Source organism: Nocardia bovistercoris (assembly GCF_015674855.1).
In the GTDB taxonomy this organism is placed as follows: Bacteria; Actinomycetota; Actinomycetes; order Mycobacteriales; family Mycobacteriaceae; genus Nocardia; species Nocardia bovistercoris.
This window is the reverse complement of sequence record NZ_JADMLG010000013.1, coordinates 127327-184997: the sequence shown is the minus strand read 5'-3', so window position 1 is coordinate 184997 and position 57671 is coordinate 127327. Positions and strand designations below refer to the sequence as shown.

Here is a 57671-nt window from a genome sequence, read left to right as displayed (position 1 = left end):
GACGCGCTGTCGGTCTATGTCGCGGCGATGGACTATCCGCGCGGCACCGAGAACCACCGCGCGCCCATGTGGAACGAGCACACCACCCGCGCCGGGTGGCAGGCCGTGGCCGCCCTGCTCCCCGACGACGCCGGGCACGTCGATCTGCGCACCTCGCCGGTCGTCGCCATCGCCTACGGCTATCGGGGCGCGCCGCACCAGTGGTGGCATCAGCAGGTGCACACCGGCATGCGCCGCGGCGGCTGGCCGGAGTCCTCGGCGCGCGAGCTGCTCGCGAACTATTTCGAACTGACCGAACTGCACGTGCACCCGTCCGCGCAGGGTCGCGGCATCGGCGCGGTGCTGCTGCGCAGGCTGCTGCGCGACCGGCCCGAGGGCGCGGTGCTGCTGTCGACGCCCGAAGTCCCGGGCGAGGACAATCGGGCTTGGCGGCTGTACCGACGCGAGGGCTTCGGCGACGTGGTGCGCGATTTCGTCTTCGCTGGCGACACCCGCCCCTTCGCGATCCTCGGTCGACGCCTACCGCTATGAGAATCACGTGACGGTTGTGGTGCTCGGATCGGGGCACAACGCTCTGGTCGCGGCCTGCTACCTCGCCCGCGCGGGCGAACGGGTCGAAGTGCTCGAACGCGACGAGGTCGTGGGCGGGGCGGTGTCGACGGTGGAACGATTTCCCGGACACCGCGTGGACCGTGGCTCCTCCGCGCACATCATGATCCGGCACACCGGAATCATCGAAGACCTCGAACTCGACCGCTTCGGACTGCGCTACATCGACTGCGATCCGTGGGCCTTCGCCCCCGCCGATCCGCGCACCGGCGCACCGCCGATCGTGTTCCACCGCGACCTCGACCGCACCTGCGACTCGATCGCGGGCGCGTGCGGCGACCGGGACGCGCACGCCTACCGGGACTTCGCGCGGATCTGGGCCGACCGCAGCGCGAGGGTCATGCGCGCCTTCGACGGCGCGCCGGGACCCGGCCATCTGCTCCGCTCGTTCTGGGGGCTCGACGCCGCCGACGGCGGCAGCGCGCTGTCCCGCGAATTCCTGCAATCCGGTGACGCGCTGCTGGACGGCCACTTCGACGACGAACGCCTGAAGGCGGCGCTGGCCTGGTTCGGCGCGCAGTCCGGGCCGCCCATGTCGGAGCCCGGCACCGCGCCCATGGTGGGGTTCGCCGCGCTCATGCATGTACTGCCGCCGGGTCGCGCGGTCGGCGGCAGCGGCGCGCTCACCGAAGCGCTGGCCGCCCGGTTGCGCGCCGACGGCGGCGTGGTCGCGACCGGCGACGCGGTCACCGAACTCGCGCGGGTCGGGGACGGCTGGCGAGTGCGCACCGCGTCGGGACGCGACCTGCGCGCCCGCACGGTGATCGCGGGCACCCACGTGCTGACCACCCTCGACCTGCTCGACGCGGGCGGATTCGACCCCGCGGTGCTCGACGGCTGGCGGCGACGCATCAGGGTCGGACCCGGCATCGGCATGGTGGTGCGGCTGGCGACCTCGGCGCTGCCCCGATATCAGGGCGCCGCCGATCGCGAGTCCGCGCGCGGACTGCAACTGCTGGTCACCGACCGCGCCCAACTGCGCCGCGCGCACGGCGCGGCGCTCGCGGGCGACCTGCCACCCAGACCGGTGGTGCTCGCCATGAGTTTCAGCGCCCTCGACCCGACCATCGCGCCGCCCGACGAACACCAACTGTCGCTGTGGGCCCAATGGCACCCCTACGCGCTCGCCGACGGCTCGGACTGGTCCTCGCACGCCGACCGCGAGGCCGACCGCATCATCGCCGAAGTCGAAACGTACGCACCGGGATTCGCCGACACGGTGACGGCGCGCCACGTGCAGACCCCGGTGGACCTGGAACGCGAGATGGGATTGCGCGGCGGCAACGTCATGCACGTGGAGATGTCGCTGGACCAGATGATGCTGTGGCGTCCGATCCCCGAGTTGTCGGGCCACCGAGTGCCGGGCGCGGCAGGGCTGTACCTCACGGGCGCCTCCACCCACCCCGGCGGCGGCGTGTCGGGGGCGAGCGGTCGCACGGCGGCGCGACTGGTACTGCGCGACCGGCGACGCCTGCGCCTCGGATTCCGTCGCGGGCAACCGTGACTCCACTCGCGGACCGCCACGTGACTCCGGCCTGCTGCCTCCGCCCGCCCCGGCAACGGTGTATCGGAGTCGGCGGTGCGCCCAGCCCGGATTTCAGAGGACCACCGGAGATTTCACTCGCACACCACGAGACGCCTACCGGAAGCCTTCCCCCGTCCCAGCAACGATGCGCTCCGGCGCCTGCATCGACCACACGTTCGGACGCCGAGTCGCGGCGAACGCCGGATCGCTCACGCCCGGCCTGCGGCAGCGGATCGCGAATCGTGGGCGAGCGGCCGGACCGCCGCGCGGTGGGCGCGGGAACAATGACAGAACTGGTTCGGATTTCGAGGCGGACATCGGTCACTCCGCTCGCCGGCCACCGACGGACACCGACCGCGAGCGACCGCGCTACCGCGGGTACGTCAGGACGGCATCGGTGACACTGACGCGGTCATGGGTTCCAGCGCTGTGCGCGATTCTGCTCGTCGCCGCGCAGATCTGCTACCCCTTGGCCGACGGCAGCGCCCGCGACGCGGTGACGGTCGCGGTGGTGTTGTTGTCGGCGGCGACGGCCCTCACACACGCGGCGGCGACGCGGGGGGCGGGTTTCGCGCTCAGGCTCCTGGTGATCGTGTCCGGGCTCGGATTGCTCGCCGAAGCCGTCGGCACGGCCACCGGATATCCGTTCGGCTGTTACGCCTACGCGCAGGACCGGATCGGTCCCGCCGTCGCGGGTGTTCCGGTGATCGTGGCGTTGGCCTGGACCGGTGGGCTGTACCCGGTGTGGGTGGTGGCGACCGAGTTGGTGGGGCGCGGGCGCGCGCGGGTCGTGCTGACCGCCGTCGGCGCGGTCGGCTGGGATCTGTTCCTCGACCCGCAGATGGCCGCCGACGGGCAGTGGCGTTGGTGCGACACCGTTTCCGGACTGCCCGGTCTCGCGGACATCCCGATCACGAACTACGCGGGCTGGTTCGCGGTCGCCCTGGTGATGGCCTCGATGCTCGAGACCGCGGACCGCCGCGATCACCCCGCCCCCTCCCTCGTATTCCGCGCCGAGACCGCGGTACCCGTCCTCGTCTTCCTCTGGACCTGGCTCGGTTCTGCCCTCGCCCACGCCGTCTTCCTCGACCTGCCCGCCTCGGCGATATACGGCGCGCTCGGCATGGGCCTGCTCGGCATCCCCCTGCTGGCGGCCATGGCGGTGGCAGCCAGTAGAAATTGATTGCTATTGATGTGCCGGTGTTTCAATTTGAAAACTTTCACCAGCGGGAGGCAGGGCCGTAGGACCGCCTGCGGTGCTACACCTTTCAAACATGACGTCTCATGAATAGTGGCGCCTGGGGTGGTTTTTCTGCGTCAGGACCAGGGGTTGAGGTTGGCGGTCGCATTCCAAATGCCGCCCTCAGGGCGGTATTTGGAATCCAAACGGCTGCTCAGACGGGCTTTCCGGGATCAGCAAGCGGTAAGCGGGCCGCCGCCGCACTCGGATTTGTTGGAATATGGGAACTGGGTGTCAGAATGGTAACGACGGCCGATGCGACCCACGGCCACCGCGAATAGTAGCTATTCGATTGCTATTCGGGGTTGGCTGACGGAAATGGGTGGTGTCGGCCGTGAAAAAGGGGTTCGACAGAGACGTGTCCACTCAGGGGTGTCGTGGTTGTCGCGCGGTGACCTGGTGGGTATGGAGCGGAGATCGATCCGGAGCCGGGTCCGGATCGATCGGGCGATCCGCGACTGGAGGCCTCGTGCGTGTGTTCGACGTTTCTGTGGATCGAAGGAGTTTGACGGTGACCTGGCCCGCGTTGTGCGCACCGAGGGGTGTGTGTCGGTCGGTATTGCGGTGGACCATCGAGGATGAGCGGTCGCGGTGCTACCGCAGTGACGGTGTTCGATGACCGGGACCCCGGTGCCGGACGAGATCGGCGCCGCGCTGCGGCTGGAGTTGGCGCTGGATACCTCGAGCTACGCGGATCTGCGTGTCGAGTTCTTGGCGATGACCTCTCGGGCGCAACGGGATTCGGGATTGACCAAAGCGCGGATCGCCGCACAGGCGGGCAGGACGCTGAGCAAATCGACGGTCTACAACTACGCCGGTGATCCCAAGTACCGCAGTTTCCCGCAGCCCAAACAGCTGACCAGATATCTGGAGATCTGCGGGTTCGGTCCCGAGCAGGTGGTGTTCGCGGTCGCGCGCTGCGAATTGATCCGGATCCTGTACCCGGAGGGCAGCAAGACCCCAACGGTGAGCCCGCCCGCACCCGCGGCGCCGGAATCGGTGAGCGCGACCGATCCGCTGTGGGCGCGCTACGAGCAGGTGATGGCCGAGGCGAGCGCACAGATCGAGGCCCTGTGCGCCGATATCGAGCCGGGGCAGGTCGCGTTGGGAAAGGTCGACGCGGTGGTGTTACCCCTGCGCGAAGGGCAACACGAAGGCCAGGAGATATTCCTGCGCCGACTGTTCGAGATGGCCGGGCTGCCGCTGCCCGCCGATGTCGACTTCGAGCCGCCGTTGGAGATGGCCGCGCTGGCGCGGGTGCCGGTACGCCCGGGCGACATCGTGCGCACCGAACAGGGATTCCTCGGAATCCTGGCCGAGGGCAACCGATTGATCCACCTCGGCCGCCGCGGCCTGCCCGCCGACATCGGATTGAGCGACAGCCTCCCGGTGGCGGCGTGGCGGCCCACCCCCGGCCGCCGCGGCCACGCCCTCCAAACGCGGCTGCACCGGGTGGCGGCCACCACGACCGAGATCAAGATGGTCGGCACACCGCGGTCGCAACCCGACGATGGTCGCCCCGGACTGGACGCGGTCGTCGCATTGGTGTGCGAGACCGTCGAATCCGCGGCGCGCCACGGCGTGGCCGTACCCGTCGACGGCCGCGCGTTCTTCGGCGCCGCGGTCGCCCACGGAGTGGAATTCGACTACCCGACCGTCAACGCCTGGATCCCGACACCGAAACTCGCCGCCGAACCGGCGCCACCACCGTCGAAAGGCGCCGAACACGTGGTGACCGAACCGCCGACCGACACCTTCTGATACCCGAGCAGGAAAACGACCGGTCGCTTCTGCGAAAGTGGGCGCGCGCCACTGCCGTCGATTCGGGAAAATTCCATAGCGCTCGAATCGGAGATAAGCCAGGCCTTTGGCTGAACAAGAACAGCGTCACTCACTGACATTAATCAGAGTTTCGCGTACCACGGGCCGAATTACCATCCGTGGATATTCGAATTCTGGCTTTACCGATGGGCCTGCGCTTGCGGACGTAAGCCCACCGGTAAGGCACAATTTCTCGGTCACATTCCCCTGTGAACCGGAAGGTCGACTTCGAAGGCGATCGCCGCCTCCGAATGCGACGGGTGACAGTGAATCACGGAGCCGGCGATCGGAACAACCTCAGCCCGTGCGCCACCGCACCGGGACCAGCCGGTCCAAAGCCGTATGAGCGTTTCCAAATATGCAGGTGAAAGCGCATTTTCGTATTCCAAACCAACTGGTGAGACGGTGCGACAAAAAGTCATCCAGGCAGCTGGCCGTGGGGCATGCCCGGAATCCGGTCGCCCCGGTCCGTGACCGCTTCGTGTGCGGATCCGGCGGTCCTGCCTCGGGCAGGGTGTAGCACCCCGAGACGGATCGGAGCGTCTTTCTCAGCCCCACATTTCCTGTTCATCTGAATATGTACGAATTGCATCCGTGTGTTTAGGATGGTTCCGTCTCCCTCGGTTCCCGAGAGAGAGTCGAGTCCTGCCGAGTTCTTGCGGATCGGCGGACTCTTCCACATCGAACGAGCCACGAAAAGAACACGCTCCGACAGCGTGGTCACATTCCCCACCCATTGCGCGAGTCCCTATGCGTGCGCGAGTTCGGCGCCGCATACGACCCACCGAATCACGAGGACCGGAAACCTTTCGATGCTGAATACCCAGCCTCCCGTCGCCCCCGGCGAACCGCAGCTGCCCGGCGCCGTCGAGGACCAGGTGATCACCACGGTCGCCGCCATCGTGCACAGACCGCACTCGCCCGCGACGTCGTCCTCGGCCCGCGCCGAGATGATCACGAGCACGATCACCGCCGATCCGCCCACCCCGGCACAACAGCAGCTCCCGTACCCCCGGATCGACCGCGTCGCCGCCGCGCTGGTGCTCGGACTGACCGTGGCGTGCTTCGCTTTCCTCGCCTACCTGATCACCATCGACAAGACCGACCTGACCACCGGCGTCCCCGCGACCATGGCCATCGTGCTCACCCTCAACTCCGCGGTATTCGGCACCCGCAACTGGGTGCAACGAACCCGCCGAACCGCCGCCACCGCCGGTCGCGTCGTCGTCGAGGCCCTCGACCCCGGGAGCAATCCGTGACCGACGCTCCCATCGACGACACCGGTCCGACCTGGCCCGGCGCCCGCGGCGACCGCGGCCGCAGGAACTGGCGCACCGTGCCGGACCGATACATCCACGCCAGCAACAGGTTGCGCGAAGACACCCGACTCAGCCACAACGCCAAAGGAATCTGGTTCGCCATCGCCACCGGAACCGACGACACCCCCGTCACCATCAACAACCTCGCCGACCACAGCGCCGACGGCCGCCACGCCGTCAGCAGCGGAGTCAACGAACTCCTCCGATACGGCTACCTCACCCGCAGCACCACCCGCACCCGCAACACCCGCGGCCACCTGGGCACCTACGAGTATTCCATCATCGAGACGCCATGAAGCGGCCGCGGGCGGCCCGGGATGGCGCTGGTCCGTCGGCACGGATTCAGGCCGCTCGGCGGCGACCGTGCGACACGCCACGCCCGAGTGATCGAAAGACCATCGCCGTGCCGCCACGCACGGATTTCGGGCTGCTCGGCGGTCTCCTCGGGGATTCCGCGCGGTGCGGCGTGCGAGTTGCGCCCGTCGCGTGGCACGGCCGATGGCGGGCCTGGCACGATGTGATCCGTGCGATCGAGTCCCGAGCCCACTTCGTCCGATATCCCGGTCCCCGCGCGCCGCACCGGGAGGCGGATAGCCGCGGCCGCTCTACTCGCGGCGCTTTTGGCGCCGCTGCTCGTCGGGTGCCTGCGGGTGCAGGTGTCGATGGGCGTGTCGTCCAACGATCGGGTGTCGGGGCGCATCGTGGCCGCGGTGGTCCCGGAGAACGCTCAGGACAAAGGGCCGGAGTTGAAGGCGCCGGAGGCGTTGGCGGCGAAGGTGCGGGTCGAACCGTACAACCAGGACGGGTATGTCGGCAGCAAGGTGTTCTTCGACGATCTGTCCTTCGGTGAGGTCGGCCAGCTCGACCAGTTGTCCGAGCAGACCCAGGGCATGTTCCAGATCCAGTTCACCCGCACCGGCGACCTGGTGAGCCTGGTCGGGCGCGTCGACCTGAAATCGGTGCCGCCGCACGGTTCCGACGTGCAGTTCACGGTCGCCTTCCCGGCGCGGGTCGCCAAGACCAACGGCAACCGCGACGACGATTCGACGGTCTCCTGGAAACTGCCCCCCGGCGATGTCACCACCTTGCGCGCCGAGGTCAGCTACGCCGACCCGAACACCCGGTCCTTCGCGGGCTGGGCGGGTATCGTCGGCGGCATCACACTGGCGGTCGCCGCTATCGTGGCGGCCATGGCCTACATGGATCGCAATCCGGCGAGCCCGCACAGCCCCCTCGGCGGATTCTCGCTGAGCCGCTGGTGGCGATTGGTCAAGGAAGGTCACTGAGCGAGGCCGTGGCATCCACGCGCGACCTGCCGGGTGTGACCCGTGCCGTGCGATTCGGAGCGGGCGTCGCGACGCTCGGCTGCGCGATCGCCCTGTTCAACCGGATGACAGTACGCGGGCTGCCGGATTCGGCCGCCGCGATCGAGCCGATCACCGTGTGCGTACCCGCCCGCGACGAGGTGGACCGGCTGCCCGATCTCATCGCCGACCTGCGCGCGCAGACCGGCGCCCCGCGCATGCGGGTGCTGATCCTGGACGACGCGTCCACCGACGGCACCGGCGACGCCGCGCTGGAGGCGGTCGACGACGATCCGCGTTTCATCGTGATCCGTTCCGACGCCGAGCCGGAACCGGGCTGGACCGGCAAGGCGGCGGCCTGCGCGCGCCTGGCGGAACTGGTCGACACCGCCGTGCTGATCTTCCTCGACGCCGATGTCCGGCTCGCGCCGGGCGCCATCGCGGCCGCCGTGGCCGAATTGCGCGGCGGGACGGCGGCACTGGTGTCGGTGTGGCCGCGCCAGGACGCGGGCTCGACCGTGGAGGCGCTGGTGCAACCGCTGCTGTGCTGGTCGTGGGCCACCACGCTGCCCGTGACGGTGGCGAATCGGAGTCCGCGGCCGTCGCTCGCGGTGGCATGCGGGCAGTTCCTGGTGTTCGACACCGCCGCCTATCGCGCGGCGGGCGGGCACGCGGAGGTCGCGGCGAGTCCCACCGAGGACCTCGACATCGCCCGGGTCGTGCGGCGGGGCGGCCGGCGCACGGCGCTGGTCACCGCGGGCCCGCTGGCGAGCACCCGCATGTATCGCGGCGCGGCCGACGTCGACGCCGGATACTCCCGCTGGCTGTGGTCGGCCTACGGAGGTTCGCCGGTGGCCGCCGCTGCGGTGGCGGCGGTCGCGGCCCTGGCCTTTCAGCTTCCGCCGCTGGCCGCGCTCGCGGGCCGGGGCGCGACCCGCCGCGCCGGACTGTTCGGCACGGCGGCCGCGATCACGGCCCGTCTCCTCGCCCGCTCCGTCGAGACACGCACCGGCCTCACCCGCGCCGACATCCTTGCCGCACTCGCCCATCCGTTGTCGATCGCGGCATACACGCGACTCTCCGCCCGCTCCCATCTCGCCCACCGCCGCGGTGTGCTGACCTGGAAATCCAGACCGCTGCCCACCACGGCGGGCGGCTCACCGACCTGACACCGCCGTCACGGAACGGTCGTCATCCCCACGGTGGGCAGGAAGTAGCAGGTCTTGTTCCCGTTGCGTACCGAGCCGAAGACGGCGGCGAGGACGGTGCCCTTACCGGTGTCGACGGGGACCGCGCGGATGCCGCCGACGGGGAGGGCGGCGAGGAAGAAGTCCTGGATGGCCTTCGCGGCGGCCGGTCTGGCTTCGGCGGGCACCTGCGGCGGGATCATGGCGGCGAGCACGTCGCCGATGGGGCCCATGTTCGCGGCGCCGGTGCGGCCGTTGCTCACGTTGATCCAGGCGACCTGCATGCCCGAGTTCGCCGAGTTGTCGGGGGCGACGCCGTAGGGCACGAAGGTGAACATCGTCTGTCCCGAGCGGACGGCGGTCAGGTCGACGCCGGGGATGTTCACCGTGGTCTTGGGCCACGGGCCCGGCACCGCGCCCGCGACAGCGGGCACGATGCCCATGGTCGAGGCGTCGTCGCAGAAGGCCGCCGCGGTCGGATACGCGAAGGGGTCCATGCCGAACTGTTTGAGCGCCTCCAGATTCGACTGGTAGACCCCGAGCAGATCACCGGGGCCCGCCACGGCGGCGGGGGTGTCCGCACTCGCGGGCGCCGCGTGGGCGGGGGCGCACAGCGCGAACGCGGCGGCGACCGAACCGGTCGCGACGGCTGCACATGTGGTGAGACGGCGCACTACGGTCACATCAGACCTCCTCATCGTCGACACGAACGAGGAGGACGGTACTACCGCTAACGCTTTCAACAGCCGATTTACGATTTGGCAACTTCTCGGCGCGTCGCGTGGCCCGCTCTCTCGCGCGCGGCCAGAACGCGCGAGAGGGCAACTTCCGACCGGAATTGTCGTCCGCGCCGGCCGCGACGGAAAGACCTGCGCTCATGCTGATTTCTACCCTTGTCGCGCGGACCTCGCGCTTCGCATGATGTTTCGGGTTCGACCCCGTGTGCCCGCACCGCGACGCACGGGCCGCCCCGCCCATCCAGAGCGACCGAGAGACCTGGCTCGTCGACGTCGCAGCAACCCTTCGGCGACGCCGGACACGGGTGCTTCCGCCGGGATCGATGGAGGAACCGACGTGATCATCTCCCGAAGCGGCATTCGCTGGGCCCGCCGCCATGTCGACAACTGCCGCATCACCTCCACCGGCTGTCGCGGTCGCCGCGAAGCCAGATCGTGCCACCCGACGCTGGCCGGGTGAGGTGGTCGCCGCCTCGGCGACGGCCGCGTTTCGTAGTTGTCGAAGGATGAATCATGAGTGCGCCACCCGCACCCGACGCCCCGCCCGCTCGATCGGGCCGCGCCGCCCCGGACGATTCCGGCTCGGACGACCCCGCTGATCAGCCTGAGAGCTCGACCGAGAATCTGCGCATCGCCAAACGCAGGCATCCGGTGCGCTGGGTGGTCGCCGCGCTCGCCCTGGTGGTGGTCGCCCAGTTCGCACACGGCCTGGCCACGAATCCCGGGTGGGACTGGGGCACTTTCGCGCAGTACTTCACCGCGCGATCGGTGTTGACCTCGCTGAAGATCACCCTGGAACTGACCATGTGGGGCACCGCGCTCGGCTTCCTGCTCGGCACCGCGCTCGCGGTGGCGCGGCTCTCGGACAACCCGGTGCTCAAGGTCATCTCGTGGACCTACATCTGGGCCTTCCGGTCCATCCCGCTGATCGTGCAGTTGCTGTTCTGGTTCAACATCGCCTACCTGTACCGGACGCTGTCGGTCGGCATCCCGTTCGGGCCCGCGTTCTTCCGGTTCGAAGTGAACGGCGTCATCAGCGGATTCACCGCCGCCGTGATCGGACTCGCCCTGCACCAGGCCGCGTATTCGGCCGAGATCATCAGGGCCGGGCTCATCTCGGTCGATCAAGGGCAGCTGGAAGCCGCGGCGGCGCTCGGTATTCCACGCCTGCGCCAGTTCCGCACGGTGGTGGCGCCGCAGGCCATGCGCTCGATCCTGCCGAACGCGACCAACGAGGTGATCAGCCTGTTCAAGGGCACCTCGATCGTCTCGGTGATGGCGATCGCCGAGCTCTTCTACCAGGTGCAGGTGATCTACGGCCGCAACGGGCGGGTGGTGCCACTGCTGATGGTGGCCACCTTCTGGTACGTGGTGCTGACCACGATCCTGTCGGTCGCGCAGTACTACATCGAACGGCACTACGCCAAAGGCACGCGCCGGGACGTGCCGCCGACCCCGTGGCGGCGGGTGCGCGACCGGCTCGGCGAGATCGCCACACCGCGAGGAGCGACCCGATGACCGCGACCGAATCGACGGCGAACCGGACAGCGGCGCTCCAGCATGCGGAGCCCCCGCAGGTGGCGCCACAGCACGCGGCAACCCGACGGGCAGCACATGGACAGGCGGCGCTCGAACCGAAGGCGGCCCCGGAGGTGGCGAACTCGCAGGCGGCGACCCAGCTGACGGCGAACCGGTTTCCAGTGCACCCACAGCCGGCAGCCGAACAGGCGGCAGTACGAGTACCGGCGGCCCCGCGATCGGCGGATCCGCAGGCGGCGACAGAGCACCCGAGACGCGAGCAGCCCGCGATCGAAGTACGCGGGGTGCACAAGACTTTCGGAACGCACGAAGTGTTGCGCGGTGTTGACCTGACCGTGCGCCCCGGTGAGGTGGTCACGGTGATCGGCCCGTCCGGGTCAGGCAAATCCACCCTGCTGCGGGTGATCAACCACCTCGAGGACCTGGACGCGGGCACCGTGCGCATCGACGGTGAGCTCATCGGCTACCGGATTCGAGGCGATGTGCTGTATCCGTTGCGCGACAGCGAGGTTCGCAAGCAGCGCGCCCGCATCGGTTTCGTCTTCCAACAGTTCAACCTGTTCCCGCACCTGACCGCCTTGCAGAACGTGACGCTGGCGCCGCTGACCGCGCAGCGCCGCGACCGCGCCGAGGTGGAACGCGAGGCGCGCGAACTGCTCACCAGGGTCGGCATCGGCGAACTGGCCGACGCCTATCCGCGCAGGCTGTCCGGCGGGCAGCAGCAGCGCGTCGCGATCGCGCGGGCGCTGGCGCTGCGGCCGCGCGTGATCCTGTTCGACGAGCCGACCTCGGCGCTCGACCCGGAACTGGTCGGCGAGGTCCTCGACGTGATCCGCGATCTCGCCGACGGCGGCACCGCGCTGGTGATCGTCACCCACGAGATCGGCTTCGCCCGCGAGATCGCCGACACGGTGGTCTTCATCGACGCGGGCGCGATCGTCGAACAGGGTCCGCCCACCGAGGTTCTCGACCACCCCTCCCACTCCCGGACCAGGGCGTTCCTGGCCCGGGTCCGCTGAAAGCCAGGACATGCGCACGATGAACAGGTTCTCCATGAAGTTCGCCCCGCTGGTCGGCGCCCTCGCGGTCGCGCTGCTCGCCACCGCCTGCTCCGATCCCGAGGCCGAGTCCTCGGTGCGACCCGCGGACGGTGCGGTGGCATTCGATCTGACGCCCGAGCAGAGCGGGCGCGTGCACACCGACAAGGTCGACGCCATCGCCGCCGGGGTGCCCAAGGTGATCCGCGACCGCGGCACGCTGGTGGTCACCGGATCGTCGGGCACCGCGCCGCCGCTGCGCTTCTACGCCACCGACGACAAGACCACCGTCGGCTCCGAGGTCGATTTCGCCTCGCTGGTCGCGGATGTCCTCGGTTTGAAACTCGTCGTGCAGGTGTCGGATTGGTCGCAGAACTTCGTGCGGATCGATTCCGGCGAGGTGGACGCGTTCATCTCCAACGTCACGGTCACCGAGGAGCGCAAGGAGAAGTACGACTTCGCCACCTACCGCACCGACACCGTCGCGCTCGAGGTGCCGAGTGACAGCTCTATCGATTACAAGGATCGAAAGAGCCTGGCCGGTAAGCGGATCGGCGTCGGCAGCGGCACCAACCAGGAACAGCTGCTGGTGAAGTGGAGCGAGCAGAACCGCGCCGACGGCCTGCCCGCGATCGACATCGCCTACTTCCAGCAGACCAGCGACTACTACCTCGCGCTCGCCTCGCATCGCCTCGACGGCTACATCGGCCCCAATCCGACCGCGATCTACCACGTCGCCACCGCGAAGCAGACCAAGATCGTCGGCACCTTCTCCGGCGCGGGCGAGCAGTTGCAGGGCGAGATCGGCGTGCTCACCAAGAAGGACAACGGCTTGATCGGCCCGATCCACCAGGCCATCGAGCACGCCATCGCCAACGGCTCCTACCGCAAGGTCATCGACCGCTGGGGCCTGGACACCGAGGCGCTGCCCGCGTCGCGGATCAACCCGCCCGGACTGCCCAAGAAGAGCTGAAAGCCCACCGAACCGACCTGTTCGACCGACCGAAACACCTGGAGTGACACAGTGATCCGATCCCGCCATCGCATCGCGGCGGTTGCCGCCGCCGTCGCCGCGGCCGCGAGTCTGGCGGCCTGCGGCAGCGATACGGCAGGCAGCGGCGGCGACGCGGGACCGCCGCGCCCCGGCGGCACCTTGCGCTACGGACTCTCGCAGGGGCCGACCTGCTCGGATCCGGCGCAGGCGGGAACCAACCAGACCATCTACGTGACCCGACAGATCGTCGACTCGCTGACCGACCAGGATCCGAAGACCGGCGAGTTGAAGCCGTGGCTGGCCCGCAGCTGGGAGGTCAGCCCGGACGCGACGACCTTCACCTTCCAGCTCGCGGACGGCGTCACCTTCAGCGACGGCACACCGCTCACCGCGGAATCCGTGCGGCGCAACTTCGATTCGATCGTGAAACTCGGTTCCGGCAAGTCGCCGCTCGGCTCGAGCTACCTCACCAACTACGTCGCGACCACCGCGGTGGACAAGCTGACCGCACGCGTGCAGTTCAGCAAGCCGAATGCGCAATTCCTGCAAGCGTCCTCGACCTCGCAGCTCGGCATCCAGGCCGACGCCACCGTCGCGAAACCCGCCGAACAGCGTTGCGCGGGCGACAATATCGGAAGCGGGCCTTTCACCTACGCCGGCTGGCGCCAGGACGCCTCGGCGACCCTGGCCAAACGGCCCGACTACGCGTGGGGTTCGAAGGTCTTCGCCCACGAGGGCGCCGCCTACCTCGACCGCATCGAATACACCGTGGTCCCCGAATCCGGGGTGCGCACCGGCAGTCTGGCCTCCGGCCAGCTCGACGCCATCAGCGACGCGCTGCCCCAGGACGTGCCCCAGATCGAGGCCACCGGTGGTCGGCTGCTCAGCACCTCGAATCCGGGCGTGCCGTTCGGATTCCAGCCGAATGTGACGCGCGGTCCGCTGCGCGATCCGGCCGTGCGCCTGGCGCTGCTGCCCGCGATCGACCGCGAACAGCTGGTCGACACCGTCCTCGGCCCGCAGTTCAAGACCGCGACCGGCGTACTCGCGAGTGCCACACCGGGATACGAGGACCTGTCGAGCAAGCTGAACTACGATCCGGCGGCCGCGCGCGCGGCACTCGACCGGGCGGGCTGGGTTCCCGGCGGCGACGGCATCCGCGTCAAGAACGGCGAAAAACTGTCCTTCAGCGTCACTTTCAGCCAGGTGTTCGCAGGCAACCAGGCCATCCTCGAACTGGTGCAGCAGCAGTTGCGGCAAGTCGGCGTCGACCTGAAGTTGGAGCTGGTGTCGACGGCGGAGACCACCGCGCGGCAGAACTCCAAGGACTTCGACACCTTCTACTACAACTCCACTCGCGCCGACGGCGACATCCTGCGCACCTCGTTCAGCGTGGAAGGACGCAACCTCAATGCGCGCGAACGCATCCCGGCCCTCGACGATCTGCTGAACAATCAGCTCAGCGCCGGTGACGCGGCCGCGCGCACCCAACTGATCCGCACCGCGCAGCGCACCATCCTCGACGAGGGGCTGTGGATTCCGACCGTCGAACTGTCCCAGGCCATCGGAGCGGCGGGCAAGGTACACGACCTGAAATTCGAGGCGTCCGCGCGGTTGCAGTTCTTCGACACCTGGCTGAGCGGGAGCTGATATGGCCCGGTATCTGGCTCTGCGCGTCCTGCAAGCGATCTGGGTGCTGTGGGCGGCGTTCACCATCTCCTTCGTCGTGCTCTACCTGTTGCCCGCCGACCCGGTGTCGATCGCGGCCGACGCGGGCGGCGCGGGCACACCGGTGGACAAGGCCGCGGTCGCGGAATTGCAGGCGCGCTACGGGCTGGACCGGCCACTGTGGGAGCAGTACTGCACCGCGCTCGGCCACGCCGTGCGCGGTGACCTCGGCCATTCCATCTCCTCCGGCCAGACGGTCACCGGCGCGATCGGCGACGCCGCGCCCGACACCCTCGCCCTCGCCGGGCTCGCGTTGCTGTTCGCGGTGCTCGGCGGGGTGGCGCTGGCCTTCGCCGCCACCTACACCCGGCGGCCCTGGCTGCGCGACACCCTGGCCGGACTGCCGTCGCTCGGTGTCGCGGTGCCGACCTTCTGGACCGGACTGCTACTGCTGCAACTGTTCTCGTTCCACTGGCGGCTCGTGCCCGCGTTCGGCGGGCGCGGGTTCGCGGGCACCGTGCTGCCCGCGCTCACCTTGGCGATCCCGATCGGCGCCGTCCTCGCGCAGGTGCTCTCCGCGGGCCTGGAATCGACTTGGCGACAACCGTTCGTCGACGTGGCGCGGGCCAAGGGCGGATCGCGCCTGTGGGTGCAGCGGACCCACGTGCTGCGGCCCGCCAGCGTGCCGACCTTCACCATCGCCGGTGTGCTCGTCGGCAATATGCTCGCGGGCTCGGTCGTCGTCGAAACCGTGTTCGCCCGGCCAGGATTGGGCAGGATCACCCAGGCTTCGGTGCTCTCCCAGGATATTCCGGTGGTTCAGGGCATCGTGCTGGTGACCGCGCTGGTGTTCGTCACCGTGAATCTCGCGGTCGACCTGCTCTATCCGCTGCTCGACCCGCGCATCGCCGGCCGGGCGCGCGGCGGCGGGTTCACCGGAGTCGAGAAGGACGCCGAGGCCGAGAAGGGCGCGGGCGGCGAGTTCGAGAGCGACGCGAGGGCCGAGGCGAGCGCGGGGGTAGTGGAGGTGGGTTCGCGTGGTTGACGTCATCGGTGTGCGCGCCGAGGAGAAGGACACCCGCGACCGCACCGCGCCGCGCCGCCCCGCACGGTGGCGGGCGCTGCTCGACAACGCCGGACTCGTCGCCTCCGGCGCGGTGGCGCTGCTCGCCGTCGGCTGGGCGCTGCTGCCGTCGGTCTTCGCGAGCGGCGACCCGCTGGCCGGGACGCCGTCACAGAAGTTGCGCGGCCCGAGCGCCGAACACTGGTTCGGGACCGACAACATCGGCCGCGACCTCTACACCAGGATGGTGCACGGCGCGAGCCTCTCGCTCACCGCGACACTGACCGCCGTCGGCATCGCGCTGATCGCGGGCACCATGCTCGGACTGCTCGCGGGCGCGGCGGGCGGCGTCATCGACAGCGCCGTCATGCGCGTGGTCGACGTCATGCTGTCCATCCCGTCGCTGCTGCTGTCGCTGGCGCTGGTCACCGCGCTCGGCTTCGGCACCCGCAATGTGGCGATCGCGGTCGGCGTCTCCCTGGTCGCCAACTTCGCCAGGGTCATGCGCTCGGAAGTGCTTCGGGTGCGCGAGGCGGCCTACGTGGAGGCCGCGCACGCGAGCGGGGTGCGCTGGTACGCCGTGCTGACCCGACACATACTGCCCAATTCGTATCAGCCCGTGGTCGCGCTGGCCGCCGTCGAATTCGGCATGGCCGTACTAGCCGTCTCCGCCCTCAGCTTCCTCGGCTACGGCGCGAAACCCCCCACCCCCGAGTGGGGTTCGCTGATCGCCGAGGGGCGCAACTACCTCGCCACGGCCTGGTGGCTCACCACCATGCCCGGCCTGGTGATCATCGCCGTCGTCCTGGCCACCCAACGCCTCGGCCGCGCCGTAGGAAGGAGCGTCGAATGACCCGCCCATCCCCCGGTGCGAACGCCGACACCGCCACCGAATCACACACCGCGCCGCCGCGCTCGTCGCGACACACACCGAAGCCCGTCGCCGCGGGCATCGCCGCTGAATCACCTGCGGAACAGGCACATTCATCGCATGAAGGTGCGCATCGACAGCACCTCCGGATCGACGACGACACGTCCGCCGACGGCCCCGGCGAACCGTCGCCGCGATATTCACGATCGCCGCAGGAGGCGCGAGCGCACCACCGAACCGACGCCGACAGGTTCACCGATGGCGTCGGCATCGGATCGCGGCCGCTGTTGCGGGTGCGGGAGTTGCGGGTTCGGTATCGCGGCGTCGAGGAGGAGACGCCGGTGCTGGCCGGTGTCTCGCTCGATATCGCGCGCGGGGAAGTGGTCGCGCTGGTGGGGGAATCCGGGTCGGGGAAGTCCACGCTCGCGCATTCGATCATCGGGCTGCTCGGGGCGGCGGGCGAGATCGTCGGCGGAGCTGTGGAGTTCGACGGTCGGGCCGTCGATATCGCCGACGAGCGGGCGGTGCGGCCGCTGCGCGGGGCGCGTGTCGGATTCGTTCCGCAGGATCCTGGATCGTCGCTCAACCCGGTGCGCCGGGTCGGGGACCAGGTCGCCGAGACGCTGCGGGTGCACGGGCTCGCGGACCGGCGTAGTGCGCGCGAGCGGGCGGTGCGACTGCTCGCCGACGCCGGACTCGACCGTCCCGAACTGCGGGCCGCGCAATACCCGCACGAGCTGTCCGGCGGGCAGCGGCAGCGGGTGCTCATCGCGGCCGCACTGATCGCCGAACCGGATCTGGTGATCGCGGACGAACCGACCAGCGCGCTCGACGCCACGGTGGCGCGCCGAGTCCTGGACCGCCTCGCCGAGCAGACCGCGGCGCGCGGCACCGCCGTCCTGCTGATCACCCACGATCTGGCGATCGCCGCCGAACGCGCCGACCGGGTCGTTGTCCTCGACGGCGGCGAGATCGTGGAATCGGGACCGACCTCGACGGTGCTCGCGCAACCGCGCCACCCCTACACCAGGAAACTGCTCGCCGCCTCCCCCAGCCTCGCGCCCTTCGACGGCTTCCGGCCCGCGCGCGGCAAGGACGGCCCGCCGCTGCTGTCGCTGACCGGCGTGCGCAAACGGTTCCGGGTGCGCGGCGGCGACGCGATCACCGCGGTCGCGGACGTCGGCTTCGACCTCGCACGCGGCGAAACCCTTTCGCTGGTCGGCGAATCCGGGTCGGGCAAGTCGACCACCGCGCGCATCGCGGTGCGCCTCACCGAACCCGACGGTGGCGCCGTCACCTTCGACGGGCAACCCGTGCACGGTGTGCGCGGCGCCCGACTGCGCGCGCTGCGCCGACGTTTCCAGATCGTCTACCAGAACCCCTACGCCTCACTGGATCCGCGCTGGCGGGTCGAGCGGATCGTGGCGGAACCGTTGCGCGCCTACGGCATCGGCACCGCCGCCGAACGCCGCGAACGCGTCGACGCATTGCTCGACCAGGTCGCGCTCCCGCAGCGGTTCGCCCGCCGCCGCCCCGCCGAACTGTCCGGCGGCCAACGCCAACGCGTCGCCATCGCCCGCGCCCTCGCCCTGCGACCGGACCTGCTGGTCCTGGACGAGCCGGTCTCGGCACTCGACGCCTCGGTCCAAGCCCAGATCCTCGACCTGCTCGACCGACTCCAGACCGAACTCGACCTGAGCTACCTGTTCATCTCCCACGACCTGGCGGTGGTCCGCCGCATCAGCGACCGAGTCGCCGTCATGCGCCACGGCCGAATAGTCGAATACGGAACCACCGCGGCCATTTTCGAAACCCCCGAACACGCCTACACCCGCGAACTGCTCGCCGCCATCCCCACCCCGAAGGGAGCGACCCGATGAACGCTCCCGCTGTCCTCGCCGCCCTCGGGCACCTGTCGGTCCGAGAAATGGACGGCACGACTCCAGATCGACCTGTGCCTCACGAAAGGGGTTACTCCGATGCATGATTCCGCCACGAGGCGCAGTACACCCGGTGTGCACGCCGAACACGTGGCCCGCGCACTCGGCTCGATCACAAGCCCCGACTGGCCCGATGCGGCACCGCTCACTGCCGACAGCTCCCGAGCGGTCGGTCCGGCGGCGTGGCTACGCAACCTGCTGCGGCGCTGCACGGCCCGGGTGGAGCGCGCCGAATTCCACTGGTATCCCACCGCACCGTTCGCCCCCGACCTCGCGGGCGGCGCGGGCCCGTTGGCGGCCCGCCTCATCGAGTGGAACGGACCGCTCTGATGCCGGAGCCGACACAGCCGACACACCACCGCGCGTCCGCGCGGTCCGCCGTCGAGTCCCCCACTGTTGACGAAGGAGCCAGAGCGTCATGACCACTACCACCGCACCGCATTTCGAGACCGAATGGGCGCAATGGCATCGGGATCGCGAGGAGGCGTTGCGCGATCCCCTCGGTTTCCTCTCGCTGACCGGACTGCACTGGCTCACCGACAGTCCCGATCGCGTGCCCGGTCTGCCCGGCACCTGGTGGGTGACCGATCACAAGGTGTTCATCACCGCACAGCCCGCGGACCGGCTGGAGTTCGACGGCACGCGGATCGCCGGTGTGCAGATCCTGCTACCCGCGGAGGGCGCGCCGGGATTACACGTGCGTCACGAGGGCAGGGTGCTGGAGGTGATCCGGCGCACCGGGCGTTACGCGGTGCGCGTCCACGATCCGGCGGCCGCGAACCTGCGCGAGTTCACGGGCGTCCCCGCCTACTCGCCCGATCCGCGCTGGGTGGTCACGGGCCGTTTCGAGGCGTTCGAGGAAGCTCGGACCGTCACCACCGGCGCGGTCGTGGACGGGCTCGAACACCATCACCGCGCGGTCGGCGTCATCGAGTTCACGGTGAACTCGGTGACCGAGCGGTTCGTCGCGTTCGGCACGCCGGACGATCTGCGGGTGCTGTTCACCGACGCGACCAGCGGGGTCACCACCTATCCCGCGGCGCGCGCGCTCACCGTCGGCGCGGTCGAGGACGACGGCGCCGTGGTGCTCGACTTCAACCGGGCGGTGAATCTGCCGTGCGCGTTCACCGATTACGCGACCTGCCCGATCGCGCCGGAACAGAACCGGTTGCGCATCGCCATCGAAGCGGGCGAACAGGATCCGGCGCTGCTCGGCGGTCGCTCATGAGCGTGCCACTATCGATCCTGGATCTCGCGCCGGTCAGCGCGGGGTCGAATCCGAGGCAGGCGCTGCGCAACTCCGTCGACCTGGCGCGGCACGCGGAGGACTGGGGCTACCACCGGTACTGGCTGGCCGAACACCATTTCGTCGCGGTCGCCAGTTCCTCGACGATCACGCTGATCGGGCAGGTCGCCGCGGCGACGAAGCGGATACGGGTGGGTTCGGCGGCCGTGCAGGCCGGGTTCCACACCTCGGCCGCGATCGTCGAGGCGTTCGGCACCATCGACGCCTTCCATCCAGGCCGACTCGATCTCGGACTCGGGCGTTCGGCGCATCGGCGCGCGCAACTGAACACGCTGAAGGCGCCCGCGTCCGATCGAGCGCGGCCGCCGGTCCGCACCGAGAACATCGTCCGCGACGGTGTGGTCGTGCCGCCGCCGTTCGACCCGAGCCGCCTCGCCGACGCGAGCCGCTTCGTGGCCGCGCTCGACGCGCTGATCCCGGAAGGCGCGAAGGCGCCGCCTTTCGCCGACCAGGTCGCCGAGGTGATCGCGCTGCTCGATGGCACCTTCACCACCGCCGACGGCACCGCATTGCACGCGGTCCCCGGTGAGGGCGCGCAGGTCGAAGTGTGGTTGTTCGGCAGTTCCGGCGGGGAGAGCGCGGCGCTGGCGGGCAGGCTCGGACTGCCCTTCGCCGCCGCCTACCACGTCGCGCCGGGCAGTTCGCTGGACGCGGTCGACGCCTACCGCGCGGCGTTCCGCCCGTCCCGCTTCCTCGCCGAACCGTACGTGGTGATCTCGGCCGACGCGGTGGTCGCCGCCGACGACGCGACCGCACGCGCGCACGCCGAGGGCTACGGGCACTGGGTGCACAGCATCCGCGGCGGTGGCGGCGCGACCGAATACCCGGCGCCGAACTCGGTCCCGCCGCTCACCCCCGAGCAGCGGGGTCTGATCCAGGACCGGCTCGACACCCAGTTCGTCGGCGCACCGGCCACAGTCGTGGAACGGCTCTCGGCACTGCAGCGGGTCACCGACGCCGACGAGGTGCTGGTGACCACCATCACCCACGACCACGCCGACCGTCTGGAGTCCTACCGACTGCTCGCCGAAGCGTGGGGCCTGCGCACCGCACGCGCCGCCTGACCCGGTCCGCGGCGGGCGGCGGGCCGCCCGCCGGGGACCACGGACACACGACCGATCACATGCCGCGCACGCGCCACCCGCCGCTGACTTCCGACTTTCGCCATGCTCGGAGGCGCCACGCGGGCCGGAAATCCCGACTTCTCGAACGCCGCGTTCGGCCGCACCATGCGCCCGCGCCGCCACGAGTTCGGCCACACCGGGCTCAGCCACACCGGCTGTTCGGAAACGCCCTGAATTCCTGAATCGTGACGAACCGGAGCTTGCGTAGGCTCAGCACCCGCGCATTCAGGCGCTGATCGGGGTGGCGGTGACCCCGTATCCCAGGTTGGTGAGCACCTCGCTGGTCGCCTTGGCGAAGTTCAGGGTGATGAAGTGCAGGCACGGCGCGCCCTCCTCGATCAGGCGCTGCCCCATCTCGGTCGCGATATCGATACCGACGGCGCGCACCGCGGCCCGATTCTCCTCGGGGCCGTCGCCCGCGGCCTGCCGCAACCGCCGCAGCACCGGATCGGGCAGCGGGCGCCCGCACAGTTCCTCGGCCCGCGCCACCGTGCGCAGCGAGGTGATCGGCATGAGTTCCGGGATGATCGGCTTGACGCTCTCGACCGGGTCGAATGCCGCCATCCGGTCGCGCAGACGCAGGTAGTGCTCCACGTCGAAGAACATCTGCGTGATCGAGTACTCCGCGCCCGCGCGGAGTTTGGCGGCCAGGTAGCGGGTGTCGTGTTCCAGGTCGGGCGAGCGGTGATGGCCCTGCGGGAACGAGGCGACGCCAACGTGGAAATCGCCGAGGCCGCGCACGATCCGCACCAGTTCCTCGGCGTACTCCACCCCTTCGGGATGCTTGTGCCACGCGCCGAGCGGATCGCCGGGCGGGTCGCCACGCAGGACCAGGATGTTGCGTATCCCGCAGTCCGCGTACGCCCCGACCAGCGACCGCAGCTCCGCGACGCTGTGCCCGACCGCCGTCAGATGCGCCACCGGTAACAATGTGGTCTCACGTGCGAGGTCGCCGGTGACCCGCACGGTGCGGTCCTTGGTGCTTCCGCCCGCACCGTAGGTCATCGACGCGAACGCGGGGCGCATGCATTCGAACTCGCGCACCGCCCGCCACAGCCGAGCCTCGCCCGCCGCGTCGCGCGGGGGGTTGAACTCGACCGAAAACGGTACCGCCGGACCGGAATACGAGCGCAGACGCGACACGACCGATGGGGTCGCGGAGACGTCCGGCAACGGCGCGGAATCGAAAGTCACCGCCCCAGTGTAGAGGCCGGGTCCGGCGTGTCGGCCCGCCACGTCGCGGGCCACGACGCGGAACGGGGACCGCATCGCGGGCGCCTACGCGGGCCCGCGTATCGTGGACAACTGGGCAGTATCCTCGCGGCGGCCCGCTCAGCACGCACCGTTATCGACCTCGGTCGAGGTATCGGCGCGCGCTTCGACGGGCCCGTGGCGAGCACGACGAAACCGATCGCCGCACACCGCGCTCACCGGGCGCACCAGCACCGAACCACCTGGAGGTTCCCCTGTCCGCCGGACCCGGCACCCCGACGCGCGCCCCGTCGGCGGTTACCAACGGAACCGTCGACACCGCAGGGGCAGGTTCGGCGACCCCGGTCGTGCCCGCGAAACTCGCGTCCCCGGAATTCGTCGCCGTCATCGAATCCGCGCTCGACGATTTCTTCGTCGCGCGCGAGGCCGCGGTGGGCGAGCTCGGGCCGATCTTCGTCGAGGCCGCCGAGGCGCTGCGGCTGTTCGTGCTGCGCGGCGGCAAACGGACGAGGCCCGCGTTCGCGTGGATCGGCTGGCAGGGCGCGGGCGGCGAACCCGGCGGCGCGCAGGGCGACGCGGTGGCGCGCGCGTGCGCGGCGCTCGAACTGGTGCAGGCGTGCGCGCTGATCCACGACGACATCATCGATTCCTCGCGCACCCGCCGCCGCTTCCCCACCGTGCACGTCGACTTCGAGCAGCGCCACCGCGATCGCGGCTGGGCGGGCGACGCGGCGCAGTTCGGCGCCAGCGTCGCCATCCTCATCGGCGATCTGGCCCTGGCCTGGGCCGACGACATGGTGCACGCCTCGGGACTCGACACCGCCGCCATCGCCCGCTTCGCCCCGGTGTGGGCGAATATGCGCACCGAGGTGCTCGGCGGCCAGCTGCTCGACATCACCGGGCACGCGGGCGGCGACGAATCGGTGGCGGCGGCGCTGCGCATCAACCGCTACAAGACCGCCGCCTACACCGTCGAACGCCCGCTGCATCTCGGCGCCGCCATCGCCGACGCCGACGCCGAACTCGTGGCGGCCTACCGGGAGTACGGCACCGATATCGGCATCGCCTTCCAGTTGCGCGACGACCTGCTCGGCGTATTCGGTGATCCCGAGATCACCGGCAAACCGTCGGGTGACGATCTGCGCGAGGGCAAGCGCACCGTCCTGCTGGCCGAGGCGCTGCGCCGCGCCGACGCCACCGACCCGCACGCGGCGAAACTGCTGCGCACCAGCCTCGGCACCGACCTGGATGCCGACGAGGTAGAACGCCTACGCGCCGTGCTCACCGACCTCGGCGCCGTCGACGATGTGGAACACCGCATCGCCGATCTCACCGAACGCGGCCTAGCCGCATTGGAAACCAGTTCGGCCACTGCCACCGCGAAAGCGACATTGCGCGCGATGGCAGCGGCCGCGACCAGGAGGATCGCATGAAAGCCGTCATGGGACCCGCCGACCGCGTTATCGCCGTCGGCGTCGGCCCTGCCCCTCGCACACCGGGTAAGCGCCGCGGGCGCCCGGCCGTCCAGACCGAGCGTCGGTTGATCATGGGCGCCGGACTGCCCGCCCGCCGCGCGATCCGGCTGCCGCGATCGTGCGCCGCGGAACCGGTGGAGGAGTTCACCGAGGAGTTTTCCGACGACGAATGAGATCCGTTGCGGGAGTTGATACTTCCGCATCCGAGACATCGATGCGGCCACGTCGGGGCCGCGAGGACCACGGTGCGCCGGATATCGGGGCGGCAACCCCGCCCCGATATCCGGCCATCTCCGCGCGCCCCGAGGTGAGCGCACGGCGTCGAGGAGAGCTCTGATGAAAACCGTCGCGGGACCGACCGAGCACGTCGTCGTGGTCGGCGCGGGCTTGGCTGGTCTGGCCGCGGCGCTGTACCTGCGCGGATCCGGCCGCGCCGTGACGGTTCTCGAGCGCGCCGACCATCCGGGCGGGCGGGTCGGGTTCCACCGCGGACCCGACTACGACATCGATTCCGGCGCAACGGTTCTGACCCTGCCGGAACTGATCGACGACGCCTTGGCCGCGGTCGGGCACACCCGCTCGACCTGCACGCCGCCGCTGCGCATCCGCGCGCTCGCGCCCGGCTATCACGCGCGTTTCGCCGACGATTCGACCATCCGGGTCTTCGCCGACCCCGACCTGATGGCCGAGGAGGTCGCGCGCACCTGCGGACCCGACGAAGCCCGCCGCTACCGCCGCCTGCGCGACTGGCTGGCCCGCGTCTACCGGGCCGAATTCACCGAATTCATGGACACCAACTTCGATTCGCCGCTGGACATGGTGCGGATCCCCGCGAAACGCGCCGCGCTGCTCGACCTCGTGCGGCTCGGCGGATTCGGCAGGCTCGGCCCGCGCGTCGACCGGTTCCTGCGCGACCCGCGCCTGGCCAGGCTGTTCACCTTCCAGGCCCTGTACGCGGGCGTCGCGCCCGCCGAAGCGCTCGCGGTCTACGGCGCGATCCCGCACATGGACACCTCGCTCGGGGTGTACTTCCCCGAGGGCGGGATGCGTGCGGTCGCCGCGGCCATGGCCGACGCGCTCACCTCGGCCGGTGCGACGCTGCGCCTGAACACCGAGGCGGTCGGCCTGGAATTCCATCGCCGCCGCGCGCGCCGGGTGCGGCTGGCCGACGGCGGTTCCCTCGCCTGCGACGCCGTCGTGCTCACCGCAGACCTCGGCTCGCTGCGACGCTTCGGCATCCGGCGCCGCCGACTGCGCGCCTCCCCATCGGCGGTCGTCGCACACGGCACCGTCCCCGCCCCGATCGCCGCGCGCTGGCCGATCCAGGCGCACCACACCATCGACTTCGGCGCCGCCTGGGAGCGCACCTTCGCCGAAATCGCCGCCGGTCGCGGCAGAGGCAAACTCATGAGCGACCCGTCACTGCTGCTGACACGGCCCGCCCTCACCGATCCCGCGCTGCTCATCACCCGCCCCGACGGCGCCCACGAGCCGTTCTCCCTGCTCGCGCCGTGCCCGAACCTGGACTCCGCGCCGCTGGAGTGGACCGACATCGGTCCGGCCTACCTGCGCGAACTGCTCGACGTCCTGGAGCGGCGCGGTTACCACGGCATCGCCGAGCATTTCACCGTCGACCGCCTCGACACCCCGCGGACCTGGCACGACCAGGGCATGCTCGCGGGCACGCCGTTCTCCGCCGCACATGTGTTCCGGCAGACAGGCCCCTTCCGCTCGCGCAATTTCCCGACCGCGGGCGACAATGTGGTTATCGCGGGTTGCGGCACCACACCCGGTGTCGGAGTGCCAACGGTGCTGCTGTCCGGAAAACTCGCGGCGAACCGGGTGACGGGCGGCGCGGACAACAGCCGGGACCGCACCGAACGCGCCGCCGGGATAGGGTTCCCCACGAACCATTAAACTGATCGCCGACCTATTCGCTCGCGGTTGCGACCGCACGACCTACCGGGGGGACCGACACCATATGCCACCCCCCGAGACGCGCGCCGACACCGCCGAATCCATAGCAACGGCGCCGCGCGAGACGAGCGCCGACGCCACCCACGCCACGAGCACCGACGGGTGGCGTTCCCGACTGCACACCTACGCCGACTTCGCCCGCAGCCCGGAAGGACACGCCGCGCTGCTCGGATTCTTCGGCGCGGTGATGATCACCTTCGGCGGACTCGGCGCGGGCAGTGTGCGCAGGCGCGATCCGCTGCTCGAGGCGATGCACCTGTCCTGGCTGCGATTCGGGCACGGCTACGCGCTGTCCACCATGGTGATCTGGGTCGGCGTGCTGCTCATGATCACCGCGTGGGTCCGCCTCGGCCGCACCACCATCGGACTCGGCGACCGCCAGGGCGCCGGTGTCACGCTCAACGAGTTACGCGCCATCGTCGGCATCTGGATCTTCCCGCTGCTGTTCGCGGTGCCCATGTTCAGCCGCGACGCCTACTCCTACCTCGCCCAGGGCGCACTGCTGCGCGACGGCTTCGACCCCTACCAGGTCGGCCCGGTCGCGAATCCCGGTGTGCTGCTGGACAACGTGAGCCCGGTGTGGACCACGACCACCGCGCCATACGGCCCGGTGTTCCTGCTGCTCGGCCGCGCCATCACCGCCATCACCGGCGACAACGTGGTGGCGGGCACGATCGCGCTGCGGCTGGTGATGCTGCCCGGCCTCGCGCTGATGATGTGGGCGGTGCCGTATCTCACCAAACACCTCGGGGGCAAGCCCGCCGTCGCGCTGTGGCTCGCGGTCCTCAACCCGCTGGTGCTCATCCATCTCATCGGCGGCGTGCACAACGAGATGCTGATGGTCGGCCTGATGTGCGCGGGCATCGCGCTGGTGCTGGAACGGCACCACGTGGCGGGCATCGTGGTGGTCGCGATCGGCGTCGCGATCAAGGCCACAGCGGGCATCGCCCTGCCGTTCCTGGTGTGGATCTGGATGCTGCACGAGAAGGAACGCCGCGCCGCCCAGCGCGCCGGACTCGACCCGTCGCAGGTCACCGACTCCGAACACGACGACGCCGCGCGCGCCTCCCAGGACATGCCGCATCCGACGATGATGTTCGCCAAGATCGCGGGCCTCGGACTCGGCGTGTTCGCGGCGGTCTTCGTCGCCGCCTCGGCCATCGCGGGCGTCGGCATCGGCTGGCTCACCGCGCTGTCGGGTTCGAAGAAGATCATCAACTGGCTGTCGCTGCCGACGATCATGGCCCACACCGTCACCTGGATCACCCCCCTCAGCACCGAACCGGTCCTGGCGATCACCCGCGCACTGTGCGCGCTCGCCCTGGTCGCGGTGCTGGCGTGGACGTGGTGGCGCTTCCGGCACAGCGAACGCGAAGCCGTCCTCGGCATCCTCATCGCCTTCGTCGCCATCGTGATCCTGTCCCCCGCAGCCCTGCCCTGGTACTACTCGTGGCCGTTGGCGCTGGCCGCCGGATTCGCGCTGTCCACCGGCACACTCATGGCGCTGGTCGGGCTCTGCACCTGGCTGATGCTGGTGTTCCAACCGGACGGCTCCATCGGCCTCTACAACTTCTGGCACGTGATGGCCGCGACTTTCGTCGCCGTGGTGGCCGCGCTGTCACTGCGCAAGGTCGACCCGCTGCGCCTGCGCACCGCACCCACCGAACTCCCCGCCGCCGCCACAAGCCGGTCGTGACCTCGACCCGAGATCGCCCCGCGTTCGACCCGGCCGAGGCATACCGCACCTGCCTGCGCGTCGCCGCCGAACACGGCCGCACCTACTACCTGGCGACCCGCCTGCTCTCCCCCGACCGCCGCCGCGCCGTCCACGCCCTGTACGCCTTCGCCCGCAGCGTCGACGACATCGTGGACAATGCCGAATCCGTCTCGGCGCAAGCACAATCGGCCGCACACGCGGCACATCGACTGGATCTGGTCGAACACCACCTGCGCACCATGATCGCCGAAGGCGCCGCACCCACCGCCTCGGCCGACGCCCCCATCGCACCCCATATCCTGTTCGCCGTCGCCGACACCATCCGCCGATACGACATCGACACCGCGCACTTCCTGACCTTCCTGGATTCCATGCGCATGGACATCCCCGACACCCCCGGATTCCGCGCCCGCTACGCCACCATGACCGACCTCCGCGAATACATGCGAGGCTCCGCGGCAGCCATCGGCCTGCAACTACTCCCCGTACTGGGCACCACCGTCACGATCGAGGAAGCCGAACCCGCCGCCGCCGCATTGGGCGAAGCGTTCCAACTGACCAACTTCCTCCGCGACACAGCCGAAGACCTGGACCGAGGCCGCATCTACCTCCCCACCGAAGACCTGGCAGCCTTCGGCGTCGACGAACCCATGCTCACCCACTGCCACCGAACCCGAAAAACCACAAAAGAACTCCGCCGCGCCTTGACTCACCTGATAGCCGTGAACCGCGACCTCTACCGCCGAGCCGCCCCCGGCACGGCCCTGTTACACCCCACGGTCCGCCCCGCAATCCGCACCGCGAGCACCCTCTACGCCGAAATCCTCACCCGAATAGAAAAAATCGACTACGAAATCTTCCACACGAGAGCCACAGTCCCCCACACCCACCGCGTGGGCAAAGCACTGACCGAACTAGCCAAAACTCCCTTCCAGCACTGACACCGCCCCCCTCAGAACGGCTCGGCCGCAGCCCTGCGCACCACCTCGCGCGCCAACGGCCCATGCAGGGCATCAACCGGCGCACCGGGCAGAGACGAATCCTCGGCGAACATCCACCCGAGAATCTCCTCGTCCGAATACTTCCCGTCCTTCATCACGGTAATAAGCCCGGGCAACGATCTCACCACCTCCCCATCGGCATCGAAAAACCGCTCGGGCACCCCGACAATCCCCGCCCGACGCACCGCGAGCAATTGATGGTCACGCAACATCTGATGCACCCGAGTCACCACAACTCCGAGCCTGTCCGCCACTTCGGGCAGCGGAATCAACACAACCGACTCGTCGAGGACATCGTCGCTACAGGGAAATGCGCTCACACCGACAATGTTAGTCGCTGCGAGCGGCGCCGGTCCGCACGCCCACCCCGTCGAACACACAGGCCGCATTCGACGCGCGCCCCGGTCGCGTGACCGGGCACGGTTACGATCGTTGGGGTCGCACCCAGGCGACCGTTGTCGGGAAAAGCCGGAGGACATCACTTGATCGGCCAGATGCTGGAGGGGCGCTATCGGATCGACGCGCCGATTGCCCGCGGCGGTATGTCGATGGTGTTCCGCGGTGTGGACACGCGCCTGGATCGTCCGGTCGCCATCAAGGTCATGGACCCGAAATTCGCGTCCGATCCGCAATTCCTGTCGCGTTTCGAATTCGAGGCGCGCGCGGTCGCGAAACTGAAACATCCTTCGCTGGTCGCGGTGTACGACCAGGGCGTCGACGGCGAGTTTCCGTTTCTGATCATGGAGCTGGTCGAGGGCGGCACTCTGCGCGAATTGTTGCGCGAACGCGGTCCGATGCCGCCGCACGCGGTGCGGGCGGTGGCCGAGCCGCTGTTGGCGGCGCTCGGTGTGGCGCACGCGGCGGGTCTGGTGCACCGTGACATCAAGCCGGAGAATGTGTTGATCTCCGATTCCGGCGAGGTCAAGATCGCCGATTTCGGGCTGGTGCGCGCGGTCGCGGCCGCCAGTACCACCTCGGCCAGTGTCGTTCTCGGCACCGCCGCCTACCTTTCGCCCGAGCAGGTGATGTCGGGCAGCGCCGATTCTCGCAGCGACGTGTACGCCTCCGGTGTGCTCATTTTCGAGCTGCTCACCGGGCAGGTGCCGTTCACCGGTGATAATTCGCTGGCGATCGCGTATCAGCGGGTGGAGAAGGACGTGCCGCCGCCGAGCCGGTTCATCGGCGGCATTCCGCCGGAGTTCGACGAGCTGGTGGCCAACGCCACGGCACGCGACCCGGAGGGGCGTTTCGCCGACGCGAACGAGATGGGTGCGCGATTGCGCGCGATCGCGGCCGAGTTGCGGTTGCCGCCGTACCGGGTGCCCGCGCCGCAGGAGTCGGCCGAACATGTGAGCGCGAGTTATCGACCGGCCCCCGAGCCGGTTCGGCAGGCGCACGCGGCCCCCGCGCCGGATGCGGCGCAGCACACCAGGATGGTGACCGCGCAGCGTCCGCGCGTGCCCGATTACGGTCCCGTCGACGGTTACGGGCCGCCCGATCAGCCCACCGGCCTGCGCCAGCCGACACCGTTCCAGACCTACGCCCCCGATCCGCGACAGACCCGCCGCACCACCTTGGTGTGGGTGGCGATCGTGGCCGTGCTGACCTTGATCGTCGGTGTCGGCGGCTGGTGGCTCGGCTTCGGCCGATACGAGTCGGTGCCGCCGATCGCGGGTTTGACCGCCGATCAGGCGACGGCCGAATTACGCGAGGCCGGGTTCGACACCGAGATCAGGCAGAAGGCCTCCGACACGGTGCCGGTGGGCGGCGTGGTCGGCAGCGATCCGTCCGCGGGCGCGAAGATCGGCAAGGGGTCGACGGTCGCGGTGCTGGTGTCCAGCGGTAAACCTCGGGTGCCCGAGATCGCGGTGGGCGACCAGGTGTCGAAGGTCAACCAGCTGATCCGCGACGCGGGCCTGCAACCGGTGGACGCGGGCGAGACCGGGAGTCAGGCGCCGAAGGGCACGCTGGCTCGGGTCGAACCCGCGTCGGGGACGGTGTTGCCGATGGGCGCGCAGGTCAAGGTGTATCGCAGCAGTGGCGCGCAGCCGGTGAAGGTGCCCGATGTGCGCGGCAAATCCACCGAGGACGCCGTGTCGGCGCTGGGTTCGGCGGGGTTGAAGGTGGGCGAGACCCGCACCGACTACGACAAACAGTTGGAAGCCGACCAGGTCATCGGCACCGACCCGGCGGCGGGCAGCACCCTGAGCCGGGGCGACAGCGTGACGCTCGTGGTGTCGAACGCGGTGAAGATGCCGTTCGTCGTCGGTCAGAGCGTCGGCGACGCCCGCGCGCGACTCCAGAACCTCGGTTTGACCGTGCAGGTCCAGCAGCTGACGCCGTCCGACAACTCCGTGGTGATCGGCCAGAGCCCCGGTGCGAACAGCAAGATCGCGCCGGGCAGCACCGTGAACCTCACGGCGCTGCCCTGAGTCGCGGGTTCGGATCAGCGCAACATCTCGGCGACCAGGAAGGCCAGCTCCAGCGACTGCTGGGTGTTGAGCCGGGGGTCGCACGCGGTCTCGTAGCGGCTGTTCAGATCCAGGTCCGAGATGTCCTGCGCGCCGCCGAGGCATTCGGTGACGTTCTCGCCGGTCAGCTCGATGTGCAGGCCGCCGGGATGGGTGCCGAGCGCGTGATGCACCTCGAAGAAGCCCTGCACCTCGTCGACGATGCGGTCGAAGTGGCGGGTCTTGTACCCGGTGGACGCCTCGTGGGTGTTGCCGTGCATGGGGTCGCACTGCCAGATGACCTGGTGGCCGGTGGCCTGCACCTTCTCGATGATGGGCGGGAGCACCTCGCGCACCTTGTTGTTGCCCATCCGCGAGACCAGGGTGAGGCGGCCGGGCTCGTTGTTCGGGTCGAGCCGCTCCACGTACTGCACGGCCTGATCGGGGGTGGTGCTCGGACCGATCTTCAGTCCGATCGGGTTGGCGATGAGTTCGGCGAGGGCGATGTGCGCGCCGTCGAGTTGCCTGGTGCGCTCCCCGATCCAGAGGAAATGCGCGGACAGGTCGTAGAGCGCGGGCTCGCCGGTGGTCGGGTTCTCGCCGAGCCGCAGCATGGCGCGCTCGTAGTCGAGGACGAGGGCTTCGTGGCTTGCGTAGATCCGCGCCGCCTGCAAGCTCGGGTCGTTGACGCGGCAGGCCGTCATGAACCGCAGGCCGCGGTCGATCTCCTCGGCCAACGCCTCGTAGCGGGCGCCCGCGGGCGACTGGGCGACGAAATCGCGGTTCCAGTCGTGCACGCGGTGCAGGTCGGCCATGCCCGCGCCGGTCAGCGCGCGCACCAGATTCATCGCGGCGCTGGCGTTGGCGTAGGCGCGGACCAGCCGCGACGGGTCGTGCTTGCGCAGGTCGGCGTCGGCGACCAGCGAATTGACCATGTCGCCTCGGTAGGATTTGAGGCCGAGCGAGTCGAGGTCGGCCGAACGCGGTTTCGCGTACTGACCGGCGATCCGCGCCACCTTGACAACGGGTAGGCTCGCGCCGTAGGTCAGCACGACGGCCATCTGCAACAGGGTGCGGATATTGCCGCGGATATGCGGTTCGGTGTTGTCCGCGAAGGTCTCCGCGCAGTCGCCGCCCTGCATGAGGAAGGCTTCACCGCGCGCCACCTCGGCGAGGCGCGCTCGCAGATCCTCGACTTCGGCGGGCACGCAGATGGGCGGCACGCTCTCCAAAACAGTGCGCATGTTCGCCGCCTGCTCCGGATCCCACGACGGCTGCTGGAGCGCGGGCCGCGACAGGGCGTCGTCGAGACGCCCGCGCAGCTCGGCTGGCAACGGTGGCAGTTCCGGCAAGCGGTCGATGGGTACGTCGACGGTCCAGTTCACGAATTCAGGATACGGACCTCCGACCATATCGAATACCCCGAGGTAGGGGTCGTGCGAAGGCACCTTGGTGTCCGGAATTCCCGCCCTTGGGTGCCCTTGCGCGACCTCGGGCCGCGTTCCGCATAGGGTTGGTTCGCGGCTTCCCGCCGTCACCGTCGCCGAGCACCGAGAGAGGTCGATCTCGCTGAGATATTTCTACGATTGCGAATTCATCGAGGACGGCGTGGTGATCGACTTGGTCTCGATCGGTGTCGTCTGCGAGGACGGACGCGAATATTACGCCGTGTCCACCGAATTCGATCGCTCCAAGGCGGGTCCGTGGGTACGCAAATTCGTCCTGCCGCAACTGCCCCCCGCCACCTCCCCCCGCTGGCGCACCCGCGCGCAGATCCGCGACGACCTCTACCAATTCCTCGTCCCCCGCCCCACCGTGCAACCGGAGATGTGGGCCTGGATCAGCGCCTACGACCACGTCGCCCTCTGCCAACTCTGGGGCTCGATGATCGACCTCCCCAACGCCCTGCCCCGCTACACCAACGAACTACGCCAACACTGGGAAGCCAACGGCCGCCCCACCCTCCCCCCACCTCCGCCGGACGCCCACGACGCCCTCGCCGACGCCCGCCACAACTTCGCCAAATTCGAAGCCATAGAAGCCGCCCGCCGTCGCTGAACCCCACGGGCGGAAATCCGAACTTCGGCGACCGAGCGTTCGGCCGACCGACTCGGGTCGGAACGGAGCGAGGCCCCGAGTCGGTCGACTCGGGGCCTCGGATGTTCGGTGCGGATCAGTGGCCGGAGTGGCCGTTGCGGGCTTCCTCCTGCACGCGCTGGAGCACCTTCAGTTGCTTGTGCTCTTCTTCGTGCTCGATGCGGAAGTGTTCGTCGGACTCGGACTTCGGGTCCGCGCGCACGAAACTTCCGGTGCCCGGGCTGCCCGCGGAACCCAGCTTGTTCATCTTCTTCGGGACGTGCGCGCCCTGGTATTCCAGCGGGAGCGGGTGGCCGTGGTCGTCGACCGGGCCGAGGGGCTGATGCACCTCGATGTACTCGCCGTGCGGGAGGCGCTTGATGACGCCGGTCTCGATGCCGTGTTCGAGGACCGCGCGGTCGCTGCGCTGCAGGCCGATGCAGAACCGGTAGGCCAGGAAGTAGGCCAGCGGCGGCACGACGAGCAGGCCGATGCGGCCCATCCAGGTGGTCGCGTTCAGCGAGATGTCGAACTTAAGCGCCACGATGTCGTTGACGCACGACAGGGTGAGCACCACGTAGAACGCGATGGACATCGCGCCGATCGCGGTGCGCACCGGCACGTCGCGCGGACGCTGCAACAGGTTGTGCGGCGCGTCGTCACCGGTCAGCCGCTTCTCGATCCACGGGTAGGCGATCAGCACGGTGAACACCAGGCCCATGATGAGCGCGACCCAGAACACCGCGGGAATCGTGTAGCGGCCGAGGTAGAGCTCCCACGGCGGCATCAGGCGCGCCATGCCGTCGGTCCACATCATGTAGAAGTCGGGCTGCGAACCCGCCGACACCTGCGACGGGTTGTACGGGCCGAGGTTCCAGATCGGGTTGATCTGGAGCACGCCGCCCATGATGCCGACGATGCCGAGGGTGAAGGCGAAGAACGCACCCTGATCCGCCGCGAACACCGGGACGATGCGCGCGCCGACCACGTTGTTCTCGGTGCGGCCCGGTCCGGGGAACTGGGTGTGCTTCTGGTACCACACCAGCGCGAGGTGCGCGGCGATCAGTGCGAGGATGATGCCGGGGAACAGCAGCACGTGCGCGATGTAGAGGCGCGGGATGATGATGTCGCCGGGGAAGTCGCCGCCGAACATCAGCCAGTGCATCCAGGTACCGATGATCGGGATCGAGATGGTGATGCCCGAGAACGCGGCGCGCAGGCCGGTGCCGGAGAGCAGGTCGTCGGGCAGCGAGTACCCGAAGAAGCCCTCGAACATGGCCAGGATCAGCAGCAGACAGCCGATGACCCAGTTCGCCTCACGCGGCTTGCGGAACGCGCCGGTGAAGAAGATGCGGAACAGGTGCACGATGATCGAGGCCGCGAACAGCAGCGCCGCCCAGTGGTGCACCTGGCGAACGAACAGGCCGCCGCGCACCTCGAAGGAGATGTTCAGCGCGGTCTCGTAGGCCCTCGACATGCCGACGCCGCGCAGCGGCTGGTAGGCGCCGTCGTAGGTGACGTGCGCCATGGACGGGTCGAAGTACAGGGTCAGGTACACACCCGACAGCAACAGGATGATGAAGCTGTAGAGGGCGATCTCACCCAGCAGGAACGACCAGTGGGTCGGAAAGACCTTGTTGATCTGACGTTTGACGAACGCCGCGGGGCGATACCGCTCGTCCATCTCGTTGGCTTGGTTTGCCACACGACTCATGATCGACGCTCCCAGTAAGCCGGGCCGAGCGGCTCGATGAAGTCGCCGTTGGCGACCAGGAAGCCCTCGGTGTTGACGGTGATCGGCAGCTGCGGCAGCGCGCGGGCAGCGGGACCGAAGACCGGCTTACCCCATTCTGTCGCAAGGAACTGCGACTGGTGGCATGGGCACAGGATCTTGTTGGTCTGCTGCTCGAACAACGAGGTCGGGCAACCGAGATGGGTGCAGATCTTCGAATAGGCGAAGTAGTCGCCGAAGTTGAAGCTCTCCTGGCCCTTGCGCTTGATCGCTTTCTGCGCGTCCTCGGTGCGCAGGCGGATCAACATGACGGCGTTGCGGATACCGCGCAGCGACTGCAGGGTCGCGTGCTCGTCACCGCGCCATTTCTCCTTCCACGGGAACACCGTTTCCATGGAACCGGCGTCCATGTCCTCCGGCCGCACCAGCACGATGTCGTCGATGCGACCGGTGTCACGGCGGATGTAGATGGTCTCGCCGGGGAAGTCCGGAGTCCAGCCGGAAACCCACAGCGGCGACTTGTCGCCCTTGGCCCACGGGTTCTTGATCATGCCGCCGAGGAAGACGAGCAGCGCGCCGACGCCGAGGACGCCGACACCGGCGCCCGCGGTGCGGGTGATCATCTTGCGCCGACCGAGGGTGGAGGTCTCGCCCGCGTCGGCGAGCTGGGCCACCAGGGTGCGGCGCTCGACCTCGGGTGAGCGGCCGTCGTGCCGTTCCTGGATGGACAGCTCGGAGGGGATGAACTTCTTGCGGATCAGCACGACGGCGATGCCGATCGCGAGCACCGACACACCGAAGGCGACGCCGACCAGCGGGGTGTAGAGCAGGTAGTAGCCGTGCTTGTCCTGTCCCTCGCCCTTGAATTCCCATGGCCAGAACAGGTAGACGCCGACCAGGGCGGCGGCGAACAGGCCCGAGAGCGCGAACCAGAAGGTGACTTCGCGTTCGGCCCGCTTCTCCGCGCGGGTGCCTGGCACCGGGAACCGTTCGCGGCGGTAGGCGACGTCGACGCCGTCGCGCTGGGTGCCGAGCCTGACCAGCTCGTCCCGCGTCATCGCGTCCAGCTCTTCCTCGGTGGGATCGAGCGTCGCGGCGGTCTTCGGGGCGACGACCTTGGTCTCGCCCTCCGCGCTGTCCGGCTTCGACAACTTCACCTCGTCGTGCCCATCGTCCGGCCGACCCATGTCCTTCTGCTCCTCATCACTCATGGCTGTGTCCTCCGGGTCATGAGCGCGGCCCCTACGTGGTCACGCTGCGCTACCGCCTCCGGGCCCGACGCGCTCATGACGGTGTCCTCTGGGTCATGAGCGCGGCCCCTACGTGGTCACGCTGCGCTACCGCCTCCGGGCCTGACGCGCTCATGACCGAGATCCGATCCACATAGCGCCGCCGACAACCGCGACGATACCGATGACCCAGATGGCCAAGCCCTCGGTCGCGGGTCCGAATCCGCCGAGGCCGTAACCGCCCGGCGTGCCCTCTTCCTCGGCGTTCTTGATGTAGGCGATGATGTCGCGCTTCTCGTCCGGCGTCAGCTGCCGGTCGGAGAACTTCGGCATGTTCTCGGGGCCGGTGAGCATGGCGGTGAGCAGCTGCTGCTCGGAGGCCTCGTTCAGCGGCGGGGCGTACTTGCCGGAGGACAGCGCGCCGCCCTTGCCGGTGAAGTTGTGGCAGGAGGCGCAGTTCATGCGGAACAGTTCGGAACCGCGGCCGATGTCGTCGCCGCGCAGCGACTCCTGGGCGATCTCGCCGTTGGCGTCGCGCACGACGGTGGGACCTCCGCCGTTGGCGGCGACATAGGCCATGAGCGCGTCGGTCTGCTGCGCGTCGAATTTCACCGGCTTGCGGGTGGCCTGGGCCTGGTTGGCGGCCAGCGGCATGCGGCCGGTGGAGACCTGGAAGTAGACGGCGGCTTCACCAACGCCGATGAGGCTGGGGCCGCGGTCGTTCACGCCTTGCAGGTTCGCGCCGTGGCAGGTGATGCACGAGGTCTCGTAGAGCTGCTTGCCCTCGCGGATCAGCGCGGACTGGTCCTCGTGCGCGGTGGCGACCTGCGGTTCGGGGGTGAGTGCGGTGGCGAGGAAGCCTGCTCCGAACAGACCGACCAGCAGCGCGAGACCGCCCGCGATCCGGCGCCGGGTGCGCCGCCGCTTGCGAATCCGATCGGTCTGGCCGACCTGGCCGTCGTGGCCTGTTGCCGCGCCCGCGGGTTCTGGCGCTGACGGGGGAGATGAACTCATCTGTGTCCCTTTGGAGTAGACGGAACCGACTTGTGCTCGAGCGACGTGGACCGATTCAGCGGACGAAGTAGATCGTCGCGAACAGGCCGATCCAGACGATGTCGACGAAGTGCCAGTAGTAGGAGACGACGATCGCGGCCGTGGCCTGCGCGGGGGTGAACTTGCTGAGCTTGGTGCGGATCAGCAGGAACACGAACGCGATGAGACCACCGATGACGTGCAGACCGTGGAAGCCGGTGGTGATGTAGAACACCGAACCGTAGGCGCTGCCGGAGATGGACGTGCCCTCGTGCACCAGGTGGTAGTACTCGTAGCCCTGACCGGCGACGAAGAACGCGCCCATGATCAGGGTGACGATGTACCAGCGGCGCAGCCCGAACACGTCGCCGCGCTCGGCCGCGAACACGCCCATCTGGCAGGTGAACGACGAGGCGACCAGCACCGCGGTGACCGGCACGGCAAGACCGAGGTTCAGTTCGGTCGGCTCCGGCGGCCAGTGGCCGTTGGCCTGCGCGCGCGCGACGAAATACATGGCGAAGAGGCCGGCGAAGAACATCAGCTCGCTCGACAGCCAGATGATGGTTCCGACGCTGACCATGTTGGGCCGGTTCAGCGAGTGCACACGCTGAGTTATGGCCGATCCAGGGGTTCCTACTGCGGTCGTCACGGGCTAAGTATGACTCGTCGTAGTACGACAGCAATAGCCGGGTACGAAACTGGCCGCCCCGTGTCGGAAATCGCACGACTACGCCGATCTCGACCCGCCGCGCACGTGCCCGGCGTTTGCCCTGTTCGCACCGGATCGCCAGCACTATGACAGCCTCGGATGAGGAGAACCTGAGACGGAGGCGATGTGGTGACCCGACTGTGGCGGCGCGTGTTCGGACGCGGCGGACCGCCCCCGCTGGACCCCGCCCGCACCGATCTGGTGGTCGTCGCGTCGAGTTTCGACGACGCCGAGGCGTGTTCGGCGGCACTGGCCCGCGCGGACGCGTTCGTCGCCGATCACCCGGTCCTGTTGCGGCACCATCTGCGGATTCCGGCCGCGCGGCTCGCCGAGGTCGGCGCGATCGCCGCGCAGGACGGATACGAGCCCGCCGAGACCGACGCGCGGGCGGGCGAGGACGGGCTCGTTCCGTTGATCCTGCGGCGGGTGCAGACCTTGGACGCGCTGCACTGCGCGCAGGAACGCTCGCGCATGGCCGGACTCGCCCAGCGCCACGACGGATTCGCCGACGGCTGGGACGCCATGCAGCCCGCCTGACGCCGCGCCGATATTCCCTGGCCCACTAGGCTGCTTCGCGACACACTGGTGCGCGAATCGGTGGTGACGGGAGACGATGAAGATGTCCGTGCGCAGTTGGCCCGCGATACTCGGAACACTCGCCGACGGCGGTGATCTGGCCGCCGACGACACCACCTGGGTGATCGACGAGATCTTCACCGACAATGCCACTCCAGCCCAGATCGCGGCCTTCGGCGTCGCCATGAAGATCAAAGGCCCGACGCCCGAGGAATTGTCGGGGATGGCGGCGGGCATGCTCGGGCACGCGCGGCTGGTCCCGCTCGACGGCGACGCGGTCGATATCGTCGGCACCGGCGGCGACCGTTCGGGGTCGGTGAACATTTCCACGATGTCATCGATCGTGGTGGCCGCGGCGGGTGTTCCCGTGGTCAAGCACGGCAATCGGGCGGCCTCGTCCAAGAGCGGCGGCGCGGACGTGCTCGAGGCGCTCGGGGTCGCGCTCGCGCTCGGGCCGGAGTCGGTGGCCCGCTCGGTGCGCGAGGTCGGCATCGGATTCTGTTTCGCGCCGCTGTTCCATCCGGCGCTGCGGTTCGCCGGGCCGGCGCGCAAGGAGATCGGCATTCCCACCGTCTTCAACGTGCTCGGTCCGCTCACCAATCCGGCGCGGCCGCGCGCGGGTCTGATCGGCTGTGCCTTCGCGGATCTGCTGCCGGTCGTCGCGGGGGTGTTCGCCGAGCGCGGGGCGGGCGCGCTCGTGGTGCGCGGCAACGACGGGCTCGACGAGATCACCACCTCCGACACCACCGCGGCGTGGGTGGTCGCGGGCGGGCGGATGCGGGAGACGGTCATCGATCCGACCGCGCTCGGCATCGCGCGGGTCGATCTGGACGCGCTGCGCGGTGGTGACGCCGAGGCCAATGCCGAAGTTGCCAGGGATGTACTCGCGGGTACGCCGGGTCCGGTACGTGACGCGGTGCTGGTGAATTCGGGGGCGGCGCTGGTGGCCTACGAGTTGTCGCGCGGTGAGCGCGATCTCGACGACGACGTGCACGCGGGCATCGCCTCGGGTATCGAGCGGGCGGCGGACGCCATCGACAGCGGCAAGGCCGCGGCGCTGCTGGCGAGTTGGGCGCGGCTCACCACGACGCTCGGCGAGGATTGACCCTGGATTCGAGGTTCGAGGATTGAGATGAGCTTCCAACGGGTACATGACGCATGTTCGTAGCAGGCCCCGAATAGCGAAAGATCGGCTAACAAACCGACCGGTCTGACCGAGCGGATGGCCGCCACACCGTGCACAATCCTCGTTACCGCCGGACGACGCGGCTACAGTCGCGACACCCCGGCCACGGATCAGCAAACCTCACAGGGCGCTCGGTCCGTCACGATTCGCGAGGAGCAACGGACATGGTGCGCGCGGCATTCGGTGCGCTGACAGTGGCGTTATGGGCGGCGACGTGGATCGGCGCCGCCCCCGCGGCATCCGCCGCACTCGGCAGTGTCGTGGTCAACGGGTCCGTCCACCGGGATCCCGGCGGCTGCATGGAAGTGGGCGGCCATCCCGCGGGCCTCGCGGTGGAGAACCACACCGACGTCGTGGTGACGGTCTACAGCTGGCCGGGCTGCCGAGGCGAGGTGCTCGCGGTCCTGACGCCGACGCAGAGCCTCACGATCACCGGCTCCTCGCTGCTGATCTCCTGACCGGCCTCACTCCCCCAGCGAGAATCCCGCCTCGACCTCCGCGCTCGAATACGACTTGAACGCGATGTGGGTCACGGTGCGCAGCACGCCGGGAGTCTTGTCGATGCGTCCCGTCACCACCTCGGCGATCCGCTCGAAGTCGCGCACCCGCACGACGGCGATCAGGTCGACGTCGCCCGCGCACGAGTAGACCTCGGCGACGCCGTCGGTGTCGGCCAACGCCTGGGCGGTCTCCGGAATACGGCCGTTGTCGGCCTGGATCAGCACGATCGCGTTAATCATGGCTGTCAGCGTAGGCGGCGGGCCGGGATCGGCGCCGAACCTCGCGAGGCACGGGCCGGACCGGCCGACGCGTCGAGGTAGTCCGCCCCCTCGTTCCGCGCCCGCGCCGCCGCTTCGGCCGCCGCCACCCACTCCAGCCTGCGGGCCGCCGCGAACAGCGGTTCCCGATATCCCCGCGAGGTCCGCACGATGCGCACGCCGGGGCGAGCCAGCCAGCGGACCAGCAAACCGGTCTCCTCGGGTGGTGCGCCACGCAACGGCGGGGCGGTCGCGGGCGCGTCGAGGAGCACCACGTCATCCGATGGTGTCGGCGGATCGCCCTCGGGCAGGACGGTTTCGGCGGCCGCGACCAGTTGTTCCACCACGGGCATGGGCGGTGTCCCTCTGGCGGCGACGCCCGCGGCGGCCAAGCGGCCGAAGCGGATCACCGCGAACTCCCAACCGCCCGCGCCGTCGGGAGCGGCGGTGATCAGTTCGGGGATCTCGGCCAGTGCGGCGAGTCGCTGGACACGGTGCAGGGCGCGGATCACCGCGACGGTGCGATCGCGCAGCCGGGCGGCGGCCTCGAAATGCTCGGCGCGGGCGCGGTGGTCGAGGTGATCGGCCATCCGGCGCAGGATGTCGTCGTCGCGGCCGGTGAACAGGGCGCGCACGGCGGCGGGTGCGGTGGCGTAGGCGGTGGCGTCGCGCGGCGTTTCGGTCGCGGCGGGGCAGCCGCCGACGGCGGCGGGTGCGCAGTCGTGCGTCGCGCGTCGTGGCAGCCGGGCTGTGCAGGTGCGCACACCGGCGAATTCGGCGATGGTGGCGCCGATGTCGGCGGCGTCCTGGCGGGAGTTGAACGGGCCGAGCGCATCCGAGACGGGTGTGCGGACCACCGCGAAACGCGGGAAGGGTTCGTCGGTGAGGGTGAGCCACCAGACGCGTTTCGGGAATTTCGAGCGGCGGTTGTATGGCGGTGCGTGCGCGACGAGCAGCCGCAGCTCCCGCACGCCCGCCTCGAGTCCGTGCGCGCAGACCACGTGGTCGACGCGGGTCGCCAGCGACACCATCTCCTTGATCCGGCCCCTGGTCTCGGAGCCGGTGAAGTAATTGCGCACGCGGCGGCGCAGATTCACCGCGGTGCCGATGTAGAGGACCTCGTCGGCGGGGCCGCGGAACACGTAGACGCCGGGCGCGGCGGGCAGGTCGGTGGCGAAGACGCGTTTGGCGCGCTGCTCCGAGGTCACTCCAGGCAGGTAGTCGAGCAGTTCGGTGAGGCTGTGCACGCCCTGGTTGCCGACCCGCGCGATCAGCGCGTGCAATACGTCGACGGTGGCCTTGGCGTCGGCGAGGGCGCGGTGTGTCGGTTCGGTGCCCGCGCCGAGTACCCGCGCCAGCACGCCGAGCCGCACCGATGGCGCCTCGTCGCGGGTGAGCACCCGGCGGGCCAGCTTGACCGTGCACAGCACGGGAAAAGGTGGCCACGCGGTGTCGAGGCGGGCGGCGGCCGCGCGCAGGAACGCGGTGTCGAATCGAGCGTTGTGCGCGACGAGCACCGCGCCCGCCGCGAACTCGAGGAAGCCGGGCAGCACCGCATCGATGCGCGGTGCTGCGGTGACCATGGCCGTGGTGATCCCGGTGACCCGCACGACCGCGGGCGGAATCGGCACGCCGGGATCGACGAGGGTGGCGAATTCCCCGAGCACCTCGCCGCCGCGCACCTTGACCGCGCCGATCTCGGTGATCCCGTCGCCTTCGGGGCTGGTGCCGGTGGTCTCGAGGTCGACCACGACGAAGGTCACGTCGTAGAGCGGCGTATCGAGTTCGTCGAAGGCCAGTTGCCTTGCGTGCGCCTGGCGCGCTGCGGGGTCGGGCACGGCGTGCAGCGTAGAGCGGGGGTACGACAGGATCGCGGGGTCGGACGGCCCGCCGCGACACGTTTCCGGGCGCGCGGAATCGCACGCGATTCGCCGGGACTGCCACGCGAGGATTTCGTTTCGATGCCCGTCTGCCGATCCGCTACACCAAAAAGTGGCCCACTTCACATTAATATCAAATATGCATCACCAGCCGGGATCCGGCGCGGGCAACCTCGATCACGATGGCGGTCCCGAGCCGCCCGTATCGACACCCGCACGCCATCGATCGATTCCGGGACGGTAGTACCACCGGATTCCAGCGCGCGAGCTGGCGAAACCCGCCGAATCCCACGGATGTGAGTCATCACGACGCTCCCGACGACACGGCCGCCGCAGCCCGGCGCGCCCCGCGCGTATTCCCATTCGTTATCTTTTCGTGATTCCTGTGAGAAATGTCCCAGCCCGGTTTCGCCGCCGACGCGGGTTTCCGGCATTTCGCGGTAGTGCGACTTTACAAACCACCGTGATGTGTTCGTAACCTTTTCGAGACCTCACGGAGTCCCGCCGCGAATCGTGGCGAGCCAACGTCAGCCGCGCCACCGGGTGCGGCGTCGTGGGGCAGATTGGAAGTACGCATCATGGCGTCCAACACCGTCAAGCGACAGGCGCGGCGTGCCGTCGCCGCCTGCACCGTCGGCGCTGCCTCCATCGGCGCGATCCTCCTCCCCGCCGCCACCGCCTCGGCCCAGCCGGTCACCATCCCCGGCGTCGGAACCTTCGAGGTCCCCAACGAGATCGCGATCCCGCCGGGCATCCCCGGCCTCGAGGTGCCCGGCGCGCCGCTGCCGTTCGTCGCGCCCAAGAAGAGCATCGGCGAGGTCGCCCTCGACGCCGCGCTGAGCAAGATCGGCGCACCCTACGTCTACGGCGCCTCGGGGCCCGACGCCTTCGACTGCTCCGGCCTGGTCCAGTGGGCCTACCGCGAAGCGGGCATGAACTTACCGCGCACCAGCGGCGCGCAACTCTCCTCGGGCGCGCCGGTTTCGCTGGACTCGTTGCAGCCCGGCGACCTGGTGTCGTTCTACGACGGCGGCCACTCCGGCCTGTACGCGGGCGACGGCAATGTGGTGCACGCCTCCACCTCGGGCACCCCGGTGCGCATCGCGCCGATCTCGTCCATGCCCTTCGCGGGCGCGCGGCACTTCTGACCCATCGGCGCCGGGTGCATCGACCCGGCGCCGGGACAGTCCGTCCCGGGTCGCCGCGGGCTCTGCTGGACACGGCACACGCCGTTCCGTAACCTAACCGAGACCTTCCGGGTTACGGGGTTCCCGAACGTCGCCGACTCCCCGTTCGGGCCTGGCCCGACACACCGTCGCTCGAGTAGAACGGGACAGCGCAGGCCGTGGCAGCAGACCGAAGACAATCGACGCGACGTCTGGTGGGAGCGGCGCTAGCGGCCGGTGTCCTGATCGTCGTCCCGAACGGCGGCACGCCCGCGCTGGCCGATCCGGTGGCGATGCCGAGCACGGCGAGCGAGGCCGTGCGACGCATGATCGAACTGTCGCGCGAATCCGAGCAGCTCAATCAGCAGGCGCTGGAGGCCCAGTCCGATCTGGACGCGAAACTGTCGGTGCAACACGAGGCCGACGCCGTACTCGCCGCGCGCACCGACGCGTTGAACGCGGCCCGCGACGAGGTCCGCCGCTTCCAGCCGGTCATCGACCGCACCGCCATCGCCGCCTACCAGGGCGCGCGCACCAACCGGATGTTCGCGGTGCTGGTCAGCGATTCACCGCAGCAACTGCTCGACCAGATGTCGACGCTGGACGTGGTGGAATCCAAGACCACCGAACAGCTCAAGCACTTCAAGAAGGCCAACGACGCCGCCCAGGCCGCGGAGACCGCCGCGCGCGCCGCCGCCGACACCGCGCGCGGCGCCGCCGACAAGGCCGAACAGGTGCGCGCCGACCTGGAGAGCAAGCGCGGCGCCCTCGGCGGCGCCGTCACCCAGGTGGTCGAGGCATGGGGCGCGCTGTCGGCGGGCGACAAGTCCGCGCTGGCGGGCGCCGCGTTCCCGCCCGGCTTCGACCGAGACAGCCTGCTGGAGGGTCTGGTGCCGGGCAGCGGCACCAGCGCGCTGGCCGCCGCGCTCACCCGCATCGGCGACCCGTACGTCTGGGGCGCCACCGGTCCGCGCCAGTTCGACTGCTCCGGCCTGGTGCAGTGGGCCTTCAAACAGGTCGGCGAGGATGTGCCGCGCACGAGTTCGCAGCAGGCGCGGTACGGCACGCCGGTGCCCAAGGACCAGATGCAGCCCGGTGACGTGATCTTCTTCTACTCCGACATCTCCCACGTCGGCATCTACGCGGGCAACGGACTCATGGTGCACGCGTCCACCTTCGGCGTTCCGGTCGCCGTCGCCCCCATCAATACGACACCGTTCCACTCCGCTCGGCGATACTGACGTCCCATGCGGATGCATGGGTTTCGCGCCTGGTGCGCCGAGCGCGGACGCGCCAGGTTCGCCGTGACGCTGGCGCTGCTGGTCGGGCTCACCGGCGCGGGCGGCGCGCTGCTGCTGGTGCCGAAGGTCGCGGTCCCGAGGATCACGGCCGCCCAGCCCGCGGTGGCGCCCGCGGGCGACGATCCGCGGCTCGCCCCGGTGCGCCGGACCATGGAACCTTTCGGCGCAGTGGTCGCCGAACGCTTCCCCACGGGCGCCGACCGCGAAGCCATCGTGGTCGGGCACGACGGGCAGCGCGCGGAGATGGCGGTGCTCGGCGCCGAACTCGCGCCCGCCACCGCGGCGATCACCGACCTGCTCGGGCGCGCGCGGCCGGGTTCGGCCCTGGTGGTGGTCGCGAGCAACCCGTCCGAATTCGCCGCGCTGGTGCGCTCGAGTTCGATACTGCCGGGCGAGGTCGCCGCGGTGACGGTCACCGATCCGTTCCCGCCGGGCGCCGAGCCGAGCGGTTCGCGCGTGGTGTTCAGTCCCGAGGCGGGCCGTCGCCTGTCCCCCGACGCGCTGCGCACCCTGCTGCGGCACGAACTCACCCACGTCGCCACCCGCACCGACACCGCCGACGGCGCGCCCGCCTGGATGCTGGAGGGTTTCGCCGAATACGCCGCACACCGCGGCGGCGGCCGGGCCTTCGCCGAGATCGCACCCACCGTCGCCGGTCACCTGGCGGCCGAACTGCTCCCCGCCGACCTGCCCGCGGCCGCCGACCTGGTCGGCCCGCGCGCCGCCGAGGCGTACGAGTCGGCGTGGACGGTCTGCGCGTATGTCGCCGACGCCTACGGCGAGCCGAGGCTGGTCGATCTGTACCGCGCGCTGGCGGCCGCGCCGTTGGACACCGCGGGCGAGGACCGGGTGCTGCGCGCGACGCTCGGCGTCGGCCGTGCGGAATTCGTCACCGGCTGGCGGGGTTGGCTGTCGACCCGCATCCGGTGAAACGGACGCACCGGATAGGTTGGTTGCCATGGCTCGAACCTTGCTGGTTACCAATGATTTCCCGCCGCGGCCGGGCGGTATCCAGTCCTATCTGCAGGCCCTCGCGGGCCAGTTGCCGCCGGATGATCTCGTGGTGTACGCGCCCCGCTGGCGCGGCGACAGTCATTCGAAGTTCGACGCCCGACAGAAGTTCCAGGTGGTGCGCCACCCGACCACGCTGATGCTCCCGACGCCGATGGTGCTGCGCCGGGCCGCGCGCCTGCTGCGCGAGGAGAACTGCGACACAGTGTGGTTCGGCGCGGCGGCGCCGTTGGCCCTGCTTTCCGCGCGGCTGCGCGCGGCCGGGGCCGAGCGAGTGCTCGCCAGCACGCACGGTCACGAGGTGGGTTGGTCGATGCTGCCCGCGGCCCGTCAGGCGCTGCGGTCGATCGGCGAGCACACCGACGTGGTTACCTACGTCAGCAAATACACGCGCGGCCGTTTCGCCTCGGCTTTCGGCCCGAATTCGGCGTTGGAGTACCTGCCGCCCGGCGTGGATTCGGAGGTGTTCCGTCCCGATCCGGCCGCCCGCGCGGAACTGCGCGCCCGCTACGGACTCGGTGAGCGCCCGACGATCCTGTGCCTGTCGCGGCTGGTGCCGCGCAAGGGTCAGGACGCGTTGATCGCCGCGATGCGCGATATTCGCACCCGGATCGACGGCGCGGTGCTGGTGATCGCGGGCGGCGGCCCCTACGAGCAGAAGCTGCGGAGTCTGGCGGACTCGGCGGGGGTCGCGCGGGACGTGGTGTTCACCGGCCGGGTGCCCTCGGCGGAGTTGGCGGCCCATCACACGATCGCCGACGTGTTCGCGATGCCATCGCGTACCCGCGGCGCGGGCCTCGACGTGGAGGGGCTCGGCATCGTGTACCTGGAGGCATCGGCGACCGGGGTTCCGGTGGTGGCGGGCCGCTCCGGCGGCGCGCCCGAGACGGTGATCGAGGGGAAGACGGGCCGGGTGGTCGACGGCCGCGACATCGCCGACATCGCCGGGGCCGTCGTCGACGTGCTCGCCGATCGCGACGCGGCGGCGCGGATGGGCGAGGCGGGTCGCGCCTGGGTGGAACAGCAGTGGCGTTGGGACACCCTCGGCGCCCGTCTGCGCCATCTGCTGCGCTGACCGTGCGGTGCCGAGGATGCGGCGGCAGCTGAAGGATGCGGCGGCAGCCGCGGACGCGGACGTGCGGCCATCTACTAGTCTCAGCGAGGTGAGCAGCATTCAGGTCGCGGACCAGACGTTCGTCGCCGCCGACGGCGCCGCGGTGGCCGAAATCCTCGGCGGTCCGAACCGGTGGCGCGAGTGGTGGCCGGATCTCACCCTGGAGGTCAGGGAGGATCGCGGCGACAAGGGGTTTCGCTGGTCGGTATCCGGCGGCTTGACCGGGACCATGGAGGTGTGGCTCGAACCGTCGCTGGACGGGGTGATCCTGCACTACTTCCTGCACGCCGAGCCGAAGGGCGCGCAGCGGATGTCGCCGCGCGACCTGCTCGCCGCGAATCGGGCGCGCCGGGTGGCGGGCAGGGTGATGTCGTTCGAGGTCAAGTCGCGTTTGGAGGCCGGGCGCCCCGCGGGCGTGACCCCGGCCGCCTGATCCGCCGCATCCATCGCACCGCCCACCGCATATCGTCGATGGGCCGAGCATCGTCGCTGGAAAGGAACCGTTGACCCCATGGCCGACCGCACTCAGAGGTCGATCCTGATCGAGGCACCCTCGCGGCGGGTGATGGCCGTCATCGCCGATCTGGAGTCCTATCCGGAGTGGGTCGCGGCGGCGAAGTCGGTCGAGGTGCTCGAGTCCGGCGCCGACGGGCGCGCGCGCACCGCCCGTTTCGTGCTCGACGCGGGCGTCGTCAAGGACACCTACGTGCTGTCCTACACCTGGCGCCCCGACGACAAGTCGGTCAGTTGGAAACTGCTCAGCGGTGAACTACAGAAGGCGCAGGACGGCAGCTACGAGCTGCTCGACCAGCCCGACGGCACCACCGAGGTCGTCTACGAACTGACCGTCGACCTGAACATCCCGATGATCGGGATGTTCAAACGCAAGGCCGAGAAGGTCATCACCGACACCGCGCTCAAGGAGCTGAAGAAACGGGTCGAAGGCTGACCGGGGCGCGGACCCGTCTGGAACTGTTCGTCGGCAAGGGCGGAGTCGGCAAGACGACGCTGGCCTGCGCGACGGCGATGGCCTATGTCCGCGCCGGGGAGCGGGTACTCATCGCCTCGCTCGACCAGGCCCATTCCCTCGGCGACGCGCTCGGCTTCCGTTTCGCCCACGACGCGGGTACGGTGCCCGGAATCACCGGCGTGGCACCGGGACTCGACGTGATCGAGCTGGATTCGCTTGCGCTGCTGGAGGATCGGTTCCGCGAGGTGGTTCGGGTCCTCGACACCGGCGGCGGCCACGATCACGGCATCGATCTCGCCGCGCTGGATCCGGCCGAATTGACCGGCCTGCCGGGCGTGCAGGAACTGTTGATGCTGGTCGAGGTCGCGCAACTGGTCGAGGAGGACGAATGGGACGTCCTCGTGCTCGACTGCCCGCCCACCGCCGACATGATGCGCATCCTCACCGCGCCGGACACGTTGCTCGGCTACGTGGAACGGGTGTGGCCGCCGCACGCGCGGGCGATGAGCGCGGCGGGTGTCGACCTGCGGCGCGCGGTGCTCGCGGCCACGGTGGACCGGATCGTGGCGACGGTGACCGCGGTGCGCGACCTGCTCGCCGACCACGGCAGGACGGGAGCGCGTCTGGTCACGGTCGCCGAGCGGGTCGCGATCGCCGAAGCCGAGCGGGTCCGTTCCGGGGCCGCGCTGCTCGGCCTTCGGGTGGACGAGATCGTCGTCAACAAGGCGCTCGCGCCGGTGCCGCCGCCCTCGGGTCCGGCCGAACATCCCGCCGTGCATTGGTATCTCGGCCGCCGCGCCGAACAGCTCGAGGTGATCGCGCGACTGCGGGACGCGGCGGGCGAGGTGCCGGTGGTGATCACCGCGCACACCGGTCGCGAGCCGGTGGGCCTCGACTCCCTGTCGGCCCTGTCCTACGCGGTGCGGGCGCGTCCTATGCTGGTCGACAACCCGGCGGAGGCGCGCGCGAGTTCCGGTGAACCGGTGGTCCGATGGGAATCGGGCGCCGGGCTGCATTCGGTGTACACGATGCGCATGCCCCTGCCCGTCGCCGATCCGGCGACGCTGCGACTGGGACGAGTGGAGGACGATTTGATCGTGGGAGCGGACGGAGTGCGGCGCCGGGTGCGCCTCGCGCCGGTATTGCAACGGTGCACGGTCGAGGGCGCCGAACTCGACGGTGACCGCCTGGTCGTGCGTTTCCGCCCCGACCCGCGGCTGTGGCCCCGATGACGGGGACGCGGGAACAGCGCGACGGGGGCGCCGAGGACAGCGGAGTCTCGGTGGACGGTTTGGCCGAATTCGCCGAGGAACTGAAGGCGCTGGCCGAGGCCGTGCTCGAGCGCGTCGAGCCGGTGCTGCGCCATGCCGCCGACGGCGCCACCGAATGGTCCAGTTGCAGTTGGTGTCCGGTCTGCGCCGCCGCGGCGCTGGTGCGCGGCGAACATCACGAGGTGATGGCCACCCTCGCCGAACACGGCACCGCGATCGTCACGGTGTTGCGCGAGGCGCTGGCGGGCACGCCGGTCGAACCGGTCATGCCCGACCCCGAAGACGTACTGTCACAACGCCGTTCGGCGCACGGCGCGCGCAGGCCGAGGGCGCGGGACGGCGCGGCGGGGCGCGAGGAGCCCCGGACGCGCCCGGCCTACGTCAGTATTCCGGTGACGATCAACCGATGACGGACCGGATGGCGACCGCCCGTCCGCTGACCGTCGGTATCGACGTCGGCGGCACCAATATCCGCGCCTCCGTGGTGGATGCCGAGGGCGAGGTGCTCGACACCGTGCAGGCGCCGACCCCGCATTCGGCTCGCGCGCTCGAGGACGCGCTGGAACGCGCCGTGCGCGAACTGCTTCCGCGCCACCCGATCGGCGCGGTCGGGCTCGCGGTGGCCGGTTTCATCAACGCCGACCGCTCGACCGTGCGTTTCGCCCCGCATCTGCCCTGGCAGGACACCCCGGTGGCGGAGCGCCTCACCCGCCGCCTCGACCTGCCGGTCATCCTCGAACACGATGCCAACGCGGCGGCGTGGGCGGAGTACCGTTTCGGCGCCGCGGCGGGCGGACACAATGTGGTGCTGGTCGCGATCGGCACCGGCATCGGCGCGGCGCTGCTCATCGACGGCAGGCTGTATCGCGGAAGTCACGGCGTCGCACCCGAACTCGGCCACCTCCAGGTGGTGCCGCAGGGCCGCGCCTGTCCGTGCGGCAAACGCGGCTGTTGGGAACGCTATTGCAGCGGTACGGCGCTCGCCGATACCGCGATCGAATTGCTCGCCACCGATCCGGCGCCGTCCACGGTGCTGGCCCGGGAGGTGTCCCGCGATCCGGGTTCGCTGACGGGTCGCCGGGTCGCCGGAGCCGCGCAGGACGGCGATCCGATCGCGATGCGGGCGATGGCCGATTTCGCGCGCTGGCTCGGTCTCGGACTGGCTTTCGTCAGCGATATCTTCGATCCGGATCTGGTGGTGATCGCGGGCGGGGTGAGCAGTTCGGCGCCGCTGTTCCTCGACGAGGCGCGCGAAGAGTACGCGCGCGCGGTCACCGGCGCGGGGCATCGACCGCTGGCGCGCATCCGCACCACCCAGTTGGGTGAAGCGGCAGGGATGATCGGCGCCGCCGAACTCGCGCGCGCCGTGCTCGCGGATTCCGGCGACGTGGCGCGCACGCACTGACCGGATCGAACGCATATTCGACAACCGTTGGCGCCGGCGTCGATTGGATCACACGGCTCGCCGTAATGTGGTGAGATACCGCGCTGCGGTTGGATGTGATCCTTTACCAGCGGTAAAGTCGGCGACATCGCAGGTTGCCCGTTTCTATCCCGGTCCGGGGGAAGGACGTCATGTTCTACTGGCTGCTGAAATTCGTGCTGCTCGGACCTTTGATGCGCCTCTACAACCGACCGACGGTCGAGGGCGTGGAGAATGTGCCCTCCGACGGCGCCGCCATCATGGCGGGTAATCATCTGTCCATCGCCGACTGGCTGTTCGCCCCGCTGCTCAGCCCGCGGCGTATCAACTATCTGGCCAAGGCCGAGTACTTCACGACACCCGGCTTGAAGGGCCGCTTCCAGAAGTGGTTCTTCTCCACCACCGGCCAATACCCCATCGACCGCACCGGCGCCGACGCCGCGGAGGACGCGCTGAACGCCGCCCGCCGTTTGCTGGATCAGGGTCGACTGGTCGGTCTGTACCCGGAGGGCACCCGCTCCCCCGACGGTCGCCTCTACAAGGGCAAGACCGGCTTGGCGCGTCTTGCCCTCGAAACCGGTGTTCCGGTCATTCCGGTCGCCGTCATCGGCACCGACGAGGTCTCGCCTCCCGGTCCGTTCCGCTGGCGCCGCCGCAAGGTCACCGTGAAGTTCGGCACCCCGATCGATTTCTCCCGCTACGAGGGCATGGGCGGCAATCGATTCGTGGAGCGCGCGGTCACCGACGAGGTCATGTACGAACTCATGCGCCTCAGCGGCCAAGAGTACGTGGACGTCTACGCGCACAGCCTCAAGAAGGGCGTGCCGTCGGGCAAGGCGCCCGAGGCCACCCGCATCCCCGACACCGCCGCGAGCTGAACCACCCGGCCACCTGCGCTGAACACCCCGGCCATCGAAGGCCCCGCCACTAGGCGGGGCCTTCGGCGTCGCAGGGCACACATGATCCGTCTCACAACACAAGCCGACGACAAGACGCTCTTATGGTGCGGCCGCGAGACTTCCCGGTATGTTCAAGAAATTGTTGGCCGCCGCGGGTGTCGGCGGCGCCGAGGTCGAGACCGAGCTGTTCACCCCGGGTGTCCAGCCGGGCGGCGTCGTCGAAGGTGTGATCCGGCTGCGCGGCGGCAATGTCGGACAGGACATCTCACGTATCGCGGTGGAATTCGTGACCCGTGTGGAACAGGAGTACGAGGACCACGAGGGTGTGCGGGACATGGGTTTCGGCTGGACCCACGTGTACGGCCCGCTGCACCTGCCCGCGGGCGCGCCCGCCGAGTTCCGCTTCGGTGCGCGCGCGCCACTGGAGACGCCGATCACCTTCTACAACGGCAGGCATCTGCCGGGCACGGTGGTCTCGGTGCGCACCGTCGTGGAGATCCAGGGCGCGGTGGACGCCGCGGACACCGACCCGATCGGCGTCGGCGCGCTGCCCGCCCAGCACATCGTGCTCGAGGCGCTGGAGCGCTTGGGGTTCCACCTGCGCAGCGCCGACGTGGAGGCGGGCCATATCCGCGACAGCCCGCAGCAGCTGCCGTTCTACCAGGAGATCGAGTTCTCCGGGTCGCCGAACTATCCGCAGCTGAACCAGCTCGAGGTCACCTTCATCGCCACCGAACACGGGATGAACGTGGTGCTGGAGGCGGACAAGCGCGGCACCTGGTTCGCCGAGGGCAGCGACGTGTTCGACTCGCTGTGGGTCGACTACGCGACGCTCGGTCACCGGGATTGGGCGGGCGAGTTACATCACCGGGTGGTCGGTATGACATCGCGCCACTGACCCGCGCGATTCGTCGTAACCCGACCGTGACCCGCGCCGCCGGTGCACAATCACCGGGTACGCCCTCCCCGATCCGATCCGCGCGGATTTCGTCGTTCCGCGGCAACCAGCGAGGGGCCGACGTGTCCGAGACAACACCCGATCCGATCGTGTCGCTGACCGTCGCGGCCGCACACCAACTCGGATACAGCTGTCGGGTGGCCGCTCGTGACGACGTCGTGCTGTCCGGTCCGAGCGGCAACCTGCGGGTCGGACTCGCGAACCTGCGACGGATGGCCGCCGACGAACCGCGTGAGCGGTGGCCCGCCCTCGTCGCCGACTACATCGGGACCGGCCTCATCGAACTCGACGTCGCCGACGACCCGCTCGATACCGACGATTTCGCCATGATGCGCGGACTGCTCCGCACCCGGCTCTACTCCGCCGACGCGGCGGGCGCCGACGTGGTGCGCCGCGAGATCGCGCCCGGTCTGGTGCAGCGGGTGCTCATCGACCGCGTGCACACCATGGCGCCGGTCACCGCGACGATGGCGCGGGACTGGCCGGTCGGGGAAGCGGAACTGTTCGCGCTCGCCGAGGCCAACACCCGCGGCGACGGACCGCTCGACCTCGTGACCCACGGATTCGAGCAGCCGAACGCCGAACGCGTCGACATCGCCATGCTGTGCGGACTCTCGGACTACATCACCGCGCACGCGCGCTGGCTCGGCGAGGACTATCCGGTGGCGGGCCCGGCGGGCGCGGTCTTCGTCGTACCGTCCCAGCGCCACATCTACGCCTACCCGGTCACCGACACCAAGGCCGTGCGCGCCACCACCCTGCTCGCCCAGCTCGCCGCGCTCGAGTACACGCGGCGGCCGTGGCCGGTGAGCCAGGACGTGTACTGGTGGCGCGACGGCCGCATCGAGCGCGCCGCCGTCATCGACTACGCCGCCGAACAACTGCGCATCCACCCCACCGAGGAGTTCGTCGCGGCGCTGGACCGACTGCGATCTTGACCACCCGCAACCATTGATAGCCTTGGGCTTTGCACGACGCCGAACCGTTGCCGAAAGGGCGCAGCGGTCGGCGCGCGAGGTGAGGTGAGCATGGTCCGCCGCGACACCGGTGGTCGAATCTTCCAGCTGACCGGGCGGACTCGCGGCGCGTCCAACGGCGCGCCGCCCACCGGCAAGATGGTGCGCGGCGCCAAATTGGCCGCGGTCCCGGTGGCGTTCGCGGGCCGCAGGGTGGCCGGTGTCGGCAAACGCGCGCTCGGCCGCTCCGCCGAAGAGGTGAACCGCGAGATCCGCGCCAGGACGGCGCAACACATGTTCGCGGTGCTCGGCGAACTCAAAGGCTGCATCGCCAAACTCGGCCAGGTGCTGGCCATCTACGAATTCGTGCTGCCGGAGGATGTGGCGGGCCCGTACCGGGAAGCGTTGGGCAAGCTGCAGGATTCGGCGCCCGCGATGCTGCCCGCGGGCGTGCACCAGGTGCTCGCCGAACAACTCGGGCCGGACTGGCGCTCGTTGTTCCGCGAATTCGAGGACCGCCGCCCGGCCGCCGCGTCGGTGGGCCAGGTGCACCGCGCGGTGTGGCACGACGGCCGTGCGGTCGCGGTCAAGATCATGTATCCCGGTGCGCGGCAAGCCATTCACGACGATCTGCAAACCCTGCGCAGGCTGAGTCCGCTGTTCGGGGCGCTGCTGCCCGGCGCCGACGCCCGCTCGGTCATCGACGCGCTGTGCGCCTACATCTGCGAGGAACTCGACTACGAACTCGAGGCGCGCCACCAGCGCGCGTTCGCCGCCGCCTACGCCGACGATCCCGATTTCGCCGTCCCCGACGTGGTCGCGCAATATCCGGACGTGCTGGTCACCGAATGGCTGGAAGGCGTTTCGCTCTCGCGCATCATCAACCGCGGCGCGCCCTTCGAACGCGACCGGGTCGGGCTGCTCATCCTGCGTTTCCTGTTCTCCGGCCCCACCCGCGCCGGACTCCTCTACGGCGATCCGCATCCCGGCAATTTCCTGGTCATGCCCGACGGGCGGCTCGGCGTGGTCGATTTCGGCGCCTGCGCGCCGTGGCCGCCCGGTTTCCTCGACATGATCAGCGATATCGCGCCCGCCCTGTTCTCCTGCGATCCGGTCGCGCTCGAAGCCGCCATCCGCCGCAACGGCTACATCACCCCCGGCCGCACCATCGATATCGACACCGCGGCCGCCCAACTCGCCCCCGTGCGCGACGCGGTGATCGCACCGACCATCGACCTCGAACCGAACTGGCTGCGCACCCACCTGGCGACCCTCACCGAACTGCGCGTGACCAACGTGGTGCGGCAGATGACGATGCCATCACCGCACACCACGGTCGCCCGCACCTGCGTCGCCGGACTCGGACTCCTCGGCCAACTGCGCACCACCCTGCCACTGCCCAAGGAGTTCGCGCGCTGGTTCCCCGATGTGGTCGAGATACTCGAGGACGTGCGGATCCACCGAGCATGAACAGCGGGGGCCGCCGAGACCGACCGGCATCGAGCGAACCTGTCGACATGTCGAAGTCGGCCCGCCCGGCACTGTGCGTTCGCATCGTGCCGGAGTGGCCTCGCGATCACCGATCCGGCGCTCGACATGTCCCCGGAGCGGTTCGATCGGCGGCGGCCGACGAAGGCTCGCGATGTGGATTCCCGGCGCGACACCCCGACGGTCGCACCCTCCGGCGCGCCGGTCGCGGAAACCGGCCACGGTCACCTCGAGGACCGGCATCCCAGCAGGTCAGATGGGGTGCACGAGGAGTGGCGCAAGTCCCCCCTTCTTCGGGTACGCATGGCGGCTCCGGCTGTGGCAAAGTTTCGTGCCATGAGCACGCCGCACACTGTCTCCTCCGAAGAATTTCTACCTCGTGACACCGCGGATGTCGTTCGCACGGTGCGGGATTCACGAGGACGTGCGGAGCGGTTGACGGTGCGTGGCGGCGAACTACTCGATGACGGGCTCGCGCTGCCCGATCAACGCGCCGTGGTCTCGCTGCGGCGCATGAACGCGGTCCTCGACATCAACCTCGGCCGTCGCACCGTCCGCGTGCAGGCAGGCGCCAAACTCTCCGACATCGACCGGCGCCTCGCCGCGCACGGCCTCGGCCTGCCCATCGTCGGCGACCACCGCGACATCACCGCGGGCGGCTTCGCCTCGGTCGGCGGCGTCAGCAGCGCATCACACCGCTTCGGCCTGTTCACCGACCAGATCGTCGACCTCGAATACGTCGACCCGGACGGGCGCATCGGCACCTGCGGTCGCAGACACCACACCGACCGGTTCCACCGCATCCTCGGCGCGGGCGGGCGGGCGGGCATCATCACCGCCCTCACCCTCGACGCGATCGATATCGACAAGGACCACACCTGGCTCACCACCGACGCCGACCGGTTCCTCGACTTCGATTCCTTCGTCGAACACGCGCACGCCGAGATCGCGCATCCGGGTAACGCGGCGCTGCAGGTCGGCCGCTGGGTCGACACCGCACCGCTGAAGGTCTCCCGCCCGGTCGGCACCGGGCACGTGCAACTCGGCACCGTCCGGTTCGGCCAGTGGTCGAGCCTCTACCCCACCGCGCCGACGCGGTCGCTGCGGGCCAGGCGCGAAGTCGGCACGAGGACCAGGAAATCCCTCGGCGCCATCGCCTCCGCCGCGGGCGGGCGCGCGGGCATGCCGGTGCGCAACGCGGCGGCGGGCGCACTCATGTTCGCCCCCAAGGTGCTGACGCTGCGCGACGCGGAATACCTCGCCGACACCGTGATCAGCTCCTCCGAACGCGGCCCCGCCTACCGCGTCGGCATCTTCGCGCCGCTGTCGAGCTACGCGTCGGTGTTCTACCGCCTGCACGACCTGTTCTCCGGACACCGCGAACGCACCGGCTGCTTCACCGTGATCTCCGCGATGACCTACGGCGTGCGCTCCACCTACCTGCGCGCCGAGGCCGAGGCGCGGAACCTGCCGGTCGAGGACTACGGTCTGATCACCTTCACGTGCCGGTTGCGCCCGACCGCGCTGCCGTCGGAACTGTTGCGCGGCATCGTCGCGAGCATCGACGACATCTGCGCCTCCGAACACGCCCTGCGCTACGAGTCCGCCGATTAGACTGTGCCGCATCGTAGTAGTCGCTGAGCGGTAGCTCCTTCCGGGGCCACCGCTCGGCGAGCGCCGTTCGACGCGGGCCTTCGGTGTCGAGGGACGTGCTCAGCGTTTCATCGACTGCGAAGGTTGCTGATCGGCGATGCTCGAATTCCGTCCCGCCCCCGGCCGTCTCACCGACCGCCTGCGCCGCCGCGAACGGGCAGGCGCCTGTCCGGCCGACATCCTCGCGGGCAGGTGCGTCGTGCTCACCGACGCCTGCTCGGATACCGGCCGCGCCACGGCCTCCCGGCTGGCGGTTCTCGGCACGCGCTTGGTCCTCGTCGACCGCGACACCGACCGCCTGACCGCTCTGCGCGAACAGATCACCTCCTCCGGCGGTCTCGCCCGCTCCCGCCGCTGCGACCTGTCGGCCCTCGGCGATATCGACCAGCTGGTGGAATGGATACGCGGGGAATTCGGCGCGATAGACGTGCTCGTCAACAATGCCCGCGCTGTGTCCCCCGGCGGCGCACACGCCTGCTCCGATCGATTCCGCGCATACCAGCACACCATGGCCGCCAATTACTTCGGCCCCCTCCGCCTCACCCTCGGACTGCTTCCCGCGCTGCGGCATTCGAGATCGGGCCACGTGGTCAATGTGGGTCCGCGTCTCGCAGAAGGCATCCCACACGACGCCCCTGCGGCGTTGGCCGGTGCGGCGGTCTCGAGGTCACGCGACAGCGCGGCGGACGCGGAGTTCCCCGGCGGACCGGCGACGAGCGCGGGTTCGACGGCCGCGTGGGCGATCTTCAGCCGATGCGCCGAGTTCGAGGCGGCGCCGCACGGCATCCAGGTGCACGCCGTGCACTGCCCGATCTCCCCGAAGGGCACCGATCTTCCATACGCGACAACCACGGCCCTCGCCATCGAATCGGCCATCCGCGGCGACCACAGCACACCCACACTCACTCGCCCCCCGCGCAGCCGAACCGAACGATAAGCAGCACCCCCGCCACCTATGGGCCAAGAACCCGAAAAGCGCACCGCCCCACCGGTTTCATCCGATAAGGCAGCACGCCACGGTTCACTCGAAGATTCGCGACCCGTCTCACAAGTCCCAGCGTTCGAGACACAGGCAGCACGCCACGGTTCACTCGAAGGTTCGCGGCCGTGGCGCGGGCCCCCCCACCGAAGAAAAGCGACAAGGCGACACATAAAATACCCAAGGAC

General features: G+C 69.6%; 53 protein-coding genes and 1 riboswitch (1 of these 54 running past the window's edge). Of the genes, 43 read left to right on the top strand and 10 right to left on the bottom strand.

Annotated elements, in window-relative coordinates:
• From IT779_RS27865 to IT779_RS27830, 8 genes are all read left to right on the top strand, one after another.
• Window positions 1-531: the 3' portion of a GNAT family N-acetyltransferase gene (locus IT779_RS27865; RefSeq protein ID WP_196152393.1), read on the top strand. 87 nt of this gene lie to the left of the window's left edge; 531 of the gene's 618 nt are visible here — the last part of the coding sequence; the start codon falls outside the window, past its left edge; its stop codon occupies window positions 529-531.
• Window positions 532-538: 7 nt separating this feature from the next.
• Window positions 539-2113 (top strand): phytoene desaturase family protein, encoded by a 1575-nt coding sequence (locus IT779_RS27860; protein ID WP_196152392.1) that lies wholly within the window; start codon window positions 539-541, stop codon window positions 2111-2113.
• 418 nt (window positions 2114-2531) lie between these two features.
• Window positions 2532-3317, top strand: a complete 786-nt coding sequence (locus IT779_RS27855) for a carotenoid biosynthesis protein (RefSeq protein ID WP_332839000.1) — start codon at window positions 2532-2534, stop codon at window positions 3315-3317.
• A gap of 672 nt (window positions 3318-3989) precedes the next feature.
• A complete protein-coding gene (locus tag IT779_RS27850) occupies window positions 3990-5135 on the top strand; it encodes a hypothetical protein (protein WP_196152390.1) in 1146 nt (381 codons plus the stop codon).
• 872 nt (window positions 5136-6007) lie between these two features.
• On the top strand, window positions 6008-6454 hold the full coding sequence (locus IT779_RS27845) for a hypothetical protein (protein ID WP_196152389.1): 447 nt from the start codon (window positions 6008-6010) through the stop codon (window positions 6452-6454).
• Window positions 6451-6810, top strand: a complete 360-nt coding sequence (locus tag IT779_RS27840; protein ID WP_196152388.1) for a hypothetical protein — start codon at window positions 6451-6453, stop codon at window positions 6808-6810. Before IT779_RS27845 ends, IT779_RS27840 begins: the two co-directional genes overlap by 4 nt.
• A gap of 228 nt (window positions 6811-7038) precedes the next feature.
• On the top strand, window positions 7039-7800 hold the full coding sequence (locus IT779_RS27835; RefSeq protein WP_408637800.1) for an LppM family (lipo)protein: 762 nt from the start codon (window positions 7039-7041) through the stop codon (window positions 7798-7800).
• An 8-nt stretch (window positions 7801-7808) separates the two neighbouring features.
• Entirely contained in the window at window positions 7809-8987 is a 1179-nt protein-coding gene (locus IT779_RS27830) for a glycosyltransferase (protein ID WP_332838999.1), read from the top strand.
• Window positions 8988-8995: 8 nt separating this feature from the next.
• Here IT779_RS27830 and IT779_RS27825 read toward each other — a convergent pair whose 3' ends face one another.
• A complete protein-coding gene (locus tag IT779_RS27825; RefSeq protein ID WP_332838998.1) occupies window positions 8996-9688 on the bottom strand; it encodes a hypothetical protein in 693 nt (230 codons plus the stop codon).
• A 288-nt stretch (window positions 9689-9976) separates the two neighbouring features.
• Window positions 9977-10072, top strand: a riboswitch (SAM riboswitch).
• Between the two features lie 183 nt (window positions 10073-10255).
• Between IT779_RS27825 and IT779_RS27820 the strand changes: the two genes are divergently transcribed.
• The 10 genes from IT779_RS27820 (at window position 10256) to IT779_RS27775 (ending at window position 21224) form a co-directional block, all read left to right on the top strand.
• The gene (locus IT779_RS27820; RefSeq protein ID WP_196152386.1) at window positions 10256-11260 is read left to right on the top strand and encodes an amino acid ABC transporter permease; all 1005 of its coding nucleotides are present in this window, start codon (window positions 10256-10258) and stop codon (window positions 11258-11260) included.
• Between the two features lie 332 nt (window positions 11261-11592).
• Window positions 11593-12300 carry an amino acid ABC transporter ATP-binding protein gene (locus tag IT779_RS27815; protein WP_332838997.1) on the top strand — a complete coding sequence of 236 codons (708 nt, stop codon included), beginning with the start codon at window positions 11593-11595 and terminating at the stop codon, window positions 12298-12300.
• Window positions 12301-12319: 19 nt separating this feature from the next.
• On the top strand, window positions 12320-13291 hold the full coding sequence (locus IT779_RS27810) for an ABC transporter substrate-binding protein (protein WP_196152385.1): 972 nt from the start codon (window positions 12320-12322) through the stop codon (window positions 13289-13291).
• 54 nt (window positions 13292-13345) lie between these two features.
• Entirely contained in the window at window positions 13346-14962 is a 1617-nt protein-coding gene (locus IT779_RS27805) for an ABC transporter substrate-binding protein (RefSeq protein WP_408637804.1), read from the top strand.
• Between the two features lies 1 nt (window position 14963).
• The gene (locus IT779_RS27800) at window positions 14964-16025 is read left to right on the top strand and encodes an ABC transporter permease (RefSeq protein ID WP_196152383.1); all 1062 of its coding nucleotides are present in this window, start codon (window positions 14964-14966) and stop codon (window positions 16023-16025) included.
• Window positions 16018-16896, top strand: a complete 879-nt coding sequence (locus IT779_RS27795) for an ABC transporter permease (protein WP_332838996.1) — start codon at window positions 16018-16020, stop codon at window positions 16894-16896. The genes IT779_RS27800 and IT779_RS27795 overlap by 8 nt, the downstream gene beginning before the upstream one ends.
• Window positions 16893-18794 (top strand): dipeptide ABC transporter ATP-binding protein, encoded by a 1902-nt coding sequence (locus IT779_RS27790; protein WP_196152382.1) that lies wholly within the window; start codon window positions 16893-16895, stop codon window positions 18792-18794. The genes IT779_RS27795 and IT779_RS27790 overlap by 4 nt, the downstream gene beginning before the upstream one ends.
• A 99-nt stretch (window positions 18795-18893) precedes the next feature.
• Complete coding sequence (locus IT779_RS27785; RefSeq protein WP_196152381.1) at window positions 18894-19184, top strand: hypothetical protein; 291 nt, start codon at window positions 18894-18896, stop codon at window positions 19182-19184.
• An 88-nt stretch (window positions 19185-19272) separates the two neighbouring features.
• Complete coding sequence (locus IT779_RS27780; protein ID WP_196152380.1) at window positions 19273-20082, top strand: DUF1684 domain-containing protein; 810 nt, start codon at window positions 19273-19275, stop codon at window positions 20080-20082.
• Entirely contained in the window at window positions 20079-21224 is a 1146-nt protein-coding gene (locus IT779_RS27775; protein ID WP_196152379.1) for an LLM class flavin-dependent oxidoreductase, read from the top strand. The genes IT779_RS27780 and IT779_RS27775 overlap by 4 nt, the downstream gene beginning before the upstream one ends.
• A 285-nt stretch (window positions 21225-21509) precedes the next feature.
• Here IT779_RS27775 and IT779_RS27770 read toward each other — a convergent pair whose 3' ends face one another.
• Window positions 21510-22478, bottom strand: coding sequence for a methylenetetrahydrofolate reductase (locus IT779_RS27770; RefSeq protein WP_332838995.1), 969 nt, complete (start codon window positions 22476-22478; stop codon window positions 21510-21512).
• A 365-nt stretch (window positions 22479-22843) separates the two neighbouring features.
• On the opposite strand from IT779_RS27770, the gene IT779_RS27765 reads away from it, so the two are divergent.
• The 5 genes from IT779_RS27765 to IT779_RS27745 all read left to right on the top strand — a co-directional run bounded on the left by IT779_RS27765 (window position 22844) and on the right by IT779_RS27745 (window position 28606).
• Window positions 22844-23929, top strand: a complete 1086-nt coding sequence (locus IT779_RS27765) for a polyprenyl synthetase family protein (RefSeq protein WP_332838994.1) — start codon at window positions 22844-22846, stop codon at window positions 23927-23929.
• Window positions 23926-24144 carry a hypothetical protein gene (locus IT779_RS27760; protein ID WP_196152377.1) on the top strand — a complete coding sequence of 73 codons (219 nt, stop codon included), beginning with the start codon at window positions 23926-23928 and terminating at the stop codon, window positions 24142-24144. The genes IT779_RS27765 and IT779_RS27760 overlap by 4 nt, the downstream gene beginning before the upstream one ends.
• Window positions 24145-24307: 163 nt before the next feature.
• Window positions 24308-25888, top strand: coding sequence for a phytoene desaturase family protein (gene crtI, locus IT779_RS27755; protein ID WP_196152376.1), 1581 nt, complete (start codon window positions 24308-24310; stop codon window positions 25886-25888).
• 64 nt (window positions 25889-25952) lie between these two features.
• Complete coding sequence (locus IT779_RS27750; RefSeq protein ID WP_196152375.1) at window positions 25953-27644, top strand: alpha-(1->6)-mannopyranosyltransferase A; 1692 nt, start codon at window positions 25953-25955, stop codon at window positions 27642-27644.
• Entirely contained in the window at window positions 27641-28606 is a 966-nt protein-coding gene (locus tag IT779_RS27745) for a phytoene/squalene synthase family protein (protein ID WP_196152374.1), read from the top strand. The genes IT779_RS27750 and IT779_RS27745 overlap by 4 nt, the downstream gene beginning before the upstream one ends.
• Before the next feature lie 11 nt (window positions 28607-28617).
• Here the strand turns inward: IT779_RS27745 and IT779_RS27740 are convergent, their stop codons facing one another.
• Window positions 28618-28986, bottom strand: coding sequence for an Rv2175c family DNA-binding protein (locus IT779_RS27740; protein ID WP_196152373.1), 369 nt, complete (start codon window positions 28984-28986; stop codon window positions 28618-28620).
• Between the two features lie 174 nt (window positions 28987-29160).
• On the opposite strand from IT779_RS27740, the gene pknB reads away from it, so the two are divergent.
• Window positions 29161-31098: a Stk1 family PASTA domain-containing Ser/Thr kinase gene (gene pknB / locus IT779_RS27735; protein ID WP_196152450.1), complete on the top strand. Its 1938-nt coding sequence runs from the start codon at window positions 29161-29163 to the stop codon at window positions 31096-31098.
• A 14-nt stretch (window positions 31099-31112) separates the two neighbouring features.
• On the opposite strand, the gene IT779_RS27730 is transcribed toward pknB, so the two are convergent.
• Window positions 31113-32501, bottom strand: a complete 1389-nt coding sequence (locus IT779_RS27730; RefSeq protein WP_196152372.1) for a class II 3-deoxy-7-phosphoheptulonate synthase — start codon at window positions 32499-32501, stop codon at window positions 31113-31115.
• Between the two features lie 184 nt (window positions 32502-32685).
• On the opposite strand from IT779_RS27730, the gene IT779_RS27725 reads away from it, so the two are divergent.
• Window positions 32686-33174 carry a polyadenylate-specific 3'-exoribonuclease AS gene (locus IT779_RS27725; protein WP_196152449.1) on the top strand — a complete coding sequence of 163 codons (489 nt, stop codon included), beginning with the start codon at window positions 32686-32688 and terminating at the stop codon, window positions 33172-33174.
• Between the two features lie 115 nt (window positions 33175-33289).
• Here the strand turns inward: IT779_RS27725 and qcrB are convergent, their stop codons facing one another.
• The 4 genes from qcrB to ctaE all read right to left on the bottom strand — a co-directional run bounded on the left by qcrB (window position 33290) and on the right by ctaE (window position 37834).
• A complete protein-coding gene (qcrB, locus tag IT779_RS27720) occupies window positions 33290-34906 on the bottom strand; it encodes a cytochrome bc1 complex cytochrome b subunit (protein WP_196152371.1) in 1617 nt (538 codons plus the stop codon).
• A complete protein-coding gene (qcrA, locus tag IT779_RS27715) occupies window positions 34903-36111 on the bottom strand; it encodes a cytochrome bc1 complex Rieske iron-sulfur subunit (RefSeq protein ID WP_196152448.1) in 1209 nt (402 codons plus the stop codon). Before qcrA ends, qcrB begins: the two co-directional genes overlap by 4 nt.
• 174 nt (window positions 36112-36285) lie before the next feature.
• On the bottom strand, window positions 36286-37167 hold the full coding sequence (qcrC, locus tag IT779_RS27710; RefSeq protein WP_196152370.1) for a cytochrome bc1 complex diheme cytochrome c subunit: 882 nt from the start codon (window positions 37165-37167) through the stop codon (window positions 36286-36288).
• Between the two features lie 55 nt (window positions 37168-37222).
• The gene (ctaE, locus tag IT779_RS27705; protein ID WP_196152369.1) at window positions 37223-37834 is read right to left on the bottom strand and encodes an aa3-type cytochrome oxidase subunit III; all 612 of its coding nucleotides are present in this window, start codon (window positions 37832-37834) and stop codon (window positions 37223-37225) included.
• Between the two features lie 186 nt (window positions 37835-38020).
• Here ctaE and IT779_RS27700 point away from each other — a divergent pair, with 186 nt between their 5' ends.
• The 3 genes from IT779_RS27700 (at window position 38021) to IT779_RS27690 (ending at window position 40114) form a co-directional block, all read left to right on the top strand.
• The gene (locus IT779_RS27700; protein WP_196152368.1) at window positions 38021-38431 is read left to right on the top strand and encodes a ribonuclease E inhibitor RraB; all 411 of its coding nucleotides are present in this window, start codon (window positions 38021-38023) and stop codon (window positions 38429-38431) included.
• Between the two features lie 82 nt (window positions 38432-38513).
• Window positions 38514-39575 (top strand): anthranilate phosphoribosyltransferase, encoded by a 1062-nt coding sequence (trpD, locus tag IT779_RS27695; protein ID WP_196152447.1) that lies wholly within the window; start codon window positions 38514-38516, stop codon window positions 39573-39575.
• A 245-nt stretch (window positions 39576-39820) separates the two neighbouring features.
• Window positions 39821-40114: a hypothetical protein gene (locus IT779_RS27690; protein ID WP_196152367.1), complete on the top strand. Its 294-nt coding sequence runs from the start codon at window positions 39821-39823 to the stop codon at window positions 40112-40114.
• 6 nt (window positions 40115-40120) lie between these two features.
• Here IT779_RS27690 and IT779_RS27685 read toward each other — a convergent pair whose 3' ends face one another.
• Both IT779_RS27685 and IT779_RS27680 read right to left on the bottom strand, forming a co-directional pair.
• On the bottom strand, window positions 40121-40396 hold the full coding sequence (locus IT779_RS27685; RefSeq protein ID WP_196152366.1) for an Lrp/AsnC family transcriptional regulator: 276 nt from the start codon (window positions 40394-40396) through the stop codon (window positions 40121-40123).
• A gap of 5 nt (window positions 40397-40401) precedes the next feature.
• Window positions 40402-42252 (bottom strand): DEDD exonuclease domain-containing protein, encoded by a 1851-nt coding sequence (locus IT779_RS27680; protein WP_196152365.1) that lies wholly within the window; start codon window positions 42250-42252, stop codon window positions 40402-40404.
• Window positions 42253-42872: 620 nt separating this feature from the next.
• Here IT779_RS27680 and IT779_RS27675 point away from each other — a divergent pair.
• The 15 genes from IT779_RS27675 to IT779_RS27605 all read left to right on the top strand — a co-directional run bounded on the left by IT779_RS27675 (window position 42873) and on the right by IT779_RS27605 (window position 57441).
• On the top strand, window positions 42873-43442 hold the full coding sequence (locus tag IT779_RS27675) for a C40 family peptidase (RefSeq protein WP_196152364.1): 570 nt from the start codon (window positions 42873-42875) through the stop codon (window positions 43440-43442).
• Window positions 43443-43675: 233 nt separating this feature from the next.
• On the top strand, window positions 43676-44701 hold the full coding sequence (locus IT779_RS27670; protein WP_332838991.1) for an NlpC/P60 family protein: 1026 nt from the start codon (window positions 43676-43678) through the stop codon (window positions 44699-44701).
• 6 nt (window positions 44702-44707) lie between these two features.
• A complete protein-coding gene (locus tag IT779_RS27665) occupies window positions 44708-45691 on the top strand; it encodes a basic secretory family protein (RefSeq protein WP_232542156.1) in 984 nt (327 codons plus the stop codon).
• A gap of 28 nt (window positions 45692-45719) precedes the next feature.
• Window positions 45720-46847, top strand: a complete 1128-nt coding sequence (locus tag IT779_RS27660; RefSeq protein WP_196152363.1) for a glycosyltransferase family 4 protein — start codon at window positions 45720-45722, stop codon at window positions 46845-46847.
• 88 nt (window positions 46848-46935) lie between these two features.
• Window positions 46936-47319 (top strand): polyketide cyclase / dehydrase and lipid transport, encoded by a 384-nt coding sequence (locus IT779_RS27655; RefSeq protein WP_196152362.1) that lies wholly within the window; start codon window positions 46936-46938, stop codon window positions 47317-47319.
• 78 nt (window positions 47320-47397) lie between these two features.
• Window positions 47398-47835: an SRPBCC family protein gene (locus IT779_RS27650; RefSeq protein WP_196152361.1), complete on the top strand. Its 438-nt coding sequence runs from the start codon at window positions 47398-47400 to the stop codon at window positions 47833-47835.
• On the top strand, window positions 47832-49088 hold the full coding sequence (locus tag IT779_RS27645; RefSeq protein WP_332839006.1) for an ArsA family ATPase: 1257 nt from the start codon (window positions 47832-47834) through the stop codon (window positions 49086-49088). Before IT779_RS27650 ends, IT779_RS27645 begins: the two co-directional genes overlap by 4 nt.
• The gene (locus IT779_RS27640; protein ID WP_232542154.1) at window positions 49085-49537 is read left to right on the top strand and encodes a hypothetical protein; all 453 of its coding nucleotides are present in this window, start codon (window positions 49085-49087) and stop codon (window positions 49535-49537) included. The genes IT779_RS27645 and IT779_RS27640 overlap by 4 nt, the downstream gene beginning before the upstream one ends.
• Window positions 49534-50532, top strand: a complete 999-nt coding sequence (locus IT779_RS27635; RefSeq protein WP_196152360.1) for an ROK family glucokinase — start codon at window positions 49534-49536, stop codon at window positions 50530-50532. The genes IT779_RS27640 and IT779_RS27635 overlap by 4 nt, the downstream gene beginning before the upstream one ends.
• Window positions 50533-50702: 170 nt before the next feature.
• Window positions 50703-51428 carry a lysophospholipid acyltransferase family protein gene (locus IT779_RS27630; protein ID WP_196152359.1) on the top strand — a complete coding sequence of 242 codons (726 nt, stop codon included), beginning with the start codon at window positions 50703-50705 and terminating at the stop codon, window positions 51426-51428.
• Between the two features lie 148 nt (window positions 51429-51576).
• Entirely contained in the window at window positions 51577-52347 is a 771-nt protein-coding gene (locus IT779_RS27625) for a sporulation protein (RefSeq protein ID WP_196152358.1), read from the top strand.
• A gap of 122 nt (window positions 52348-52469) precedes the next feature.
• Complete coding sequence (locus IT779_RS27620; protein ID WP_196152357.1) at window positions 52470-53345, top strand: hypothetical protein; 876 nt, start codon at window positions 52470-52472, stop codon at window positions 53343-53345.
• A gap of 90 nt (window positions 53346-53435) precedes the next feature.
• Window positions 53436-54833, top strand: a complete 1398-nt coding sequence (locus IT779_RS27615; RefSeq protein WP_196152442.1) for an ABC1 kinase family protein — start codon at window positions 53436-53438, stop codon at window positions 54831-54833.
• 321 nt (window positions 54834-55154) lie between these two features.
• The gene (locus IT779_RS27610; RefSeq protein ID WP_232542172.1) at window positions 55155-56465 is read left to right on the top strand and encodes an FAD-binding oxidoreductase; all 1311 of its coding nucleotides are present in this window, start codon (window positions 55155-55157) and stop codon (window positions 56463-56465) included.
• Window positions 56466-56601: 136 nt separating this feature from the next.
• Window positions 56602-57441: an SDR family NAD(P)-dependent oxidoreductase gene (locus IT779_RS27605; RefSeq protein ID WP_196152355.1), complete on the top strand. Its 840-nt coding sequence runs from the start codon at window positions 56602-56604 to the stop codon at window positions 57439-57441.
• The last annotated feature ends 230 nt before the right edge of the window (window positions 57442-57671 follow it).

Coding starts and splice junctions, on each gene's coding strand:
- IT779_RS27850 (WP_196152390.1), top strand. CDS start 3,990: ATGACCGGGACCCCGGTGCCGGACGAGATCGGCGCCGCGCTGCGGCTG.
- IT779_RS27845 (WP_196152389.1), top strand. CDS start 6,008: ATGCTGAATACCCAGCCTCCCGTCGCCCCCGGCGAACCGCAGCTGCCC.
- IT779_RS27820 (WP_196152386.1), top strand. CDS start 10,256: ATGAGTGCGCCACCCGCACCCGACGCCCCGCCCGCTCGATCGGGCCGC.
- IT779_RS27810 (WP_196152385.1), top strand. CDS start 12,320: ATGAACAGGTTCTCCATGAAGTTCGCCCCGCTGGTCGGCGCCCTCGCG.
- IT779_RS27800 (WP_196152383.1), top strand. CDS start 14,964: ATGGCCCGGTATCTGGCTCTGCGCGTCCTGCAAGCGATCTGGGTGCTG.
- IT779_RS27790 (WP_196152382.1), top strand. CDS start 16,893: ATGACCCGCCCATCCCCCGGTGCGAACGCCGACACCGCCACCGAATCA.
- IT779_RS27785 (WP_196152381.1), top strand. CDS start 18,894: ATGCATGATTCCGCCACGAGGCGCAGTACACCCGGTGTGCACGCCGAA.
- IT779_RS27780 (WP_196152380.1), top strand. CDS start 19,273: ATGACCACTACCACCGCACCGCATTTCGAGACCGAATGGGCGCAATGG.
- IT779_RS27775 (WP_196152379.1), top strand. CDS start 20,079: ATGAGCGTGCCACTATCGATCCTGGATCTCGCGCCGGTCAGCGCGGGG.
- IT779_RS27760 (WP_196152377.1), top strand. CDS start 23,926: ATGAAAGCCGTCATGGGACCCGCCGACCGCGTTATCGCCGTCGGCGTC.
- crtI (WP_196152376.1), top strand. CDS start 24,308: ATGAAAACCGTCGCGGGACCGACCGAGCACGTCGTCGTGGTCGGCGCG.
- IT779_RS27750 (WP_196152375.1), top strand. CDS start 25,953: ATGCCACCCCCCGAGACGCGCGCCGACACCGCCGAATCCATAGCAACG.
- pknB (WP_196152450.1), top strand. CDS start 29,161: ATGCTGGAGGGGCGCTATCGGATCGACGCGCCGATTGCCCGCGGCGGT.
- qcrB (WP_196152371.1), bottom strand. CDS start 34,906: ATGAGTCGTGTGGCAAACCAAGCCAACGAGATGGACGAGCGGTATCGC.
- qcrA (WP_196152448.1), bottom strand. CDS start 36,111: ATGGGTCGGCCGGACGATGGGCACGACGAGGTGAAGTTGTCGAAGCCG.
- qcrC (WP_196152370.1), bottom strand. CDS start 37,167: ATGAGTTCATCTCCCCCGTCAGCGCCAGAACCCGCGGGCGCGGCAACA.
- trpD (WP_196152447.1), top strand. CDS start 38,514: ATGTCCGTGCGCAGTTGGCCCGCGATACTCGGAACACTCGCCGACGGC.
- IT779_RS27690 (WP_196152367.1), top strand. CDS start 39,821: ATGGTGCGCGCGGCATTCGGTGCGCTGACAGTGGCGTTATGGGCGGCG.
- IT779_RS27685 (WP_196152366.1), bottom strand. CDS start 40,396: ATGATTAACGCGATCGTGCTGATCCAGGCCGACAACGGCCGTATTCCG.
- IT779_RS27675 (WP_196152364.1), top strand. CDS start 42,873: ATGGCGTCCAACACCGTCAAGCGACAGGCGCGGCGTGCCGTCGCCGCC.
- IT779_RS27665 (WP_232542156.1), top strand. CDS start 44,708: ATGCGGATGCATGGGTTTCGCGCCTGGTGCGCCGAGCGCGGACGCGCC.
- IT779_RS27660 (WP_196152363.1), top strand. CDS start 45,720: ATGGCTCGAACCTTGCTGGTTACCAATGATTTCCCGCCGCGGCCGGGC.
- IT779_RS27650 (WP_196152361.1), top strand. CDS start 47,398: ATGGCCGACCGCACTCAGAGGTCGATCCTGATCGAGGCACCCTCGCGG.
- IT779_RS27640 (WP_232542154.1), top strand. CDS start 49,085: ATGACGGGGACGCGGGAACAGCGCGACGGGGGCGCCGAGGACAGCGGA.
- IT779_RS27635 (WP_196152360.1), top strand. CDS start 49,534: ATGACGGACCGGATGGCGACCGCCCGTCCGCTGACCGTCGGTATCGAC.
- IT779_RS27630 (WP_196152359.1), top strand. CDS start 50,703: ATGTTCTACTGGCTGCTGAAATTCGTGCTGCTCGGACCTTTGATGCGC.
- IT779_RS27625 (WP_196152358.1), top strand. CDS start 51,577: ATGTTCAAGAAATTGTTGGCCGCCGCGGGTGTCGGCGGCGCCGAGGTC.
- IT779_RS27615 (WP_196152442.1), top strand. CDS start 53,436: ATGGTCCGCCGCGACACCGGTGGTCGAATCTTCCAGCTGACCGGGCGG.
- IT779_RS27610 (WP_232542172.1), top strand. CDS start 55,155: ATGGCGGCTCCGGCTGTGGCAAAGTTTCGTGCCATGAGCACGCCGCAC.
- IT779_RS27605 (WP_196152355.1), top strand. CDS start 56,602: ATGCTCGAATTCCGTCCCGCCCCCGGCCGTCTCACCGACCGCCTGCGC.